This is a genomic window from Streptococcus danieliae (assembly GCF_009767945.1).
GTDB classification, from domain to species: domain Bacteria; phylum Bacillota; class Bacilli; order Lactobacillales; family Streptococcaceae; genus Streptococcus; species Streptococcus danieliae.
The window spans coordinates 1-56,788 of record NZ_WSRS01000001.1 but is presented as its reverse complement, the minus strand read 5'-3'; the positions used below and the strand labels follow the sequence as shown (position 1 = coordinate 56,788).

Genomic DNA, 56,788 nt, shown 5'->3' with positions numbered 1-56,788 from the left:
GCACCTGTGACAGAATCAGTGGAAGAAAGTCCAGTGGCTCAAGCGAGTCCTCATTTTGAAGAGAGTTCCATTGAGGACGGAATGATCCCGGATATCACGGAAGTGGATATTCAAGAGCAGTTTTTAATTCCTCATGCCTTAAACGAGGAAGCTTATCGGAAGATTAAAAAGTTTACCCCTGCTCGGTTGGGATTGTGGCGGGCTGGTTCCCGCTACAAGACACAGTCAGTTCTGCGCTTTCGAGCAGACCATGCTGCTGCTCAGGATGCAGTCTTCTCTTACGTTTCAGATGATTTTGTAGAAAAAATGGGGATGATCCCTGTCCATACAACTGCCCAGAGTAAGGATGAGTACCTAACAAGACCCGATTTAGGGCGGATTTTCCCAGAAGATCAGCAAGCCATTATTAAAGATCGGTGTCGACCACAAGCTAAGGTGCAAATCATTGTAGGGGATGGTCTCAGTTCCTCGGCCATCGAAGCCAATTTGGCAGACTTCTTGCCTGCCTTGAAGCAGGGATTGAAGGTTTTTGGTTTGGATTTTGCAGAAGTCTTGTTTATCAAACATGCGCGGGTTGGCGCGATGGATCATGTCGCAGAGCTCACGGGGGCTGAAGTTGTTTGTATGTTGGTCGGTGAACGGCCAGGGCTGGTAACTGCTGAATCAATGAGTGCTTATTTGGCTTATAAGCCAACCATGGGCATGCCGGAAGCTCGACGGACCGTTTTGTCAAATATCCATCGTGGAGGAACGCCAGCGGTTGAAGCAGGAGCCTATGTCGCTGAGTTGATTAAGAAGATTTTGGACAATAAAAAGTCTGGTGTAGACTTGAAATCTTAAGGAGGAAGGAATCGTGAAGAAAGAACGTTTAACAGCAACTGTCCTCAGTTCGCTCCTAATTTCAAATGTGGATGCAGGCTTGGCTGCTTCACTAGACTTGAAACCGCATCACCGGAGTCTGGGGATTGTGACCTCCGATTCAGATGATGTGACCTATGTAGCCTTAGATGAAGCTACAAAAGCTGTTGATGTAGAGATTGTCTATGCTCGGAGTATGTATGCCGGAGCCGGAAATGCATCCACAAAACTGGCCGGTGAGGTCATTGGAATTGTCGCTGGCCCAAATCCTGAAGAGGTGCGCAGCGCCTTGGATGTCATTGTTTATGAAATTGAAAATGGAGCAGCCTTTATCAGTGCGAATGAGGATAACAGTATTCCTTATTTTGCTCACTGTATCGCGCGGGCAGGTTCCTACCTTTCAGCCGCAGCCAATGCTCCAGAAGGAACCGCGATTGCCTATCTCATTGCTCCACCAGCAGAAGCCATGGTTGGTTTGGATGCGGCTTTAAAAGCTGCAGATGTACAAATTGGAGCCTTCTATGGACCACCAAGTGAGACCAACTTTGCCGGGGGGTTGTTGGTCGGTTCTCAGTCAGCCTGTCGCGCAGCCTGTGATGCTTTTGCACGCACGGTTGAATCCATTGCCGATGATTCGCGGACATACTAAGGATAGAAGGTGATGGAGATGGCGGGTAGAGCACTTGGTTTAATTGAGGTCAAGGGCTTCTTAGGAGCGGTAGTGGCGGCGGATATTGCTTTAAAGGCAGCCAATATCTCGTTAATCAATATCGAGACTGTTAAGTCAGGGATGAAAACAGTTCAGCTAACGGGCGATGTTGGGGCGGTTCGAGCAGCCGTTGAAGCAGCACGCGAAGCTTTGGAGCAACAGCCTTACTATCTGACCAGCCATGTCATTGCACGGTTAGATGAGCAAACTGAGCAGTTGATGACAAAAGCTTCAGAAGAAGGGATTGCTATTGAGCCAGTCCTTGATGACGATAGCTGGACTCCTGTAATAAGTCCCAAATATGACTTGGCCCAGTTACAGAAACTAAAGGTTGTGAAATTACGAAGTCTTGCTTACAAGGAAAAGGGGATTGGGCTCAGCAAGAAGGACATTAAATTTGCCAATAAGCAACAATTGCTAGAAGCCTTGATGCAGATAGTAGAAGAGGAGTAGGATCGGATGTATATTGAAGATAGGGATCTGGTTTCAATCCAAGAAGTGCGGAACCACATTCGGAAGGCTAAAAAAGCCCAGAAAATCTTGGCCCAGATGAGTCAAGAGCAAATAGATACGATTGTTAAAGTTGTAGCCAAAGCCTGTTACGAACAACGTGTTCATCTGGCTAAAATGGCAGCAGAGGAAACTGGTTTTGGCCGCTGGGAGGATAAGGTACTCAAGAATGCCCTAGCCTCCCAGGGAATTTATGAAGAAATCAAAGACATGCGTACGGTTGGGATTCTCAGAGAGGATACTGTCAACAAGGTAACAGAAGTCGCTGTTCCGGTCGGTGTTGTAGCGGGGCTGATTCCGTCAACCAACCCAACCTCAACGGTGATCTATAAAGCTCTGATTGCCTTAAAAGCAGGAAATAGTATTGTCTTCTCACCCCATCCCAATGCTTTAAAAAGTATTGAGGAAACGGTTGAGATTATTAATAAAGCGGCTTTGGCTGCAGGCTGTCCGGAAGGGGCGGTTAGTTGTATTCACCGGGTGTCTATTGGTGCTACCAATGAACTCATGCGGCATAAGGACACTAATCTAATCTTGGCTACCGGTGGCAATGCCATGGTTCGAGCAGCTTATTCCTCTGGAACCCCTGCTATCGGAGTTGGCCCAGGAAATGGCCCAGCCTTTATTGAAAAAACAGCAGATATTCCACGAGCAGTCCAACAGATTTTGGATTCGAAAACTTTCGATAATGGTGTTATCTGTGCTTCCGAGCAGTCGATTATCGTTGAGGAAGTCAGCAAGGCTCAAGTGATTGAAGAGTTTAAACGGCAGGGGGCCTACTTTGTACCGGAAGAGGATGCGCGTAAGTTGGGAGCTTTTGTCATCCAACCCAATGGTATGATGAATCCGCGGATGGTTGGAAAACCTGCTGTGGAAATTGGAAAGGCTGCGGGGATTGACGTTCCTAATGATGCGCGTGTCTTGATTGCAGAAGAGACCGGGGTTGGGAAAGGCCACCCGTACTCCTATGAAAAACTCGGGCCAGTCCTTGGTTTTTATACCGTCAAGGATTGGAAAGAAGCTTGTGACTTGAGCTTGAAGATCCTCCATCATGAGGGAGTTGGTCATACCTTGAGCTTACATACTCAAGATGAAACGATTATTCGAGAATTTTCTTTGAAAAAACCAGTTTCTCGCCTCTTGGTCAATACAGGATCTGCCCTGGGTGGTGTCGGAGCTACAACGGGACTGTTCCCAGCCTTCACCTTAGGCTGTGGGGCTGTTGGAGGCAGTGCAACTTCTGATAATGTCAGCCCTGCAAACCTGTTCAACATTCGGCGCATTGCCTATGGGACAAAAGAATTGGCGGACTTACGGAAAGCCGAGCGCCAAGTTGCAGAGGTTAAGGAAGCTTGTTGTCAGGTAGATACCAGTCTAGCTGGTGAGGAATTGCTCGATGAACTCGTAACACGTGTTTTGGCCCAATTAAGTAAAAATCTTTAACGATAAAGGAGAAATCAGATGAACGCAAATGCACTTGGAATGGTAGAAACAAAAGGCTTAGTCGGCGCAATCGAAGCCGCAGATGCCATGGTTAAGGCTGCTAACGTAACGCTAGTTGGGAAAGAACAGGTTGGCGCAGGTTTGGTAACCGTTATGGTTCGAGGCGATGTTGGCGCGGTTAAGGCAGCGACAGATGCGGGGGCTGCAGCAGCCGAAAATGTTGGCGAATTGGTATCCGTTCATGTAATTCCACGCCCTCACTCAGAAGTAGAAGTTATTTTACCCCAATCAAAAACAGCTGAATAAGTAAAGGAGAAATCAAATGAACGCAAATGCACTTGGAATGGTAGAAACAAAAGGCTTGGTTGGCGCGATTGAAGCAGCCGATGCCATGGTTAAGGCTGCTAACGTGACACTTGTTGGCAAAGAGCAGGTTGGTGCCGGCTTGGTAACCGTTATGGTTCGGGGCGATGTTGGCGCGGTTAAGGCAGCGACAGATGCAGGCGCTGCAGCAGCCGAAAATGTTGGCGAATTGGTATCCGTTCATGTAATTCCACGCCCGCATGCGGAAGTAGAAGTTATTTTACCCAAGTAACTCGGGAGCTTGTAGCCAAAGCTTGAGGGAGTATTAAGATGCCAGTATATACAGAAGCTAAAATTCGTAAAATCCTAAAGGAGCTGGCTCTCTCTCGAGATGGTCAGCTGGAGTTAAGGAAGGAAGATCGTTTGACACCGGCTGCTAAGAGTTTTCTGAAAGAGCGGAACATCCAGATTTTCCTACAGGAGCAGGAATTGCCTTTGGAATCCTCTGAAAAGGTGGCTCTAGAGCCTGAGCATTTTTTGTATCGAATCGAGCCCTTATTGGTTCAGATTTTGTTCGTCCAAAAGTCGCTGTATGAGGCTTACGAAGACAGCCGTCTCCAGCAATTAGAGAAGTATCGACTCATCTTGACGCAAATGTATCAAGGTCACCTCCTAGATGATTTAGCTGATTATGGGAATGGTCTAAATCTTGATTTGGGGGAAGCGATTCTCAATCAAGGATTGGACAAAGCTCATCTCCTAACCGATTTTCGCTTGGATCGGTGGCAATTGGAGTTGTACCAGCTCTATAGTCTCTTTCGTCAAGTAAGGATCGATTTGGAAAATGACGGAAAGGGTGAGGTTGCTCATCGCTTAGCTCACCTCTTGCGGAATTTGGAAGAATTGCTTTGGCAATTGGTGGAAGATTAAAGAGGAGGAAACCGTGGTATTTGAATCATTAGTAGAAAAAGTTGTGTCGCGTATCCAGGAGGAACTGGATACGACCTTTGAAGTAGAGGCTAGTGGCCGCCATATCCATTTAAGTCAGGAAGCACTTGATCACTTATTTGGTCCGGGCTATCAGCTGACCAAGGCCAAAGATTTATCACAGCCGGGTCAGTATGCTTGCGAGGAGAGACTGACACTGGTTGGTCCCAGAGGTTCCTTCCAAAATGTTGTGATTCTTGGTCCTGTACGATCGGCTAGTCAGGTTGAAGTATCGGCAACTGATTGTTTAACTTTGGGTGTTAAAGCTCCCATTCGTGAGAGTGGGGACATCAATGGAAGTCCAGGTTTTGTCCTCGTAAATGGCACCCGCTCACTTTCGGTTGACCAGGGGCTCATTGTTGCTAAGCGGCATGTTCATATGACGCCAGAAGACGCAGCCAAAGCAGGTGTCTCCAATCATGAAATTGTCCAAGTTCAGGTTTACGGCGAACGCCCCTTAATTTTTGACGATGTTGTGATTCGGGTAAGTCCTCAGTTTGCAACCTATATGCATATTGACTATGATGAAGCCAATGCGGCAGGCTTTAAGAAGGGCATGCGGGGGCGGATTTTGAAGAAAAACTAAGGGGGAACTGATGAAAGATATGGAGAAACTGGTTCAGGAGTTGACCACCCGTATTTTAGATAAGATTCAAGCAGAAGAATCCTTACCAAGGGCTTGTGTCCGAGGAACAGATGAATTGCGGGAAAAGGTTGCCCAGGCAGGTTTTCGTTTAGTGGAAACCAGTCATGAAGCGGATGACTGGTTGATTCAAGACTTGCCCTTGGCCTCCTTACTTCGTTTATCCCAGCTTGTTCCCCAGCCAGGCCTAGAGGAGGAAATCTTTTACCGGATGTTGGCAGGGAAATCCGTTTTTATAGTGGATTGGTTTCAAGAACTGGAATCTAACTCGTCTATCCCAAGAGTTCTAGCTCAAAAGATCAAGGAAGCACAACGCCTATTGATTTCCTATGGGATTCGGGGTGGTAGTCTCAGTCATTATTTGAGCCAGTCAAGTCCTAAGGGTCAGGAAAGCACTTCTCATTCGTCCAAAAAGCAACTCATCACGGAAAAGAAACTACGTGACATGAATCTGCAGGACGGAGCTGTCTTTAAGCTTGAACCGGGAACGATTGTGACCGCCTTGGCTCGGGACTTCTTGAAGCGCCATCATATTTTGCTGGAAGAGTGAGGAAGTCTTATGTTTGTTGGAAAGGTCAGAGGAAGTTTGTGGGCCACTAGGAAGGAAGAGAGCTTAAATGGCTTGAAGTTCCTAGTGGTGGAACGTCAACTAGAAGGAAAGCAAGCTGCGACAAACCTTGTGATTGCAGCAGATACCATTGGGGCTGGCGAAGGAGACCAGGTTCTCGTAACAACGGGAAGTTCTGCACGTATCGGTCTGAGTCGAGAAGGGATTCCTATCGACATGTTGATTGTCGGAATTATTGATAAAATTTTCCTGGAAGCGGATACTTCAACAGGGTAAAAGAGTTGAGTGGGGTGAGCGTCTGATGTTTTGAGTAGGAATCTTAACAGGCACTCACTCTTCGATTTTAAAGGAAAAATGAGGATAATATGAGTATCAATGAGATCATCATTTATATCATGGTCCTGTTTATGATTGCCGGTGCCATTGATAAGTGTATCGGAGGTAAATTAGGACTTAGTGAGCAGTTCGAAGAAGGGATTATGGCCATGGGAGCCTTGGCGCTCTCCATGGCTGGGATTATGGTTGTAGCACCGCTCTTAGCAAATTTGTTAAAACCGATTGTTGTTCCTCTGTATGGTTTGGTGGGGGCCGACCCATCCCTATTTGCAACCACCTTTATTGCCAATGATATGGGAGGAGCTCCGCTAGCGCTGAGCCTCGCCCAGGATCCAGCTGTAGGGCAATTTGCTGCCTATGTTCTGGGGTCGATGATGGGGCCGACAATCGTCTTTACGATTCCAGTCGCCTTGGGAATTATCGAAAAAGACGACCGACCACTATTGGCCCGAGGAATTCTGTATGGTCTTGTAACAGTGCCGATTGGCTGCTTGTTAGGAGGTCTTTTGGTTCCAGGCCTAACGATTGGGACACTGTTTGTCAGCCTTATCCCGATTATTCTAGTGTCTGGTCTTATCTTCCTAGGTCTTTCCCTGGCTCCTGAAAAAATGATTAAGGGATTTGAAGTTTTTGGACAAATCATTGTCATGATTGCGACCCTAGGTCTGGCTTTTGGTGCTGCCCAACTCCTAACCGGGAATGAGTGGCTGGTCAGCCTGTATCCTGAGGGGACCGATATTTTGAAAGAAGCCTTTGAAGTTGTCGGAACGATCGCGGTAACGCTGGCAGGAGCTTTTGGCTTGGTAGCTATTTTTACGAAAGTTGCCAATAAACCTTTATCCGCAATTGGAAAATCGTTGGGGATGAATGAAGTGGCAGCGGCAGGTCTCGTCGCTTCACTGGCTAACAATATCGCCATGTTCCAGATGTTGAAGGACATGGATCGACGTGGGAAAATCATCAACGTTGCCTTTGCGGTATCCGCCTCCTTTGTAATCGGAGACCATCTAGGTTTTACCGCCGGTCAAAGTCCAGAGATGATTGTTCCAATGATGGTTGGAAAATTAGTAGGGGGAATAACAGCAGTTCTTTTGGCTTATTTCCTCACAAAAAAAGAAGTGTAAAGGAGACCTAGAATGGGTGAAGTTGAACGCCACCAACTAGAAGAGTTGGTTCGCAAAATTCTGCTAGAGGAATTAGGAACAAAAGTGGGTGCTAAAAAGGTTAGCAAGGCAGGCGTAGCTTCCATCGCCTTAACAAGCCTGGATGTACGTCCAGAGGATCGTCTGGATACGGGCAATCCCAAAGATCAGGTCTATACAAGAGACCTCCTAACCCTAGAGGAAAGTCCTCGCCTGGGTCTGGGTCTGATGACCATGGAGAAGACCACCTTCCCTTGGCATTTAGACTATGATGAAATTGACTATATCATTGAGGGTCGCTTAGACATCCTTGTCGGCGACGAGGTCATGAGTGCCGGCCCCGGGGAAGTGCTCTTTATTCCTAAGGGAAGTGATATTCAGTTCTCTGTTGCGGACAAAGCGCGTTTTATCTACGTGACCTATCCGGCAGATTGGCAAAATTCTTAATTTAGTGATTGACATGAAAGCGGTTTTATATTAGAATAAAGATAACATGAGATTCTGATTGGAACCTCACCACAGCGTTGTGGAGATCAATAGTGGAGAGCAAAGGTGCTACAAAAAATGATTTTTTTGTAGCACCTTTTTTTCTTCTGGGGGAGTTGCGATGAAACAATTTCTTTTAGCAGGTACTTCAAGTGGAGTTGGCAAAACGACCGTTACTTTAGCTGTACTCCAGGCACTAATTTTAAAAGGGTATAAGGTGCAACCTTATAAGGTAGGACCAGATTATATTGATACAGCTTACCATAGTCGGATTAGTCAGCGGGCTTCTCGGAATTTAGATATGTTTATGATTCCAGATGTAGAGGCTTTAAGAGGGACCTATCAGGAGGGGTGGTTACAGGCTGATATTGCTTTAGTTGAAGGCGTTATGGGACTGTTTGATGGTCTAGGAACGGATCGAGATTGTGCGTCATCAGCTGCTGTGGCTAAGAGATTAGGGATTCCAGTCATTTTGATTGTGGATGGAAAGTCGACTTCTACTTCAGCAGCAGCTGTTGTGAAGGGATTTGCTGAATTCGATCCAGATGTCGCAATTGTTGGCGTCATTATCAATCGTGTTGCTTCTCAGCAGCATTTCGAGTTGATTAAGGGAGCGATTGAACGTTATACCAATGTAGAAGTTTTTGGTTATTTAAAAAAAGAGGACTCTTTTATACTCCCATCTCGCCATCTAGGCTTAGTTCCTCAGGAAGAGATGGCAGAATTAGATCAACTCTTTTTAGATTTGGGACGACGGGCTCTGGAGACCATTGCTATCGATCGAATATTAGCTTGCTGTGATTCAGACAGTCGCCCTGCTTCCCTTCCTTTTTCAACTTCTGTTTCTTTGCCCTTGCGTTTGGGATATGCCAAGGATGAAGCTTTCCACTTTTACTATGCTGATAATTTGAGCTGGCTCGAAAAGGTAGGGGCTACTCTAGTTCCATTTAGTCCTTTAAGAGATACCCGTTTGCCAGAAGCTGATGCTTATTATTTTGGAGGTGGTTTTCCAGAAGTTTTTGCAGACCAGCTAGCGGAGAATGTTTCTTTTCGTCAATCTGTTTTAGAAGCTCATCAAGCAGGAAAACCAATCTATGCTGAGTGCGGTGGTCTTATGTATTTAGGGGAGTTTTTGGAAGTCGAAGGAGCTTTACATTCCATGGTCGGAATTTTTCAGGGAGTCAGTCGAATGACAAAGCGGTTGAAACGCTTTGGGTATTGTCGAGCAGTCTGCAAGGAGGATACCTTATTTGGGCCGAAGGGAACGATTGTTTTAGGTCATGAATTCCACCATTCTATTTTTGAGACGCAGGAGCAACCAGTATTACATTTGGAAAAATGGCGAGATGGCGAGAGGGTGGCAAGCTGGGAAGGGGGATATCAAAAAGGGAATAGTTTTGCAAGCTACCTGCATGTTCATTTTTATCAGTCCGAAAATTTGTTTTACCAATGGCTTCATCGTTTAAGGAGGGATTGAGATGCAACTAATGGCGATTCTGGTTGCTGTTGTCCTAGATATGTGTTTAGGAGATCCCTATCACTGGCCTCATCCTGTTAAATGGATGGGGAACTGGATTTCTTACTGCCTCGGCTGGTCATTAAGAAAGACTCATCCTCATGTGTTTGGTGCTCTGCTCTGGATTTCTACTGTCGGGGGAACTTATTTGGTAGCTTGCCTTGGACTATTTTTGGCGCAAAGAGTCCATGCTTGGCTCTATTGGCTAGTTTGGATTTATCTATCCTATACCTGCTTGGCTGCTAAAAGTTTGGAGTTAGAGGCTCGGAAAGTTCAGTTCGCTTTAGAGCAGGGTGGATTAGTGGCTGGGCGTCAACAAGTAGGAATGATTGTAGGACGAGAGACTCAAAATTTATCGGAGGAAGAGATTCTTAAAGCTACAGTGGAAACTGTTGTTGAAAATACCTCGGATGGAATCGTAGCTCCATTAATGGCTTTGTTTTTAGGAGGTCCTATACTGGCTCTTGTATACAAGGCAGTGAATACTTTAGACTCTATGGTTGGCTATAAAACCGAGGCCTATCAAACAATTGGTTATGTAGCCGCTCGGATGGATGACTTAGCTAACTTGATTCCTGCACGTTTAACGTGGTTTCTGTTAATTGCTTCATCGGTTCTTCTTCGTTTGAATTCAAAAGAGGCTTTAAGAATCGGTTGGAGGGACCGCTATCAGCATGCTAGTCCAAATAGTGCTTTTACAGAGGCTCCACTAGCCGGAGCGCTTGGTATCCAACTCGGAGGTGGTCATTTTTATCATGGAGAATGGATTGATAAGCCTAAGATTGGAGACGAATTACGTCCTATTTCACGTCGAGATATCACTCTTTCCATTAAACTGATGTATCTAGTAGAATTTTTTGTACTCCTATTAGGAATTTTATACAAGGTCTATATCGGTTGATTCAGGAATGGAAGAATTAGGGGAGGAAATTACATGTCTTATATAAAAAATCCATCTTCGATTGAAAAGCGAAGTTTTCAAATCATTAAATCAGAGATTAGGGATCAGTATCCTGATTATCAGTTTCAATCGGAGATGGAGGAGTCTATTATTAAACGTTGCATTCACACAACGGGAGATTTTGATTATTTGAAAACCTTGGAATTCCATCAAGATGCTATAGAGAGTATTCTGTCTGTGTTTCAAGAAAAAGGAACGATCCTATTTGATTCACCCATTTCTTTGAATGGGATTAATAAACGAGTTTTAGATAAGATGGGGGTGACCTATGTCTGTCTTGTTCCACAAGGCTGTGGTTTGAAGTCTGGAAAAACAAGGGCCCAGCAAGCGATTGATTTAGCCAAGGAGATTGCCGGCCCAAAACTGTTTGCTTTTGGAGAAAGTACAGAGGGATTGACTTATTTATTAGAAAACATGAATGCGGGTGAACTTGATGCTGCGGCTATTTTAGCTTTACCAGTTGGATTTCAAGATGTTCTAGAAGTTAAGGAGGCTGTCCGTCAATCAAGTCTTCCCAGTATTGTGAATGCAGGTTATAAAGGTGGGGCAACCCTGGTCGTTGCTGTGCTGAATGCCATTTTGTATCAAACAGGGCAGGTGGAAACAGAGGACTATGTCCGCTATTCTACAAAGCAAAATCAGGAGTGAGGGATTAGAGATGGGCTACCATAAATCGACAAAGGACAAAGATCAACTATTATGGATTGAGCAACGATTAGCAGAAGAGTATCCTGAGCTGGAGGAGTTAGAGGAGACTTTTCAGTGGATGTTAAAACGGGTTTTACTCGTGACAGCAGATTTTGATTATTTAGAAACGATTCAGTCTTCTAATCAAGCTATTGAAGCAATTCAAGAGGTTTTTCGAAAAAAGGGGACGATTTTTACAGATACGACGATGGTTTTGGGTGGTTTTCGGACTTCCTTATTGGATAAGTTGGGTGTTCAGTACCGTTGTTTAGTAAATAACCCAGAGATTTTTAAAGAGGCCAAAGAGAAGGGGATTACGCGTTCTATGGCCGCTGTTGAGCATGCAGCTGCTCTCCCAGGCCCCAAGCTATTTGTGTTTGGAAACGCACCAACATCTATTTTTAAAGTTTTGGAGCTAGTAGATCAAGGACAATTGGATCCGGTACCTGTAATTGGTGTCCCTGTAGGCTTTGTGGGGGCAGCTGAGTCGAAAGCACAATTACATGCTAGCTCTTTACCCGCTATTGTTGCTCTTGGTAGAAAAGGAGGAAGTACAGTAGCAGCTGCAATTGTAAATGCATTAGCAGAAAGAATGGGGTAGAGAATGGTGGGAGAAATAGATCAAAGTTCTGACTATGCATATGTTAATGGAAAGAAACTCAGGAAAGGTTACACGACCGGGACTTGTGCAACAGCAGCTAGTGTAGCAGCTGCGCAGATGATTTTGGAACAAGATTTGGTAGAGCGTGTTTTGGTTCGTACTGCTTCCGGTCAGGATGTTTGGATGCAAGTGGAGGATGCTTGGTTTGACGGAGATAGAGCACGGGCAGCTATCCGAAAGGATGGCGGAGACGATGCTGATGCGACTCATGGTCTGCTTATCTACGCCTATTTTCGGCTAGATAGGAAAAATACACCTATCACCATTGAGGGTGGTATCGGTGTAGGGAGAATTACGCAGAAAGGGATGCCTCTAGCTGTTGGTATGGCTGCTATTAATCCGACCCCCCGAAGAATGATTGAAGAATCGCTACGTTCATTATTGGGTTCAGATTTTGGGGGTCATGTGGAAATTGTTGTGCCTGAGGGAGAAGAGGTTGCAAAACTGACCTATAATTCTCGACTGGGAATTGAGGGTGGGATTTCGATACTGGGGACTACTGGTATCGTCAATCCGATGTCAGAGGATAGTTGGAAGGCAGCTATTAGTCTAGAACTCTCAATGTTGTATCAACAGGGATATCGGTCAGTTGTACTGGTCCCTGGGAATTACGGAGAAGCTTTTGTTCGCAAGCATTTTTCAATTTCTCCTCATTTGATTGTCAATATGAGTAATTTTGTAGGCCATATTCTGAAGGAGGTTCAAAGAATTGGTTTTACGAAGGTTTTGCTTGTGGGGCATATGGGAAAATTTGTCAAGATTGCAGCAGGAGTTTTTTCAACTCATAGCAAAGATGCTGATGCTCGTATGGAGACACTGGTTGCTAATTTGGCCCTGCTGGGAGCTCCTCTGCCTTTGTTAAGGGAGATTGATGCCTGTTTAACAACAGAGGCTGCTGGAGATTTGATCGAGCAGGCAGGCTACCAGCATCTGTATCAGGTTCTGGTTGACAAGATTCAACAACGTTGTCTCCGACTTGTTAAAAATCGGAAGCCAGAGGTCCAGATTGATGTTGTTCTCTTTGCTTCTCGGACAGGCTATCTCGCCTCAACGGAGCCTTTGGAATACTTACAAAAGGAGTGGCAATGATTGATGTTATTGGAATTGGTCCCGGGAATCCGGACTTGGGGCTTCTATCACAGGATCGACTATTTCAGCAGGCTGATAAAATTATTGGAAGTAAGCGGCATCTAGCGGTTGTCCCCGATATTTATCGACACAAAGAACGAATAGCTCCCAAGAAATTAGCAGATTTAGCAGTACTTCTTAGTAAAGAGATGCCGCAGCAAAATCTAGTCTATCTGGTTTCGGGAGATCCCTTAATCTACGGTCTTGGAAAGTGGTTGTCGGAGAAGTTTCCTACAAGTGTTCGCATTTGGCCAGGTATTAGTTCGATTCAGTATTTGGCTAGTCGCATTTCTTTACCCTTGAATGATAGTTATATTACGAGCAGCCATGCGAAAAATCCCGATTATGATCGTATTTTTGCTCTTGAGAAAGTTTTTATGGTAACCGATCAAAAAATCGGACCCTATCAACTAGCTCAGGAATCTTTGATGAGAGGTTGTCAAAAGTACTTTATCATTGGAGAAAATTTAAGCTATCCCGAAGAAAGGATTGAAATCTATAGCGCTGAAGAAGTTGAAGACCGTACGTATGACATGAATGTGGTGGTGATTATTAATGAAAGATTCTCTATTTTTACGGGACAAGGTGCCAATGACAAAAGCGGATGTTAGGGCGGTCTCGATTGATAAGTTGGACTTACGGACAGCCAAACGTTTCTTGGATGTCGGTGCTGGGACGGGGAGCATCTCTATCCAGGCTGCCTTGGAATATCCGCAATTAGAAGTCGTTGCGATTGAGCGAAAAATAGAAGCGGTTCAGTTGATTCAAAAAAATCGAACTCATTTTGAATGTGAGAACCTTGAAGTGATTTCAGGTTTAGCACCTGTGGATCTATCGGGTTATTTTGATGCAATCTTTGTTGGAGGCACTGGTGGACAGATGGCGGATATTTTTTCCTGGTGTCATGGCTTATTACATCCAGGTGGCCGATTGGTTTTAAATTTTATCTTATTGGAAAATGCTTTAGAAGCCTATCAAATTGCAGACTCCATGTCATGGGTAGATGTAGAATTTGTATCTATTCAATCGAGTCAGTGGACTGGACTGGGATCGGGACATTATTTTAAACCACAAAATCCCACCTTTATTCTATCCTGCAAAAAAGAAAGTTGAGGAGAGTCATGACAAAAGTACACTTTGTAGGAGCCGGTCCTGGTGATGTTGAATTAATCACTTTGAAGGGCTACCGTCAGTTGAGTCAAGCGGATGTGGTCATCTATGCTGGTTCTCTTGTAAATCCAAAATTGCTAGATTACTGCAAGGATGGCGTTCAAATCTACGATAGTGCTGGTATGGATTTGATGGAGATTATTGACGCCATGGAGAAAGGTGTCCGTGAGGGCAAGAAAGTGGTACGTCTACAGACCGGAGATTTCTCTATCTATGGTTCTATTCGTGAACAAACGGAGGAAATGAAAAAGAGAGGAATTGATTTTGACTGTACTCCAGGTGTTAGTTCCTTTTTAGGGGCAGCATCTAGTATAGGGACAGAGTATACCGTTCCAGAGGTATCGCAAAGTGTTATTATCACCCGAATGGCCGGTAGAACACCAGTGCCGGAGAAGGAATCTTTGAGAAGTTATGCCCAGCATCAGACTTCTATGGCGATCTTTTTATCCGTTCAAGGGATTGAGACGGTAGTTGAGGAATTGGTTCAAGGAGGCTATCCTCGAACAACTCCTGCAGTTGTAATTTATAAAGCAACCTGGCCAGAAGAAAAGGTGGTCAAGGGAACCTTAGAAACAATTGCAGATCAGGTACGGGAGGCTGGAATTCGAAAGACTGCGTTAATTCTCGTAGGAGATTTTCTTGGTCAAGAATTTTACTATTCTAAACTTTACCATAAACAGTTTGCACATGAATTTCGTAAAGGACAAATAGATGATGAATCCTAGGTCACGAGTGGCGATAGTCGCTTTGACGCAGCAGGGAAAAGAGACAGCCTTTCGTCTCGCTTCTGTATTGCCACAATCGAGTTCGATTATAGTTCCTCAACGGTTGTGGGAAGAAGGGGTGTATCTCTTGGAAGGCGGAGCCAAGGCAGGACTTGCAAGACTCTTTCAAGAGGTTGATGTCCTTATCTGCATTATGGCTACAGGGATTGTGGTCCGTTCACTGGCTTCTGTCATCAAAGATAAGACGGAAGATCCCGCTGTTCTTGTTTTAGATGAGAAAGCAGAACATGTGATTAGTCTTATAAGTGGTCATTTAGGAGGAGCCAATGCTTGGGCTCGGACGATTGGGCGACTCCTTGGGGCAGATCCAGTTATCACAACGGCTACAGATGTCCAAGGAGTTACTGCCTTAGACCTATTAGCCAAGTCTCTAAATGCTTGGACACCGGCCCTTCGCCCCTACATTGTTCCCTTTAATCGTTGGCTAGCACAGGGTCAGTCGATTGCTTGTTACCAAGAAAAAGATTGGCTAGAAAATCTTCCTGGATTAGAGATGGTTGATCGCGAGGAGATAGATAAACTAAAGGATGAAAATCTCCCATTGATTATTTTGACCTTAAAGCCGCAAGAGTACTCAGAAAGGGAAAAACAGGTTTGTCTTTGCCCGAAGCCTTATTTAGTAGGGGTTGGGGCACGTAAGGATTTAGATCCAGCAATTTTTGAAGAGGGATTTCACACATTTTGCCGACTACAAGGAATTGATCCAAGAGAAGTAGCTCGTCTTGTAAGTATTGATGTTAAAAAAGAGGAAAAGGCTATTTGTCAATTAGCAGAACGCTTGCAAATTCCTTTTGAAACGTATTCGAAAGAGCAACTGCAGTTGGTGGCTGCTAACTATCCCCAATCAGAATTTGTAAGGCAAACGGTTGGTGTCGGTAGTGTGGCTCTTGCTAGTGCAGATCTTGCGAGTCATGGGCGAGTCTTGAGTCAGCGTTTTGCTTTCCAGGGAGCTACCTTTGCGCTTGCTGATGCCAAAGCTTTTGATTGCTGACAATACTGCTAAAGCACATAAAGTCCTCTTATTTTTTGAATCGGTAAAACTCATAAAGGAGAAGTAGATAGATGTTATATGTAATTGGTTTAGGACCAGGCAAGAAGGAATTGATGTCTCAAGAAGCCTTGGAAGCCTTGGAAAAGTCTGAAATTATTGTTGGTTATGCAACCTATATGCGCCTGATTCAGGATCTATTAGAAGGCAAAGAAAAAGTATCAACAGGAATGCGTAAAGAGGTAGACCGCTGTCAAAAGGCTATTGATTTAGCACTAGAAACAGGGAAGACTGTAGCTGTTGTTTCCAGTGGAGATGCTGGGGTCTATGGGATGGCAGGATTGATTTTAGAATTGTTGGATGAAGACTCTGACTTGGAGGTTCGAGTCATTCCGGGTATTACAGCGAGCTTAGGGGCAGCTGCCTTACTAGGCGCTCCTTTGATGAACGATTTTTGCCATATTAGTCTTAGTGACTTGATGACCCCTTGGGAGATGATTGAGCGGCGTCTAAAAGCAGCTGCTGACGGGGATTTTGTAGTCTGTCTTTATAACCCTAGAAGTAAGGGACGCCCTGATCATCTGGCTAGAGCTTTAAGTATTTTGGAATCGGGTAAAGCGGGTGCGACCATTGTTGGCATTGGGAAGGATGTTGGCCGGAAAGAGGAAGAGATGATTGTGACCAGACTTGATGAGGTGGATGAGACTTTGGTAGATATGACCTCGATTGTGATTGTTGGGAATAAAGAAACCTATGTTAAAAATGGCCGTATGATCACTCCTCGGGGGTACCGGCTATGACCTACTTACTATTAGGTGGGACCTCTGATAGTCAATCGATTTTAGCCCTCTTTGCTAGTTTAAATCTACCGGTCATTACTTCGGTTGTCACGGATTATGGGAGGCATTTAGCTTTTCAATATGGACAGCCTGTTATTCAGGGGCGTATGACAGCTGAACAAATGCTAGCTTTGGTGAAGGATAGGGGAATTCGGGGGATTTTAGATGCTACTCATCCCTTTGCAGACTTGGTTTCTAAAGAAGCTATACGAGCCGCAGATCTAGCTCAAATTCCCTATTTAAGGTTTGAGCGACCAACTACAACTGACTTATCTGGTGCCAAAGTAGTCCATTCAACACAGGAAGCGATTGCTTGGATTCGGGAGCAGGGATTTACCAGTGTTTACTTGGGGACTGGTAGTAAGACGCTTGACCAATTTGTAGCTGGTCTGCCAAATGTACGTTTCCAAGCGCGTGTCCTTCCTACTTCAGAAGTAGTAGCTCATTGTGAGAGTTTGGGGTTAGTAGCAGATCAGATTGATGCTTTAAAGGCTCCTTTTTCCAAAGAATGTAACCGAGAATTGTGGAAGCGAGCGAAAGCTCAGGTATTTGTTTCTAAGGAGAGCGGAGCAGTTGGCGGAATTCGGGAGAAGATTGATACTTGCTTGGAACTGGGAATAGCATGTCTGATTATTGCTCGTCCGCTTGTGAATTATCCCAATCAGGTATCGACATTGGAGGAGTTGGAAGATTATTTAGGTGCGGAAAGGATGTAGGCCATGCAGAAAGATTTCCAAGGTTGTGTTAGCTTAGTGGGGGCTGGTCCCGGAGATTTGGAACTTTTGACCCTAAAAGGAAGACGATGTCTCGAAGGTGCAGATGTGGTGGTCTATGATCGTTTGGTAAATCCTGCTCTTCTGGATTACGTACCAAGGAGCTGTCGTAGGATTTTTGTTGGTAAGGAAGTGGGACAGAAAACAATCTCTCAGGAGGAGATCGAGGGCATTCTCATCCAAGAAGCTAAGGCTGGTAAGAAGGTTGTCCGGTTAAAGAGTGGAGATCCGTATATTTTTGGTCGTGGAGGAGAGGAGGCTATGAGGTTGAAAGCTGAGGGAATTGCGTTTGAAGTGATTCCTGGTTTGACTTCAGCAATGGCGGGACTCACTTATGCAGGGATTCCAATGACCTATCGAGATCGGGCAACCAGCTTCCATGTATTTACAGCCCACCTTCAAGATGAGGAGCAAGCGCTCAACTGGGAAGCAATTGCGGCCTTAAAAGGGACTCTTGTTTTTCTAATGGGGTTGGGAAGATTGGAAACTATTGTTGGGGAGTTGGTAGCAAGAAATTATCCTCTATCAACACCTGTAGCGGTTATTGAATGGGCGACACATCCCCAGCAACGATCTTTAATAGGGACATTAGAAACAATCCTCGCTCTTGTGAAGGAAGCACATTACCAACCTCCATGTCTGATTGTAGTAGGGGATGTGGTTAACTTTAGCCAAGACTTGAATACCTATGAATCACTGCCCTTAAAAGGACAATCAATCCTAATTCAAGAAGGAGCTTCTCGTTTATCTGAATTATTAAGAAGTTACGGAGCACAGGTGAGGAGTTTCCCTAGAAGAAAAAATATGAAAAAATTACCTTCGTTTGTATCGGACTCCTCGTCGGAAATCTTAGCTTTTGCTGATGTTGGAAGCTGGCAACTTTTTGTGGAGGATTTGAGGCAAGAAGCTAGAGATATTCGTTCACTTGCAGAGAACAAAATCTGGGCTTTGGGTCACCTAGTTCAGAGTTTTATGGAAGAGCGAGGACTTTATCCAGACTCTCAGAGCCCGTATCTATGTGATCCTCAATTAGTAAAAAATAAGGATTATCAAATTTATTGTTCATTAGATCAGCAGAAAGAGTTGGCAGATTATTACGGTCAGGAGAGACTTTGTGTAACGCATGGTTGGGAAGTGGCACCTATGGACGAGGATGACTATTTCTCCGGATCTTCTGCGGTCTGTTTGCAAAATAGCCGAGCAGCACGCGACTTTATCGGGCTTGCAACTGCTCATTGTAATATCCCTGTTTTTGTAATGGGGCAGCGAACCCGTACCTTAATGGAGGAAGCTGGCTACAAGAATATCGTATCTTCTGAGCGACCGGATTTTCAGAGTTTGGTGGAGGCTTTATTTGTATATAGTGAAGAGGGGAGCGCTAAATGAAGAAAGCAATTGCTGTGGTTAGCTTTGGTACTAGCTACCGAGAAACACGAATAAAAACGATTCAAGCTTGTGAAGAGCGGATTCAAGCTCAATTTCCTCAAGAAATGGTTTATTCAGCCTATACATCGGGCATGGTTCGGAAGAAGATTGAAAGACTGGAGGGGATTCGAATTCCGTCTGTTGCAGAACTTCTTTTGGAGTTGTTAGAAACAGGTATTCAAGAGGTTTTTATTCAGCCGCTACATATCATACCTGGCTCGGAATACCATAAAATTTTGACAGACAGCCAACCTTATATAGAACAATTTAAAAAACTGGTGGTAGGTGATCCTCTCTTAGTTAGGGAAGAAGATTTTCGCCATGTTGCTGAGGAATTGATAGCCGCCTATCATACAGATTCGTGTGAAGAAGTGACTCTATTTATGGGGCATGGCAGTTCGCATAGCTCTTTTACGTCCTATGCGGCTATGGATCATTTTTTTCAAGGTTCTTCTTTAACATTGGCTTGTGTTGAAAGTTACCCAGATTTTGAGCAAATTATAGCCAATTGGAAACGAGAGGGAGTGGTTCACAGAGTTCGCCTAGTTCCCTTTATGTTGGTGGCAGGGGACCATGCCCAAAATGACTTGGCAGGAGAAGAAGATTCCTGGGCTAGTCGTCTAAGAGAAGAGGGATTTGAAGTTGAGATTGATTTGACGGGGCTTGGAGAAAGACCGTGGATTCAAAATCTTTTTGTGGAGCATATTCAACGTAGAAGGAAGGGATGACTTATGGCAAAGTTTTATGGTATAGGTGTTGGACCAGGAGATAGTGATCTCGTGACAGTGAAGGCTGTTCAGTGCTTGGCGAATCTTGATATTCTCTACACACCAGAGTCCAGAAAAAATGGGAAAAGTTTAGCATTGAGTATTGTGGAACCACACTTGTCCCCACAGCTATGTATTAAACAACGGCATTTTCCGATGATTTCTTCCTTTCAAGAAAAGAATAATCAATGGTCCGCTATTGCGCGTGAAATTATTAGTGATGTAAAGGACGGGTGGAATGTAGGGTTTGTGACCTTAGGTGATCCGATGGTTTACAGTACTTATAGCTATCTGTTAGAGAGGATCGGAACAGACATTGAAACAGAGACCTTATCTGGGATTCCTTCTTTTATCCAGTTGGCGGCGACTTTGCAGTTACCCTTAACAATGGATGACCAGTCCTTAGCTGTGATCCCTGCTACAGCATCGGAGGACACCTTGGAGCAGGCCTTGCTTCTTCACGATACAGTTGTCATTATGAAGGTTGCGAATCATATGGATCGTGTTCGGTCTTTATTGGAACGTTTGGATTTATTGGAGACTAGTCATTTGGTTAGTAAAGTGGCTATGGAGGATCAAGAAATCAAAAGCCCACTGTCTTCTGTACATGATTTAGCTGGTTTAAGTTATTTCAGTACAGTTTTAGTTACAAAGAGGAGTCATTAATATGTTGAGAAACTATCGCAAGAAACAAGTCCTTGCTGTGCCTGTTCTCGTTTGTTTACTGACCTTACTTAGTCAAGAGAATGTGTCTGCTATGCATATTATGGAAGGTTACCTTCCCCCTATTTGGTCATTGATTTGGTTTATTGTGTTTCTTCCTTTCTTTCTATTGGGGATTAAAGAAATTCGCAGGGTTATTCATCGGGATCCATCTGCCAAGACTATGCTAGCTTTATCTGGGGCTTTTGTCTTTGTTCTTTCGTCTTTAAAAATTCCATCAGTAACTGGTTCTAGTTCACATCCGACTGGAGTTGGTCTCGGAACAGCCTTGTTTGGTCCGTCTGTGATTAGTGTGTTAGGGAGCATTTGCCTTCTATTTCAGGCCTTGCTCCTAGCCCATGGTGGGATAACGACTTTGGGAGCCAATGCTTTTTCAATGGCCGTTGCAGGTCCATTTGTCGGTTTTGCTAGTTATCGTGTGGCAAGACGTCTTCATTTGTCACAACAAGTCTCATTATTTCTTTGTGCAGCCTTTGCAGACTTGGCAACATATATTACAACATCTGTTCAGTTGGCTTTAGTTTTTCCAGATCCGGTGAGCGGCTTTGGAGGTTCTTTGGTCAAGTTTTTAGGAGTTTTTTTGATGACTCAGATTCCGATAGCGATTGTTGAAGGATTATTGACTGTGGTTTTCTATAACCTGCTATCAGATAGTTTGCCTGTATTTAAGGAGGTTTTTAGATGAAAGGAAAATCTAGCTTATTGTTGTTAGCAGGAGTTGTCACATTGATTTTACTAGCGTTTTATCTAGCTCCTAGAGGAGTGGAGTTCGGTGGTACGGATGCAGCTGCTGAAAGTTTGATTACAGAAATTTATTCAGACTATCAACCTTGGTTTCAGCCAATCTTTGAACCCGCTGGATCGGAGGTGGAAAGTCTCTTGTTTACATTACAGGGGAGTTTTGGTGCAGCAGTTATTTTTTATATTCTAGGCTATTATCGGGGGAAGAAGCAGGTAGCTGAGTAGCGAGAGAAAGGAGATGAGCAGATGCTTCCAATTGATTATTATGCGTACCAAAATCGTTGGCGTCACCTAGATGGACGGTTGAAGTTTTTGCTTTTTCTTCTGTTTCTCATAATCAGCTTTTCGGGAATTTGGAGTTTGCAAGTCGCACTTTTTATCACTGTTTTCTGGCTAACCTTTTACCTAGCTCGAATTCCGTTTGCAATTTACGTGAGACTTTACTTTTATCCGACTATTTTTATTCTTCTTAGTCTCGCCACCTTATTACTATCGGTGTCGATAACTCCCCTTTCGTATTGGGTAGGTTGGTCATTTGGTAGTCTACATATCGGGATTCTCCCATCAGCTCCTCAGCAAGTCATTCGGTTAGGTCTTAGAATCTATGCTTGCTTGGCAGCAACCTATTTCTTTGTATTGACGACGCCCTTTGGACAAATTTTAAAAGGGTTGCATCGAAGTCCTATTCCAAGGGAGTTACTGGACCTTATTTTATTGATGTATCGCTTCCTTTTTTTACTGATGGGAGATTTTATCAGTGCTCAAGAATCTTTAGTATTAAAGTTTGCCTTTAGTAAGAAGGGGAAGCGGATTAAGGGGTTAGCCTATTTGGCCAATAGTGTGTTTCTGAGGTTGGTAGATCATCAAAAACAGCTTGAAGAAATTTTGGAATTACGATTTGATGCGATGGATAAGGAGGGAACAGATGTTGGAGATTCGAGATATTAGTTTTGCTTATGAGAAAGGCAAGCCAATGTTAAAAAAGGTCTCCATGGCTTTTCAGAGAGGAGAGATTACGGGGATTCTAGGTGCCAATGGTTCTGGTAAATCAACCTTGATGAAAGTGATCATGCGTTTACTTCTTCCCCAGCAGGGAGAGATTTTCTATGAGAATCGAGCAGTAGGAAAGAAGAAAAAGTCCTTATTGACTTACCGGCAAGCAGTCAATCTTGTTTTTCAAAATCCAGAACAACAGCTCTTTTTTAGCCTTGTTCGAGATGATGTAGCGATGGCTTTGGAAAATCTTGGATTTTCGGATGAAGAAATTGCAAGGCGCGTTCAAGGTGCTTTAGGACGTATGGGGATTTTGGAGCTTGCAGATGCGCCCATTCAATACCTCAGTTATGGTCAGAAGAAGCGAGTGGCGATTGCGGATGTTCTAGCACTTCAACCCCACTATTTGTTACTTGATGAACCGACAGCTGGCTTGGATCCATCTGGAAGAGAGAAAATGCTACAGACCATGAAAGAGTTAGCTTCTCAGGGAGTTGGGATCATTTTATCCAGTCATGATATGGATTTAATGTACGAAGCTTGTGATTACGCCTATCTCTTACGAGAGGGAGAGCTGATTTCTGAAGGAACTAAGGATGTTTTCTTTCAGCAGGAGGAATTGCTAAGAACAGCTGGTTTAGAGAGTCCTTGGATTGTTCAAATGCATCAGATGATTGGGACACCCTTGGTGTCTTCACGCTCAGACTTTATTCAGTTTTTACAGAGGAGGATGTAGATGACAGATGCAGTTATGCTACAAGGGACAGCATCAGATGCCGGAAAAAGCGTATTAGCAGCTGGTCTTTGTCGAATTTTCAAGCAAGATGGTCTGGCCGTTGTGCCCTTTAAATCGCAAAATATGGCATTAAATTCTTTTATTACCTCGTTAGGAGATGAAATGGGACGCGCTCAAGTCACTCAGGCTGAAGCAGCAGGGTTAGAGCCTGATGTACGGATGAATCCTGTTCTGCTCAAGCCGAGTTCCGATCACCGATCTCAAGTTATTTTTTTAGGAAAGATTTTAGGAGAAATGGATGCGACTTCCTACCATCAGTTTAAGCCAGCTTTGCTAGAAGACATTCTTCAAATTTATCAGGAATTAGGGGAAGAATACGATGCTATTGTCGTTGAAGGAGCTGGCAGTCCAGCTGAAATTAATTTAAAAGATAAGGATATCGTGAACATGGGCTTAGCAAGGGCTGTGGGATGTCCGGTAATCTTGGTAGCAGATATTGATAAGGGGGGAGTTTTTGCTTCAATCTATGGAACCATTGCCTTGCTGGAACCAGAGGAAAGAGCATTGGTAAAAGGAATTATCATTAATAAATTCAGAGGGGATGTGGCCTTACTTCAACCAGGGATAGATATGATTGAAGAGCTCACAGGAGTACCCGTTTTAGGAGTCGTTCCTTATTTACAAGTTGCGATTGATCCGGAGGATAGTGTGGCCCTGTCTCAGAAATCAAGAACAGTAGATAAGACAAAGGATTTAGATATTGCTGTGATTGGATTGAAGCGTCTGTCTAATTTTACAGACTTTCAAGCATTGGAGAATGAAGTAGATGTTTCTCTTCGGTATGTTTGGTCAGCTACCGAACTCGGTACTCCAGATGTAATTATTCTCCCTGGTAGCAAGGACACCATTGGGGACTGTCTCTATTTACAGGAAGAAGGGATAGACCAAGCGATTTCCAGAGCTGTTCACACAGGAAGTCGTCTATTTGGGATTTGTGGGGGTTATCAATTACTGGGACGTCGCCTTTTGGATCCGGATGGCGTTGAGTCCCAATTGGGAGAAATTGCTGGTTTGGGTTTCCTAGACATAGAGACAGTTTTTAGGAAGAGTAAAAGAACCAAGCAAGTTCAAGCAAGGCAGGGATCTTATTGTTTATCGGGTTATGAAATTCATATGGGAGAGACGAAAATTCTTGGACAGGAAGAAGCTTTTGCAGTTATTGAAGATGAGGGAGGTAGGCATTTAGATGGAGCTGTTTCTCGAGATGGTCACATTCAAGGTACTTATCTACATGGTATTTTTGATAACCAAGAATGGACACGCGCTTATCTAAATCAGATTCGATCAGAGAAAGGATTGGCTCCTCTTCCAATTTCTGGACTGAGTATGGCAGAAAGGAAGGAGCAAGCCTATAATCAACTGGCAGACCAATTGCGCTCGTCGTTAGATATGAAAAGGATCTATCAGATTTTGAAAGGAGAAGGGGGATGAGAATTTATACGAAATATGGAGATGGAGGGGCAACCCGTCTTTACGGAGGTGTTCGTGTTTCAAAATCCGATCCTAGAGTTGAGGCTTACGGAACAATGGATGAGCTAAATTCTCTTCTTGGTTTGGTAATAGCTTTAGTTCGTGAGCAAGGAGGGTTCCCGAGCTTAATCGAAGAAGGGAGCCTTATCCAACAAGAATTATTTGATTGTGGTAGCGATCTAGCCACAGCTAACCAATCGCGGCCATACAAGCAACTTCCTCACTCAGAGATTTGGTTAGAAGAAAAAATAGATGATTATCTGGCACAAACCCCTTCGGTTCAACAATTTGTGTTACCGGGTGGTCACATCTTGTCAGCCTACTATCACCAGTTACGGACCTTGACGCGTCGTTTGGAGCGAAGAATTGTTGCCTTGATGGAAATAGATTCAGATATAAACCGAGTTAATTTGCATTATGTAAATCGGTTGTCAGATTATTTCTTTGTCGTTGCTCGCTATTTGAATCACAAGCTAGGAGAGGCAGATCAGCTCTATGAACGCAGCCCTTCTGTTTTTAAAAACAAAAAAAGAGGTTCATAATGTATCCCATCATGCTAAATTTAAAAGGAAAACAAGCAGTCATCGTGGGTGGGGGACAGGTTGCCGCTAGAAAAATTCGCAGTCTCCTAGAAGAAGGAGCCAGTGTACAGGTTATTAGTCCGAGTTTGGATCCTCAAATTCCACAGGAGCAGATTGACTGGGTGGCTCGTCCCTATCAAACAGGAGATTTAGCGAAGGCTCATCTTGTTTTTGCTTGCACCGATCAGGTTTCTGTGAATCACCAAGTTAGACAGGATGCCCCCTTAGGCGTCATGGTCAATAATAGCGGAGATAAATCAGATTCTGATTTCTACAATGTAGCTCAAATTCGGGCTACAGGTCTAACGATTACAGTATCAACGGAAGGTCACTCCCCCGCTCAGGCTAAACAGATGCGGGAGGAAATCGCCAGGTATTTGAAAATGAGAGAGGGAGACCTAGATGTATGTACTCTATCTGGGGCTACGTCACCAAGAGACTAGTCTCGAAGTCTTGGAGCAAGTTCATTTTAAAGAAGAAGACATTCAGTTAGCGCTAACTGCTTTAAAACGGGAAAAGAGTGTCTTAGAAGCTGCTATTTTATCAACTTGTAATCGGACTGAGCTTTATTTAGTTGTTGATCAGCTTCATACCGGGCGCTATTATGGCAAACAATTTCTAGCCAGATGGTTTGACCTGGATTTGGCATTATTGGAAACTCATCTACAAATTTTGGAGGATTTATCTGCCGTTCATCAGCTGTTACGGGTAGCGACAGGTTTGGAGTCTCGGATATTGGGTGAATATCAAATTCTAAACCAGGTCAAACAAGCTTTTTTTCTAGCACAGGAAACTGGAACGAGTGGGGTTATCTTAAATGAGTTGTTTCGCCGTGTTTTGACATTCGCGAAACGGATGCATCATCAATACCGTATTAACGAACGTCCCCTATCTATCAGCTTGACAGCTATGCAACTACTAGAGTTTTTAAAACCGTCTGCTCAAACGATTCTAATCATTGGCTTGGGTGAGATTGGTCAATTATTGGTTAAGTATGCTTTGAAACGTCCCTTTACAACAGTTCGTTTGTTAAATCGAACCTTATCTAAGATGGAACCTTATCAAAGAGATCCCCGTGTCCAGATTTATTCTTGGGAGCAAATGAAAGAAGCTCTCTTTGGTGTAGATGTTGTTTTTTCGGCGGCGGCTACCGGACAGCGCTATTTGAACAGGGAGATAGTGGCTTCAACAAGTCTGGTTTTTGATCTTTGTTTACCTAGAACTTGTGAAACAGGAATTGGTGAGCGGTTACTAACGATTGAAGAGATTCAGGGACGATTGGATGAACATTATGAGAAACGTCAAGAAATTGCAATGGGGATTGCCCAGGAGGTTGAAGCGGAGGTTCTCTATTTTAATCAATGGCGACAACAACTGGGGATTATCCCGTTGATTCAAGAGATTCGAGAGTATGCTCTAGGAATACAAGAAGCGAGTTTCGCAAGTTTGGAAAGAAAATTACCTGAACTAACGGATAGGCAGAGAAAAGTTATTCAAAAACACATGAAGGGAATTAGTAATCAGTTGATTAAAAATTCAATCCTGCAATTGAAGGAGCGCTCTATCGGAGATCAGGCATCTCATGATATTGCGGTAATTCGCTCTGTGTTTGGATTCAGTGAGGAAGAGTTATGAGAACAATACGAGTAGGAAGTCGTAAAAGCTTATTGGCCATTCGTCAGACCAATCTTGTTTTGGATCAGCTACGCCAATTGCATCCAGATCGGATATTTGAGGTCGTTCCTTATACAACCAAAGGAGATCAATTGCAAGATGTTCCATTATCTGTCATTGGTGGAAAGGGAATTTTTGTAACAGATATTGAAACTGCTATTCAGCAAGGGAAAATCGATATGGCTGTTCATAGTATGAAGGATCTTCCAGCTATATTGGCTCCTGGATGCACTATCGGTGCAGTCTCGCCAAGAGAGGATGTACGTGATTGCTTGGTTTTTTCGAACCCAAATTGGAGTTTGGCTAATCTTCCTTCGGGATCCATTGTGGGAACTAGTAGTCTTAGGAGGACTCTACAATTGCAAAGGCAAAGGCCAGATCTGGTTTATCGGTCGATTCGTGGAAATATTGATAGTAGGATTGAAAAAGTTAAAGAGGGACAGTACCAAGCTGTTGTATTAGCGATGGCAGGTCTAAAACGTTTAGGCTGGCAAGGAGGTCGGGATATTTTTTTGGAACCACTTTCTTTGGATATTTGCCTTCCGGCTGTAGCTCAGGCTGCTCTGGCCATCGAATGTCGTCAAGAAGATACGGAAATTTTAGACCTATTAGCTACGTTTAATGATAAACAAGTCGCTCAATGCGTTGCGATTGAACGCCAATTTTTATCTTTACTGCAGGCAGATTGTACATTTCCGATTTCGGCTTTAGCTCAGACAAAAGGAGATGGTTACGTGTTGCAAACGATGCTAGCCTCTCCAAAGGGAGAGTGTCATTATGCCCAAGTTGAAGGGAAGCAAGTGAATACCTTGGCATCGGAGGCTTTTACTAAACTAAAGGAAGCAGGGGTAAGGGGATTGCCAAATGTTGAAAATTCTAATTACCCGTGAACAGAGACCGAGCGAGTCATTGTGTAGGGATTATCAAGCCCTAGGTTATGAACTTCTTCACGTTCCTTTGTTGGAGTTTCATTCACTCCCTCTGCCTGGCTCTCTATTATCAGGTCAGGATAAGGATAAGGCTGAGTGGTTACTCTTAACTAGTGCGGTGACTGTTTCCTTTTTAAACACTCTTCCCTATTTCCCTAATAAGATAGCGGTGATTGGATCTCAGACAGCTCAGGCAGCAAGGAAAGCTGGTCTAAGAATACATTTTCAGTCTTCTCAACCGTATGGAAAAGCTTTTATTAAGGAATGGCTAGAGACTTATCCGGTGCCTCAGACTATCCTATTTCCCCAGTCAAACCTTGCCAAGGGAAGTTTAGGTCGAGAGTTGGAGGCGGCAGGTCATCATGTGTTTACCTGGTCTCTATATGAGACCAGACCTCATCAAGCGGGGCAAAGGACTTTGGCCAACTTACTGGCTTCAGACATAGAGGAATCGATTCTTACCTTTGCTAGTCCCTCTGCTTGGTCTGCCTTTTTGGCTTCTGGAGCTGTATTGGAACCGGAGCGACATCGGATAGCAGCTATTGGTCAGACAACTGCGGATGCTATCCGGAAGGCGGGCTACAGGATTAGCTATCTTCCAGATTATCCTTCTTTAGAGAAGATGTTAGCAACAATTGTTCAAGAACAGGAGGGAAATTATGTTTAAAAGACAACGAAGATTAAGGCGCAATCCCTTTTTACGGGACCTCGTGAGAGAAACCGATGTATCCTTGGATGATTTTATCTATCCTTTATTTGTAAAAGAAGGCTTGGAGCAGCCGATGGAGATTCCGTCTATGCCGGGAATCTATCAATTTCCTATCAAAGACCTCGTGGAGGAAGTGGGTAGGTGTATGAGCCTGGGACTTAAGGCTTTTATTCTATTTGGGATTCCTCAAAATAAGGATGAACGAGGAAGTCAGGCTTATGCCCCGACAGGAATTGTCCAAGAAACTCTGCAAGCTATTAAAAAATCACATCCAGAAGCACTGTTAATTGCGGATACTTGCTTGTGTGAGTTTACAGACCATGGTCATTGTGGACTGTTAAAGGAAGATGATGTTGATAATGACTCCTCTTTAGAGCTTTTAACGCAAGTAGCCGTTAGCCAAGCACAGGCTGGAGCCGATGTGATTGCTCCATCAAATGCGATGGATGGATTTGTGACGACAATTCGTCGAGGGTTAGATGCTGCTGGTTTTGACCAGGTTCCGATTATGGCTTATTCGGTAAAATTTGCATCGAGTTTTTATGGTCCCTTTCGTGAAGCGGCTGAGGGAGCTCCGCAGTTCGGTGATCGGAAGTCGTATCAGATGGATAGTGCCAATCGGAGGGAGGCTTTGCGAGAAGCTTTGGCAGACGAGGATGAGCAAGCGGATTTCCTCATGGTCAAGCCAGCCCTTGCCTATCTAGATATTATTCGAGAAATTCGTGGGACGAGCTTACTGCCTCTAGTAGCCTACAATGTCAGTGGTGAGTATGCAATGATTAAGGCGGCTGGGGAGAAAGGTTGGTTAAATCCAATTTTGACCCGAGACGAGTCCTTGTTGGCTATGAAGCGGGCTGGAGCGGATCTCATTATTACTTATTTCGCCAAAGAAATTGCGCTAGAAAGATGGAAGGATAGAGATGGGAAAGCAGTCAAGTGAATATTTTCAGGAAGCTAAAAAACTATTTCCGGGCGGTGTTAATAGCCCTGTTCGAGCTTTTAAGGCTGTTGGAGGTCAGCCTCTGTTTATTGAATCGGGTTCTGGATCTCGATTGAGGGATGTGGACGGAAATACTTATATTGATTATGTATTATCCTGGGGTCCCTTGGTTTTAGGACATGCAGTAGACAGTGTTCAATCGGCAGTTCGGGAAGCTGTGAATCTGGGAAGTAGCTTTGGAGCTCCGAGTCCACGGGAATTAGCTTTGGGACAGGAATTACAGCGGCGCCTTCCTTTTCTAGAGAAGATGCGTTTTGTAAACTCTGGAACAGAAGCAACGATGAGTGCTATCCGCCTAGCTCGTGCTGTAACGGGTCGTGAAAAGATCATCAAATTCGAAGGCTGTTATCACGGTCATAGTGATTCCTTCTTAATCGGTGCAGGATCTGGCGTTGCGAGTTTGGGACTGGCGGATTCAGCTGGCCTCCCAGCGGCTCTCATACCAGAGACTCTTGTTCTTCCTTATAATGATTCGGAAGCTGTGAAAGCGATTTTTCAGCACCATGCTTCAGAAATTGCAGGAGTGATTGTCGAAGCAGTAGCTGGGAACATGGGATTGATTCCAGCAGATCGTGCTTTTTTGGAAACAATTGCTCTGCTTTGCGAGGAGCATTCGAGTTTATTTATTGTTGATGAGGTTATGACTGGTTTTCGTGCTGCCTACGGGGGTGCTTGTGAGTTATATCAACTGCAACCAGATCTTGTTTGTTTGGGGAAAGTCATTGGCGGAGGTTTCCCAGTGGCAGCCTTTGGTGGAAAGGCTTGCTATATGGATCAGATAGCTCCTCTAGGTCCCGTATATCAGGCAGGAACTCTTTCGGGAAATCCAATTGCGATGGCAGCTGGTTTAGCAACCCTGTTGGGATTAGGAGTAAATGCTTTTGCGGAGATGGAGGCTAGGACAACTCGCCTATGTCAGGGAATTCAAGGCTTAGCTAAGAAGTATCAACTTCCAGTCCAGGTCCAATGGCGTGGAAGTATGTTTTCTCTTTTCTTTGCGGATAAACCAGTCCAAAACTTTAAGGATGCTCAGTCAGCGAATTATGAGCAATTTGCTAATTTTCATCAGCTTTTACTTACTAAGGGCATTTATTGGGCCCCTTCACAATATGAAAGTAATTTTTTGTCCTTAGCGCATACAGATAGGGATATTGAGCAGACTCTCCAAGTTATTGAAGAGGTCTTTCGGAAAATCGGAGGCAGAGTATGGGAAAGCTAGTCTTAGTCTTGGGAGGAATTCGAAGCGGGAAATCCAAGTTTGCTGAGCAAGAGCTACTGGCGCAGAGCGTACCGGTTTGTTATTTGGCAACCGGTTTGTTATTATCGCCGGATGAGGAATGGAATCAGCGAGTCGAGGCTCATCGCAATCGTCGACCTGCTCATTGGGGGACACATGAGGGTTATCAGAATTTAGCTGAGGTTATCTATCAACGTTCGGAACAGTTGTTTCTATTAGACTCAGCGACTATGCTGACTAGTAATTTGCTTTTTGATTTTCTTCAAGAGAAGGAGGTAGAACAATTGTCTCCATCAACGAAGGAAGAGTTGGAACTTCGCTTAGAGAGGGAGTGGTCAACTATTTTGAAGGCTTCTTCAACTGCGTCTCAAGAACTTTGGATTGTTAGCGATGAGGTTGGACTCGGCTTACAAGCATCGACCTATCTTGGTCGTTTATTCCAGGATATTCAAGGAAAACGAAATCAACAGTTAGCAAGGGAGGCGGACGAAGTTTACTGGGTCGTCAGTGGGCTCGTCCAACGTTTGAAATGATTCGATCATTATTAATATATACGCAATTTTTTACAAGAATTCCCGTCCCCTTGACTATCGACTTGTCCTACATTCGAACGGGGGTTCCTTTTTTGAGTCTCTTTGGATTGTTACTTGGGTGTTTATGGAGTAGTCTTTTTCTTCTGCTCACCAGTGTTTTACCTTCTAGTTTGTCCTTGGTTGTACTCTTGTTTTTTGATGTTTTATTAACAGGAGGTTTTCACATGGATGCTTTAGCGGATACAGCGGATGGTCTTTTTTCTTCTCGTAAGCCAGAGCGTATGCTGGAAATTATGAAGGATAGCCGTATGGGGACAAATGGGGTTCTCGCTCTGATTTTCTTTTATCTTCTTTTTGTTGCAGCCTTTTGGGAGCAAAAATTCATAGATTGGCAAGTCCTATTAATGCTCGCTACAATCTCCAAGGCCGGCTTGGCAATCCAGGTCTGGAAGCTGAGGGATGCGCGTGCCCACACTGGATCTGGAAATTTTTTCCAAGGGGCAAAGGGACACCACATTGTTTTGGCACAAGCTTTGCCAATTGGACTCTCCTTTTATTTTTTTCAAAATAAGGGACTGATTGCTTATGCAAGTTTCTTAGTAGGGGCTCTTCTTTATCGGCGCTTTGTCTATCGAAAGATTGGAGGACAAACAGGGGATACCTTGGGAGCCTATGCCTTATTGGGGCAATTGTGTTATTTATTGGGATTGGTGATATGAAAACATTGTATTTACTGAGGCATGGGGAAACTATTTGCAACCGGGAAAGGCGTTTTTATGGTAGTTTGGAGAGCGAACTAACAGACCAAGGCAGAAAGCAGGCTAGGCAACAGCGGAAGTTGATGGAGTCGTTTGAGCCGGAGGTGATTTATACGAGCGGTCTAAAGAGAGCCCAGGAGACCGCGACCATTGCTTTTCCAAAGCGAGAGTTGCTGAAGAGGGATGTTTTTAATGAGAAAGGGTTTGGACTTTGGGAGGGATTAACTGCTGATGAAATTGAAGATCGGGATCCAGTGAATTGGGTTCGTTGGCTAGAAGCCCCATTTGATTATTGCCCTCCTCAAGCGGAATCTTTTAGCGACTTTAAGACTAGAGTTCAATCAGGGTTAGTGGAGATTTTGGCTAGGGAGGAGGCTACCATTGTTCTTGTAGCTCATCTAGGCGTTCTTCGTTTGCTAATCCAAAACCTAACGGACCCTCATCGTTCCTTTTGGGATATTGAGGTCCCTCAAGGGCGAGTTTTAGTGCTTGAGGAGAGTCTAGTTGGTTGGCGGGAAAAGCTATTGTAGTGTTTTAAGGTGGGTGAGTAGGACTATCTTTATATTATATTGCTTTGTCATAAGCTTCGCGGAGTCACTGTAAAGGAGTAGTAGGATGAATAAACTGGAAGATATGTATCAATTTAAGGTAGGTTTGACCACCCAAAATCGGTTGGTATTAGCCCCCTTGACCATTAGTTCTAGCTTACCGGGAGGCTATGTCTCCTCGGCAGATATTGCCTTTTATCGGCGTCGGGCAGGTTCTGCAGGGATGTTGATAACCGGAAGTGCCTATGTTTGTGAAGATGGTCAAGCTTTTCGGGGCAGTTTTAGTGCAGCTGAGGATGATAAGATTCCTGGTTTACGGAATCTGGCAAGTGCCATGAAGTCTAAAGGAAATTTGGCGATTCTCCAACTCTATCATGGAGGCCGGATGGTGCCTCCCGATTTAGTAGTCGGTGACCGCCCTCTAGCTCCGAGTGCCGTGATCGCCGAACACGGTCAAGTCTTAGAACCCAAAGCAGCTACACGCAAGGAAGTTGAAGAATTACTGGAAGCTTTTTTGGCGGCGATCAGCCGAGCGATTCAGGCGGGCTTCGATGGGGTTGAGCTCCATGGCGCCAATACCTACCTGATTCAACAGTTTTTATCCCCCCATTCTAACCGTCGCACAGACCAGTGGGGTGGAACAGAACATAACCGCAGGCGCTTTGCCAAAACACTGGTCAAGAAGGCTAAAGTCCTGATTGCAGCGCAGGCAGACCGGCCTTTCCTCCTTGGCTATCGTCTTTCACCAGAAGAAATTGAAGAGCCCGGTTTGTCTCTGTTTGATAGCCTTCAACTTTTGGAGCAGCTAATCCCGTTAGGGCTGGACTATGTCCACCTCTCCCTGGCTCAAGCCCAGCAAGCATCTTTGCGAAATCCACAGACTACAGAGTCGGTAGTGGAGCAGATTTCTCAGAAATTAGCAGGGCGTTTGCCGATTATTGCTGTCGGGGGGATTCAGCAGACTTCTCAAGTAGACGAGCTTCTCCAAATTGCCGATTTTGTGGCTATGGGACGCCAGTTATTGGTTGATCCAGATTGGTTGACCAAGGTAACTACTGATCAGGAAGCCATGGTATCTAGGGGTTGCCAAGAAGCGGACTGGGAGGGATTAGCTCTTCCTTTAGCATTTGCGACAGCAATGGGAAGCTATTTAGAGGGATAGATTTATGAAAGAAACAATTGATACACGCAAACTTTATTTTGGTTTTCCAACATTTTTCTTAGGCTATAAAGATCGTATCCACGGCTACAACATTTCTACTTGTAGTTCGATCTATTCCTTGGGGAACATGCTTGTTTGTGCCATGAGAACTAAGAGTAATGCCATTCAAGAGATCAGTCAGACAGGAGTTTTTTCTGTTTCTGTTCCTCAGATGGATTTAGTGAGGGAGATCGAAATCGCGGGTTTTAATTCCCATAAGGATAAATTTAACTTAACCGGCTTAACTTACAGTTTGGGAGAAGCTGATGTCCCACTCGTGGATGCTTGTCCCTTGGTTATTGAATGTCAGGTTGTCGAAATGGTTCCTTGTGGAGCATTAACCAATGTAATTGCGAAAGTTACGCGAAGAGCACTTGATTCGGACTTTATTACAGAAGATGGCAATTTCAGGAAAGAAACTTTTGATCCTATCAGCTATATTGGAGATGGAGCGGGTCGGCTGTATAAATCTTTTTCAGGAGAGGAAATTGAGATGGGGAGTCTTATTGTTAAGGAACGCTAGATTTTTATGATTTCCTTCTTGGTATAAAGCAGCAAGAGGATCACCGTCAAAACAAACAGGCTCACTTCTAAAAACTTTTATCCTTGCCTAAAAAAGACTAAATGTGGTAAAATTTAAGTAGTAGAAATTGATGTTTGTACTTTTAGGTGCGATGGAAGTTTGGTGCAATTCCAACACGGTCCCGCCACTGTGAAGGGCTTCTAGCTCTAAGTCAGATCTTTCGGCCTAAATTTTAGTAGATTTCGAATCTCGATGTAAGATTTCGATATCTTCCTGAAGCTGATTACCGGCTCTTTGTTGAGTTAGGTTAAGTTTGAAACCGTCTTTACTATCTAGGGTTTCTTCATCAGGATAAGACTTTCTACGATCAGAGTACCTATCATTTTCTAGGGAGAAGGTCTAGCTTGTTTTCAGATTGAAGCAGACTAGTCAATAATCTCGGCTGCTTGAGCAGCTCCTTTGGAAAACAGACAAAGCAAGGATGCTTTTGTTTAGGGGTACAACGACGTAGTCCAGTTTTCTAAGTTGACATTTAACCCTGGGTTTTGGCCTGGGGTTTTTCGGTTAGCAAAAAAAGAGGTTGGATTCCAACCTCTTTTTTAGTGTGATACGCGTTTGCGGGCAGCTTTTTTACGGTTTTCTTCGATAAATGCTGCTTTTTGCTCTTCTGGTTCGATGATTGTTTTGTGGACTGCGTAGACTGCTCCGGCAACTGCAGCGGCAGTTCCGAGAATTCCTGTTACAAGTCCTTTACCAAAATTGTTTGCCATAAGTGGTTCTCCTTTTCTGTACTCTATTGATAGGATATAGAAAATAGGAGAAATTTTCAAGAGAAAACCGTATTTTTATCATTGATTGTCTGAAGTTATGATTCTGGGATGGAGTTTGAGGGGGATCTGAAGACATCCCTTGCACTCGTCTTGTTCGTTCAAGATTGTTTTAGCTTATCTATTCTTATTTTTGAGGAATCGTGTTAAAATGATAGGTATAGAAAACGGAAGAATTTTTCAAGGAAAACGATGAAAACCAAGTTAATTGTTATTATGGGACCCACTGCGGTCGGGAAGTCTGCTTTGGGGATTGAGCTAGCTTCGAAATACCAGGGGGAGATTATTTCAGGCGATAGTCAACAGGTTTACCGTGGCTTAGATATTGGCACGGCCAAGGTTAGCCCAGCGGAACAAGCCCTGGTCCCCCATCATTTGTTGGATGTCAGAGAAGTCGATCAAGGGTATTCGGCTTTTGATTTTGTTCAGGAAGCCCAAGCTAAGATTCAAGAAATTAGAGCTAGAGGGGCTCTTCCTATCCTAGTGGGAGGGACGGGCCTCTATCTTCAAAGTCTACTGGAAGGTTACCACTTGGGGGGAGACTTGGATCAGACGGCTTTGTTGGCCTATCGGCAAGAATTAGAAGCCTTGGACACGGAGACCCTGTATGGTCTGGTGGCGGAGAAGGACCTTGAGATTCGGGAACCCAATCGTCGGCGGGCTATGCGAGCCTTGGAATTGGCGAAGTTTGGGCAAGATCTAAGAAATCAGGAGCAGGATTTTGAGCCGCTCCTAATTGCCTTGGATGACGAGCGTGAGTTGCTTTACCAGCGGATTAACCAGCGGGTGGATGTCATGGTGGAGCAGGGCTTGCTGGAGGAGGCCAAGTGGCTTTATGACCATCATCCGCAAGCACAGGCAGCCCGTGGCATTGGCTACAAGGAGCTGTTCCCCTATTTTGCCGGGGAGGCTAGTTTGGAAACGGCCCTGGAGACAGTCAAGAAAAACACGCGCCGCTTTGCCAAGCGGCAATTAACCTGGTTCCGGAATCGTATGGAACCGCACTTCTTTGTCGTTTCAAACCCAACCTTTAAACAGGATCTTGAGGCAGTCGTTGAGGAATTTTTACATGATTAATACGAAAAAAGAACAAGAGCGGGTGCTTTTAATTGGGGTCGAGCTGCCCAAAATGGACCATTTTCTCATGTCCATGGAGGAGTTAGCCCGCCTAGCCCACACGGCTGGTGCCCAAGTTATCCGAGAGATCGTGCAAAAACGGGAACGGGTGGATGCTCGCAGCCTAATTGGAAGTGGTAAGGTCCAAGAGGTTAAAAATTGGATTGAGGCTGAGGAGATTGACAGTGTTGTGGTTAATAACCGGCTAACACCCCGCCAAAATACTTATCTGGAAAGTCAGTGGGGCGTCAAAGTTATTGACCGGATGCAGCTGATTTTAGATATCTTTGCTTTGCGGGCCCGGTCCTATGAGGGCAAACTGCAGGTGCACCTAGCCCAATTGCAGTATCTGTTGCCGCGCTTGGTTGGTCAAGGGATTCTCTTGAGCCGCCAAGGGGGAGGAATCGGCTCCCGTGGACCCGGGGAAAGTCAATTGGAATTAAATCGTCGGGCTGTCCGCAACCAAATTGTCGATATTGAACGGCAGTTAAAGGCCGTTGAGAAGAATCGCAGTCGGATTCGGGAGAAACGCCTAGCCAGTCCCGATTTGCAAATTGGACTGATTGGCTATACCAATGCCGGGAAATCGACCATTCTGAATTTATTAGGGGAGACTCCCCAGTATGAGGCCGATGAACTTTTTGCGACCCTAGATGCGACAACCAAGAAAATTCATCTGGATCAAAACCTAGCGGCAACTCTGACAGATACTGTTGGGTTTATCCAAGACCTACCAACTGAGTTGGTGGCCAGCTTTAAGTCCACCCTGGAGGAGAGTCGGCATGTGGATTTGTTGCTGCATGTCATCGATGCCAGTGATCCCTACCATGAGCAGGAGGAAGAAACGGTATTAGCCCTTATTCAGGAATTGGAAATGGACCAGATTCCACGTCTGACCCTTTATAATAAGTTGGACAGGGTCGACCATTTTGTTCCCACCCTTAACCCGTCTCGGCAGTTTTCAGCCCATGCTCCTTCTGCTAAAGAAGATTTAAAAGCCATCATTATTGAAGGCCTAAAGGAACTCTGGGAACCCTTTGAGCTCCACCTATCCTTGGCCAAGCAATACCGCCTGCATGAATTAGAAGCCTTGGCCTTGATAGATCAACTGGACTATGACCAGGAGGGGCTAACTGTTACGGGTTGGATTGCAGCAAAAAATAAATGGAGATTAGAAACCTTTTATGAATGAATGGATTGATCGGGCGATCGCTCTGGGCGGCTATACCGCCTTGGATCGCAAGTATCTGGAACAAGTTTTAAGGGGCAAAAGCCCCCAAGAAATGCTAGCCTGGATTACGCCTCCGCCCAGTGTCTTAAATGCCTATTTTGCGGAACTGTATCAGAAAAAAGGGCCCCAGGCAGCGATGGACTACCTGTTGGAAATAAGTCAGGCTTTTGAACTGTTCCAAGCAGATCCTTCTTTTGAGGAAGTCAAGCCCTTTATCCGTTTGAATCTGTCTGGTAAAGCCTATGGTCTAGCCCTGCTGGATGCGAGTGGCTTGGGACAGGTTTTTGCCCAGGTGGCAGAGCCAGTAACTCCGGATTTACTGTGGGAGATCGCCATGATCTTTCCAGACCATCTGGTTGCGACTTACCAGGGTCGACTGATTTTACGTCCCTATGAAGCAGCAGAGCTAGAGAATCAAGAGGCTATGAGCCCGCTCACCGATCGTTTGTTGTTACAAGATGGAAGCCAGAAATGGGTTTCTTACAGTCAAGAAGATTTAATTCAAGAATTAGCAAAACAGGAAGTTGAGACCCTCCTCTGGTATGGCTCCAAGGAACGTCAGCTTGCAGTAGTGATAGAGGAGGAAGCATGGAATTACAATTTTTAGGGACTAGTGCCGGTCAGCCCTCAAAGGCGCGCAATGTTTCGAGTCTCGCCTTGAAACTTTTAGATGAAATCAATGAAGTCTGGCTATTTGACTGTGGTGAAGGCACCCAGAATCAAATTCTGCATACCAGCATTCGCCCCCGTAAGGTCAGCAAAATTTTTATTACCCACCTGCATGGGGACCATATTTTTGGCCTGCCGGGCTTTTTGTCCAGTCGGGCCTTTCAAGCCAATGAAGAGCAGACCAATCTAGACATTTATGGTCCTGTAGGTATTCGTAATTTTGTGCTTAACAGCCTCCGCTTGTCTGGCTCTCGCCTGCCCTACCGCATTCATTTTCATGAATTTGATTCGGATAAGCTGGGCTTGATCATGGAGACCGATCAATTTAAGGTCTATGCTGAAGCCCTCGACCACAGTATTTTCTGCGTTGGTTACCGGGTAATCCAGAAAGATTTAGAAGGAACTTTGGATGCGGAAGCCTTGAAGGAGGTCGGTGTTCCGTTTGGACCTTTATTTGGAAAAATTAAAAAAGGGGAAGATATTACCCTGCCAGACGGCCGCCTCATCCAAGCCAAGGACTACCTTTCACCCCCTCGTCCCGGGAAGGTCATTACCATCCTCGGAGATACTCGGAAGACAAATGCCAGTGTCCGTTTAGGCGTAGGAGCCAATGTCTTGGTGCATGAAGCGACCTATGGCAAGGGTGATGAAAAACTGGCTCGCAACCATGGTCATTCGACCAATATGGATGCGGCCAAAGTGGCCAAGGAAGCCGGAGCTAAACAGCTCTTGCTCAACCACATTAGCCCACGCTTTTTGGCCAAAGATATTAGCCGGATGCGGGATGATGCCGCTAGCATCTTCCCAAATGTTCATGTTGTCAAAGATTTGGAAGAAATTCCATTGTAAACTAGAGGATTCAGATGATTGAAGCAAAATACGATTGGCAATTTCAGCCCAAGGTAGAAGACCAGGACTTTATGGCGGTGGCTAAAACATTTGGTTTGGAAGAGTCTGTGGCGGATCTTTTGTTCCGGCGTGGGGTTCACAGCAAGGAAGACCTTGAAGCTTTTTTACAGCCATCTTTAGAGGACTTGGCCGATCCTTTTCTTTTTCAAGATATGGAAAAGGCGGTCGCTCGGATTGAGGCTGCCATCCAAAGGGGAGAGGCGATCCTGGTCTATGGCGATTATGATGCCGATGGAATGACCAGTGCTTCGATTATGAAGGAAGTTCTCGAGGAAATGGGGGCGGAAGTTCAAGTCTACCTCCCCAACCGCTTTACGGATGGCTATGGCCCCAACAAAAGTGTCTATAAGTACTTCATCGAAAACCAGGGGATTTCCTTAATTATCACGGTCGATAATGGAGTGGCTGGCCATGAGGCCTTGGAGTATGCGGCCCAGCAAGGGGTGGATGTGATTGTAACCGACCATCATGCCTTGCCAGAGGTGCTGCCTCCTGCCTATGCCATTATTCATCCAGAATTACCGGATGATCCCTATCCCTTCCCACATTTAGCAGGTGTGGGGGTTGCCTTTAAGCTGGCCTGTGCCCTGGTCGGCGATGTGGTCCAGGATTTCCTTGATTTGGTGGCAATCGGGACCATTGCCGATATGGTTCCCTTGGTCGGTGAGAACCGGATTCTGGTAGCTCAGGGTCTGAAAATCCTCAAACAAACCCAACGCATCGGCCTGCAAGAACTAGCCCGGGTGGCTTCGCTAAAACTAGACGAAGCCAATGAAGAGACCGTTGGTTTCCAGCTGGCTCCGCGTTTGAATGCTCTGGGCCGTTTGGATGACCCCAACCCAGCCTTGGAGCTCTTGACTGGTTTTGATGATGAGTTAGCCCATGACCTGGCTCGCATGATCGACGCTAAAAACACAGAACGCAAGGAACTGGTTCAAGCGATCTATGAAGAGGCGCGGTCCCAGTTGGATCCTGAAGCCAAGGCCCAGGTTTTGGTACAAGAGGGCTGGAATCCTGGAGTTTTGGGGATTGTGGCTGGTCGTCTGTTAGAAGAGACCGGTCAACCCATTATTGTGTTGAGCAGTGATGGTCAGAAAGCCAAGGGTTCCGCTCGGAGTCCAGAAAGTGTCCACCTCTTTGAAGCCTTAGATCCACACCGGGATCTTTTTGTCGCCTTTGGGGGGCATGCGGGGGCTGCGGGGATGACCCTGGAGTTAGAGCAGATCCCAGCCCTAAAGGCAGTCTTAGAAAACTATATGGACCAGCAAGGAGAAATCTCTGGCAAGAAGCCTGCTTATCAGGTGGATGAGATTCTGGATTTGCAGAGTCTTAGCCTCAAAACCTTGGAACAGTTTCAACAATTGGCTCCTTTTGGGATGGATAATCGTCAGCCTGTCTTTTATATTTCAGATTTTCAAGTTGAATCAGCTCGCAGCATGGGTCAGGGAAACGCTCATCTAAAACTGAAAATTTTACAAGGGCAGGCGGAATTTGAGGTTGTTGGTTTTGGTTATGGCAACCTTAGCTTGGAATTTTCACAGGCCAAGCAACTGGAGCTGCTGGTAACCCTAGCGGTCAACAAATGGAATGGTCAAACCAGCCTGCAATTGATGATCGTGGATGCCCGAATTGAAGGCATGCAGCTCTACAACATTCGGTCTGGAAAGATTTCTCTGCCGGATTCTGTTCCGGTTTTGGAATTTACAGAAGAATTTCCAGCTAATGTTCCAGAAGCTAGAGCCTATGTGGTCGACCAGTTACCAGAATCGGTGGAAGCCTTGGCTCGTTTTATTCAAGAGCGTCAGCCGCAAGTCCTCTATTTTAAAAATAGTATCAAGGAAGCTTTCTATTTAACTGGAGTTGGTAGTAGAGAGCAGTTTGCCTTGCTTTACAAGACCATTCGTCAGGTTCCTGAATTCGATGTCCGTTATAAGTTGAATGATCTAGCCCTTTATTTAAAAATCCAGCGGCCGTTACTGATCAAGATGTTACAAATTTTCCAAGAATTGGAGTTTGTGACTATTGAAGATGGGGTGTTAAAGGAAAATCCAGCCGCAACAAAACGTTCTATCGAAGACAGCAAGATTTATCAAGAACTGAAAATCTTGGCTCGTTTCCAGGAAAAAATGGCTCTAGACCCCGTAGAAGACATCTATGAATACTTGTCCCAGTTTCCCTTGGAGGACTAAGCTTCGAGTTAGGTGTGGGGTCCTCCTAGCTATTCCGTTCTAATTATGGTAGAATAAATTGTAAAACATTTTGATAGAAAGTCGATTATGAACTTAAAAGATTATATTGCAACGATTGAAAATTATCCGCAAGAAGGGGTTACCTTCCGGGATATCAGTCCTTTGATGGCTGATGGGAATGCCTATTCTTACGCAGTACGTGAAATTGTTCAATACGCGACAGATAAGAAGATTGATATGATTGTAGGTCCTGAGGCTCGTGGATTTATTGTGGGTTGTCCAGTTGCCTATGAATTGGGAATTGGTTTTGCTCCTGTCCGTAAGCCAGGTAAATTACCGCGTGAAGTGATTTCTGCTGACTATGAAAAAGAGTATGGTTTAGATACCCTAACCATGCATGCAGACTCTATCAAACCAGGACAACGGGTGCTGATTGTTGATGATTTATTAGCAACAGGTGGAACTGTTAAGGCAACCATCGAGATGATTGAACGCTTAGGTGGGATTGTTGCAGGGTGTGCCTTTTTAATTGAATTGGACGATCTCAATGGTCGTCAAGCCATCGGTGACTACGACTACAAGGTTCTCATGCACTATTAATCAGAATCTTCTTGAAGGAAACTTCAAGAAGATTTTTTCGTCCTCGCAGAAATAGAGTATAATAGAGAGTATCCAAGAAGCGTAGATAGAGGAGGAGTATGGGATTTTATCAACACTATCAAATGGGACAAATTGTTTTACCAGCTTTTTTATTTGAGAATATCAGCCAATTATTTTCATCCCCTGAAGAATTTTTGGTTTGGCAACTACTCTACTTGGAAAACTCGAGCAAGAGTAGCAGTATTTCCATTGATCGCCTCAGCAAGCGGACCGGGATGAGTGCAGAAACCATTAATCGGATTCTCAACAATCTGATTTCCACGGGTTCCGTCCAATACCAGGATACCAGTAAAGAGGATGGGAAGGTTGGTTTTTATATTGATGCCAGTCCCCTGTTTCAGCGTTTGGATCAATTGGCAGAGCGGAATCTAGACGAGGATTCAGAAGCTGTAGGTCAAAAAGAATTTCAAGAGTTGCTGAAATTTTTTGAGGAAAACTACGGCCGGATGTTGAGCTCCATCGAAATCGAGGACTTGCAGAAATTGACACAGGAGGTTCCCCTGGTCTTGATTCAAGAGGCTGTTCGGGAAGCCCTTCTTAATGGGAAAACCAGATGGCGTTACTGGCAAGCCATTGTTCGCAGCTGGGTCCAAGAGGGAATCCAGACCAAGGAGCAGATTCAGCGTCGGCGGGATGAGTGGGAATTGAAAAAAACGCGTCAAATCAAGGCCAGTGATGAATTTAAAAACAATGTCAATTTATGGAGGATAGAAGAATGATTGGACGTGTGAAGTTAAAACGCATTTTGGACATTATTGCCGATATGTTTCCGAATGCTCACGGTGAGCTGACCTATGAGACTCCTTTTCAATTATTGGTAGCCGTTATTTTATCAGCCCAAGCTACCGATAAATCCGTTAACAAGATTACCCCGGGACTCTGGGCCAAGTATCCAGAAATTGAAGATTTAGCCAATGCCCCTCTACCTGAAGTGGAGGAGACCATCCGTCACATTGGGCTTTACAAATCCAAGGCTAAAAATATTATTCGAACAGCCCAGGAAATTTTAGAGCGTTTTGAGGGTCAAGTGCCCAAAACCCATAAAGAATTGGAATCCTTGCCAGGTGTCGGGCGCAAAACTGCCAATGTGGTTTTGGCGGAAATTTATCAAATTCCGGCCATTGCCGTCGATACCCATGTAAGCCGGATTGCCAAACGCTTGAACATTTCAGCCCAGGATGCCAGTGTTGAGCAGATTGAAAAAGACCTGATGGCTAAAATCCCTAAAAAAGACTGGATTGCGACCCATCACCGGCTCATATTTTTCGGCCGTTATCACTGTACAGCCCGCAAACCCAAATGTGAGACTTGCCCGGTTCAGGCTCATTGTTTTTATTATAAAAATCTGGAGAAATAAATGTCCTTATCCAAACGTTTAGAGACAGTGGCTGGTTTTGTCAGCCCTGGAGTTACCCTGTTAGATGTTGGTAGCGACCACGCCTATCTACCGATTGCTTTGATGAAAAGTGGTCGCATTGCCGCTGCCATTGCCGGTGAAGTGGTGGAAGGTCCCTACCAATCGGCTTGTCAAAATGTTCAAAAAGAAGGTCTCAGTCAGCAGATTCAGGTACGTCTGGCTTCTGGTTTAAAAGCCTTGTCGCCTGAAGATAGCGTTGATGAGGTTGTGATTGCCGGTATGGGAGGGAGACTGATTGCCTCCATTTTGGATGCTGATCCAGACCGGCTTCAGGGCGTTCAGACCCTGATCCTTCAACCAAACAATCGCGAACATGAATTACGCGCTTGGTTAGAGACCCATGATTATCAGGTGACTGCTGAGGCTATCCTGGAGGAGGCTGGGAAAATCTATGAAATAGTAGTAGCCCAACCGGGGCAGATGGGCTTAAGCTTGTCAGAACGAACCTTCGGGCCCTTTCTGTTACAGGAAAAATCAGTGGTCTTTCGGAAAAAATGGGCCAAGGAGGCGGATAAATTGGCAGCCTTGTTGACAAAAATCCCTCCAGAGCATGTCGCGGAAAGAGAAGAGTTGGCTTTGAAATTAGCTATGATTAGAGAGGTACTAGATGAAAGTTAGAGATGTAATCGAACGTTATGAAGCTTTTTGTCCACCGGAATTATCCCTCGAGGGGGACCAGGTGGGCCTACAAATTGGGTCTCTGGACAAGGAAGTCCAGCGGGTAATGGTGACCTTGGACATTCGTGAACAGACGGTCGAAGAGGCCATTGCCAATCAGGTGGATTTACTGATTGTCAAACACGCGCCGATTTTCCGCCCAATTAAGAACCTGGTCTATGATCAGGGGATGAACGGTATTTACGTGGACTTGATCAAGGCGGATATTGCGGTCTATGTGTCCCATACCAATATTGATGTGGTCGAAGGGGGACTCAATGACTGGTTCTGTGACCTGCTTGGAATCAAGAACACCCAGCCTCTTCATGAAACAGGTCCCAATCAGGGAATCGGTCGGATTGGAGAGATTGAACCCATGGACTTCCAAGAGTTGGCCCTCAAGGTTAAGGAAACCTTCCATTTAGATAGCGTTCGCCTAGTCGAATATCCAGGTTACCTAACAGAACCCGTGAAACGCATTGCCATTTGCGGAGGTAGTGGGCAATCCTTTGCTTCAGATGCTCTAGCCAAGGGAGCTGACGTCCTGATTACTGGAGATATTTATTACCATACGGCCCAAGACTTCCTATCACAAGGCTTGCGTGCCATTGATCCAGGCCACTACATCGAGGTGATTTTCATTCAAGGCTTGACCATGTTATTAGAGAAGTGGAAGCAGGAAGAAGGCTGGGCGCTAGATATTTTGGGCAGCCGTGTATCAACCAATCCCTTCTATCATCTCTAGGAGGTAGTCTATGGAGTGGTTGACACAACAATCTGTCGTTTGGTTGGCCTTTGGAGCCGGTCTCTTCACCTGGTTTTGTACGGCCTTAGGGGCTTCTGTTGTTTTTTTCTTCAAAGAGGTTAATCGTAAGGCCCTGGACACCACCATGGGCTTTGCGGCGGGAGTTATGATTGCAGCTTCCTTTTGGTCGCTACTGTCACCAGCTCTCGAATTTGCGGAACCAAGCTATGGGAAGCTGAGTTGGTTGCCAGTAGCTATTGGCTTTTTGGCGGGTGGTTTTTTTCTTCGTTTAGTGGACATGATTATCCCCCACCTCCATTTGACCCAGACAGAAGTCGAAGGCCTACAACCTAAAAAGCACCTGTCCCGAACTGCCCTCCTTTTTTCAGCCATCACCATCCATAACATTCCAGAAGGTTTGGCGGTTGGAGTGGCTTTTGGGGCTATTCAAGATGGCAATAGTGCGGCTCTGATCTCTGCTTTGGGCTTGGCGTTAGGAATTGGCTTGCAGAACATTCCCGAAGGGGCAGCTCTGGCCGTTCCCCTACGAACAGAGGGCCGGTCTCGCTGGTCTGCCTTTGTTTGGGGAGCTAACTCAGCCTTGGTTGAGCCGCTGGGAGCCTTGTTAGGAGCCCTAGCCGTTTTAGCCATGACCTCCCTGTTGCCTTACGCCCTATCCTTTGCAGCCGGCGCCATGATTTTTGTCGTTGTCGAGGAACTAATCCCTGATTCCCAAAATAATGGCCACACCGACCAAGCAACCCTGGGGCTTATGATTGGCTTTGTTTTGATGATGATTTTAGACGTTGCCTTAGGGTAAAAAAAGAAAGGAGGTTGAGTGTGAAGAAAATTGGCTTAGTCCTAAGCCTAATCGTGATTGGCTTCAGCCTCGTTTGGGCGGGGACAACTCAGGCTCCCGAGATTGATCAAAAAAAGCAGGAAGCTGTTGCCATCACCCTGCCCAAAACCGATTACCGGATTGAAGACAGAGACATTCAGGATGGTGTCCGCAAACTAAAAGGGCAAATATACATTCCTGCTAGCAAAAATAAGGTTCCCTTAATAATTTTTGCCCACGGTTTTAATGGTTCCTACCGGCAAGGTCGGGTCTATGCCGAATTACTAGCTTCCCGAGGTTATGCCGTTTATTTGTTTGATTTTGTTCACGGTGGCCCCAGGAGTCAAAGTACCAGTAATGCCAAAGAATTAACCATCACTAGTCAAGTCGAAGACCTCGAATCCGTCTTGAAGATGAGCCAGGAATGGACCGAGATTGAACCCAATCAGACCAGTTTTTTTGGGATTAGTCAAGGTGGTTTGGTGGCTAGCCTGGTCGCTAGTCAAGAACCGGCCAAGGTGAAAAACCTCCTGCTCATGTACCCAGCCTTTGTGATTAGTGAACTTCCCCATCAAATCTATGATTCCCTAGACCAAATTCCTGAGCAGAGCAAGATTTTTGACCATTTTGACATGGAAATTAGTTCCAATTATCTCCTGGATGTCTGGCCAATTCACATCTACAGTGAATTAGCCAAGTATCCGGGTCCAGTCCTGATTCTCCATGGCAACCAGGATGAAATCGTCCCTTTTTCCTATAGTGAAAAAGCTCGGCCTTATCTCCAAAATGGCCAAGTTCAGATTATTGACGGAGCCGGTCATGATTTTTCGGGAGACTATTTCCCGAACGTTCGTTATCCCATTCTCAAATTTCTCCAAGAAAATCAAGATGGAAAATAAATTGATTAAAATTTCTGAAAACTCTTGTCAAAGCGGTGAAAGTCATATATAATAGGGGTCATATTTAGAAAAGGAGAAGTTTATGGTAAAAAAAGGTGCTTTAACGGGGCTGCTTTTGTTCGGTATCTTCTTTGGTGCGGGTAACTTGATTTTCCCACCAACACTCGGAGTTCTATCTGGACAAAATTTCTGGCCCGCAATCTTTGGTTTTGTTGTCTCGGGAGTTGGTTTGGCGGTTCTAACGCTAATTATTGGAACCCTAAACCCTAAAGGATATGTTTATGAAATTTCTAAGAAAATTTCACCAGTCTTTGCGACTGTCTATCTGGTAGCTCTCTACCTAGCAATCGGACCATTCTTTGCAATTCCTCGGACTGCTACAACAGCTTTCAGCGTCGGGATTGAACCTCTACTCAACGGATTTAATACGAGCCTCGCTCTGTTGATTTTTACAGTGTTGTATTTTGGAGCAGCTTATCTAATCTCTTTGAATCCCTCTAAAATTCTAGATTCCGTTGGTCGAATCCTAACACCAATTTTTGCCATTTCTATCGTCCTTTTGATCATCCTAGGACTTGCAAGTTTTAGTCAAGCTCCACAGGCAGCCATTGATGGTTATGCAACAGCCGCTTTTGGAACAGGTTTCCTAGAAGGTTACAACACCTTGGATGCCTTGGCTTCGGTAGCCTTCAGTGTGGTTGCAGTGCAAACTTTGAAGCAATTGGGCTTTGCCAATAAAAAAGAATACATCACAACCATCTGGATTGTTGGCTTGGTAGTAGCCTTGGCCTTCAGCGCCTTGTATGTCGGACTTGCTAAGTTGGGAAATTCCTTTCCAGTACCAGCAGATGTGATCGCTAATCCTGACATTAACAAAGGTGTGTATGTCCTTACCAATGCAACCCAACAGGTCTTTGGTTCAGTCGGACAACTCTTCCTAGCCTTCATGATTACGATGACCTGCTTTACAACAACTGTTGGTTTGATTGTGGCGACGAGTGAGTTCTTCAACTCTCGTTTCCCACAATTCTCCTACAAGGCTTACGCAACAGCCTTTACCCTCATCGGTTTTGGAATTGCTAACCTTGGTTTGAACACCATCATCACCTTCTCAGTACCGGTCTTGATGATTCTTTATCCAATCACCATCGCCCTTGTTTTGATTGTGATTGTAAACAAATTTGTCCCACTTTCAAAACGTGGTATGCAGGCAACCATCGGTTTGGTAACCTTGGTTTCGCTAGCAGAAGTTTTGGGATCCAGTCTTGGAATCACAGCTCTTAGCAGTCTGGTTCAAAGTCTTCCATTTGCAGCAGCCTCTATGGCTTGGACAACTCCAGCACTTGTGGGGTTACTTCTAGCCTTTGTGCTTCCAGATAAACAAAAAGCGGATGCTTTTGAAATGGAAACAGAATAATCTGAAATTCGTCAAGGTAGACATTTGTTTGCCTTGACTTTTTTTGTTATTCTTAGAAGAACCTAGTTGGGAGGATTGGAATGAAATTTTTACATACAGCGGATTGGCATATCGGGCGGAAACTACATGGTTACTCTCTCCTGGAGGAGCAGTGGTCAGCCTTCCAAGCTCTTAAAAAACTAGCCAAAGAGGAAAAGGTAGATGCGCTTTTTTTAGCAGGCGATCTTTTTGATGTTTCCACCCCACCAGTTTCGGCAACCAAGGCCCTGGATCAGATGCTTTACGAATTAAATGTAGAGCTAGGTCTTCCCCTGTTTATTGTTTCTGGCAACCATGATGGTGCCAACCGTCTCCAGTTTGGAACCCGCTGGATGAAGCAGGGCCAGCTTTATCTGGCGACCCAAATTGAACAAGCCTTGGAACCGATTGACTTTGGGGACTTTCAAATTTTTCTGCTACCCTTTTTTCACCCCAGCGATGCCCGGCGTTTTTATGGGATTACCGAAGAGGATAAAGGCCAAATGGAGACCATCAGTCAGGCTATGGAACGCCTGGTTAAGGACATGGAGGCCCTAATCAAACCTGGTAAAAAGCCCATTTTGATCAGTCATTTTTATGTGGCTGGCCAGGGCAATGAAAACTACCAGCTGATCAGTGAGGGAAAATCAGAAATCGGAGGGCTTAATCATTTGCCAGCTAGCCTTTTTGCCAGCTTTTCCTATGTGGCCTTGGGCCATCTCCATTCGCACTTGTCCAGTCCTAGCGAGCAGATTCGCTATTCCGGTTCTCTTTTGAAATTTGCGGTCGATGAGCATTGGCAGGAGAAGGGAGTCCTTCTTTTAGACTGGGATGAGAATGATTTGGAAATCAACTTTCAGCCCCTTCCCATTTCCAAAGATATTCGTCTCATTAGTGGCAGCTATGCAGACATCACACAGCAAGATTTTGTGGCTAAAATCCAGGCAGAGGGTCCAGCCTATTACAGTATTCGCCTAACAGCCAAACCCCAAGAGGTGCGAAATTTAAGGGATACCTTGATGACTTATTATTCGGATATTCTCGATATCCGGATCGAAGAGGCTAGTAGACCTCACAACAGGCGAGTCTTGACCCAGGAACGGTTGGAGTCTCCGCTGGAGCTGATTCAGCAATTTTTTCAGGAACAAACCGGCCAGGAGCTGACAGTCCAACAACGGAACTGGTTGGAGGACAGTCTGTTAGAGAGTAGGGAGGAAGCATGAAACCGATTCGTTTACAAGCTAGAAATATTGGCCCCCACGCGCAACTAGATTTGGATTTTCGCGATTATGCCGATAGCCTGTTTTTAATTTCAGGAGATACGGGATCGGGTAAAACAACAATCTTTGATTTACTGGTGACAGCGCTGTATTACAATAATGCCCAGTTTAAGATTGGCGATAAACGTTTTATTGACTTACGCAGTGAGTTTGCTTCTTTTAGTGCTAAGGAGCCGTCCAGTGTTATACTGGATTTTAGCCATCGGGGCAAGACCTACCGTGTAGAGAGATCCTGGACCCCTAAGCGAGTGGCTTGGGATCCTGAACGGTCCTTTAACAGTCTCTTTCGCGACCAGCATCTCTTTTCGGAAATCGTGGACGGCCAGCTGGTTGGTCCCAGCTATACCAAGATCGGGGAAGTGACCCAGGCCATCGAAGACCTGCTTCATCTGAATAAGGATCAGTTTCAACGGATCCTGCTCTTGCCTCAACACAATTTTAAGCGCTTTTTGTTGGCTAATTCCAAGGAGAAGGAGGAAATCCTCCAAACGCTTTTTGATGTGGATTCCTATCAATTTTTAATTGAACAATTAAAAGAAAAACGTAAGCAAGACCGCCAACAGATGGAGGCCAGAGACTTGGAAATGATCTTGTTGGCCCGCAGTGTGGTGGGAGAAGATCTAGCTCTTTTGGGATCAGCGCAAATCCAGGAGGCTATGACAGAGGCCCTTCAAACCTTTGAACAGGAAAAAAAGCACGGTGAAAGGAAGGTCTTGAACTTGGAAGCGCAGGTTCAGGAGCTCGCTGAGAAATTGGCGGCTTGTAAGCAACGGCAGGACTGGGAGCAAGCCCTGGCCCGCACTCAAGCAGAGTTTAAACAAGTCGAGACCGCTTACCCCACCTATGAGGTGGATAAGGCTCATCTAGCTTTATTGGATAATCTTGAAGGGGGACAAATTCTGCTGGATCGGCAGCAGCAATTAGACCAGCAAGAAGCGGCATTAAGCCGCCGAGCAACGCAATTGGAGCAAGACCAGCAGGAATTGGAGGCCTTAAACCAGACTTATGTGATGGAGCAAGCAGGTCTGGGAAAGGAAGATGAAGAGGAGCTCAGAAGGCAAATCGCAGAGCTGGAGGGCGCTTACCAAAAACTTCTGGATCGGCAGCAATTAAGCCAGCTCCTGGCCAGCAAACAGGATGAGCTGGGGCAGTTGCAAGACCAGCAACTGGCCTTGCAACAGGAACTGGAGGCCAGTCAGGAAGCGGTAGCACAATTAGAAACCGGTCTACAGTCACTTAGCCAGAAACCGGTGAGCTGGAATCAATTGGTGGACTATCAGCAGCGCCACCATCAACTCCTTCAGCAGGATCAGAGGATCAAGGCACAAGAAGCCGAACTGGCTCAGCTCCAGTCCCAGCTCGAGGAAGTCCAGCTCCAATTGGAGAACCTGCCCCAGTCTAGCGACCACCACGCCTTTCAGCACCAACGCTTGGCCTACGCTGTGGACTTGGTTCGCGGTCAAACCCATTTGAATGAGCCCTGCCTGGTGTGTCACAATCAGGTGACCGAGCTACCTCAGACGTCAGCTGCAGGGATGGAAGCCGACTATGTGCAGGCAGAACTGGCTTATTATGGGCAGAAAGCACAGCTAGCCCATTTAGGGGAGAGCCAAACAAAACTGGAGCAGCAATCTGCCCAGGTCTTGAGCCGGTTAGAAGAGCTGCAGGCAGTTTATCAAACAGCCTTGAGCGACTTTGCTACTGATTTAGAGACGGATCAGATTGATCTCACAGGTCTTGCGCAGGCTCTTCAAGCCTACCAAACCAGCTTGGAAAGTCAGCTTAAGCAGGTAGAAAATCTGCGGCAGGAAAAAGAAACAGCCTTGCTCCGCCAAAATCAGCGCTTGCTCAACCTTCAGGAAATCAGCTTGCGAATGGACCACACAGGCCAACAAATCCAAGAGAACTCCCGAGCTCTAGAAAAATTGGAAATGCAGATTGGCACTCAAACAATCCAAGAAGTTGAAGTCGCTTTAAAAAACGAGCAGGAGCGGTTGAAGCAGTATCAAACTGCCAAAGCAAGGCTAGCGCAGCTAGAACTGCAGCTAACGGCTCATAGACAGGCTTTTGAAACCAGACAAGAACAGTATGCAGAAATGCTCCAGTCTCATCAAGAAGCACAGGCCAAGAATCGATCAGCCTTGCTTAAGCTGCAAGAAGATTTCTTGCCACAAGTGGAACTGGCGGCCTTTCTAGACATCCTCCAAGAAGTCCCTTTGCGTGGACAATTGCGGCAAAAAATTACTCAATTTGAAGGTCGCCTCCAGGAAATCCAGCATGAACTTAATCGGCTCCAAAGCCAGGAACCACCAAATCTTTCATTGGACAATCCGCAGGAGCAGGAAGCTCGCTTAGCTCAATTGCAGTCGGATTTAAGCTTGGAGCAGGAGGCTCTGATTCTCATCGTGAGCCGGATTGACCATGCCCTAACGGTTGAGCAACAGTTGACAGCCCTAACTGAAAATCAACTTGAAAGCCAGTTGCTGTATGAACAGTTGGATCAATTGGTACAGGTTCTAGCAGGTCAGACTGAGAGTCGGTTAGATATTAGAGGTTATGTTTTGCAGCATTTTTTCAATCAAATTGTCGAAGTGGCCAACGAGCGCTATTACCAAGATTTCTCACAAGGGCGCTATCAATTTGTATTGAATGCTCAAAAAACATCCGGTCGTAGTCTTTCCGGCTTAGAACTGGACGTTTTGGACCAGGAAGTGGGGCAATTACGACCGGTCTCCACACTCTCTGGAGGAGAAAGTTTTTTGGCTAGTATGGCCTTGGCTCTGGCAACCTCTGATGTCATTCAGGAAAGTAAGGGAGGCATCGAACTAGAAGCTCTCTTTATTGATGAAGGGTTCGGAAGTCTGGATCAGGAAACCCTGTTGGTGGCACTCGATGTTTTGGAGAGCCTGGGCCGTAGTGGTCGAATGATCGGTTTGATTTCCCATGTGGAGGTGATGAAACAAGGGATCTCCAAACAGATCTTGGTGGAAAAGCAGGGCTCTGGTCGGAGCTCTTTAAAGCAGGTCTCGCTCTAATCTCTGAAATTTTTCATAATTTTTTCCAATCCTCTAGGATAACGTTTGGAAACGCTGCCAGATTGTGGTATACTGAACTTGAAATAAATTAAAGGTAGGACTCGAACTATGAGTAAAATTGTTGTCATTGGTGCTAACCACGCTGGTACAGCCTGTATTAATACAATGCTAGACAATTTCGGTGACGAAAACGAAGTTGTTGTTTTTGACCAAAACTCCAATATTTCCTTCCTCGGATGTGGAATGGCGCTTTGGATTGGAAAACAAATTGATGGTCCAGAAGGTCTCTTCTATTCCAATAAAGAAACCTTGGAATCTAAGGGTGCTCGCATCTACATGGAATCTCCAGTTTTGTCTGTCGATTATGACAAAAAAGAAGTGACCGCTCTGGTTGATGGCAAAGAGCATGTAGAATCTTACGAAAAATTGATCTTCGCAACTGGATCTCAACCAATCATCCCACCTATCAAAGGGGTTGAGTTGGTTGAAGGAAGCCGTGAATTTAAAGCCACTCTTGAAAACCTTCAATTTGTAAAACTTTACCAAAACTCTGCGGAAGTTATTGAACGTCTAGAAAACAAAGACATCAAACGGGTTGCTGTTGTTGGTGCTGGTTATATTGGTGTGGAATTAGCGGAAGCCTTCGAACGTGTTGGTAAAGAAGTGGTCTTGATTGATATCGCTGAAACCTCACTCAATGGTTACTATGATCGTGAGCTTTCCGACATGATGAACAAGAACTTGGAAGATCATGGTATCCGTTTGGCTTATGGACAAACTGTTCAGGCTGTTGAAGGCGACGGTAAGGTTGAGCGCATTGTTACAGACAAAGAAACCTTCGATGTCGATATGGTAATCTTGGCTGTTGGTTTCCGTCCAAATACAGAACTTGGTGCTGGTAAAATTGAGCTCTATAAGAATGGTGCCTTCCTTGTTGATAAGAAACAAGAAACCAGCATTCCAGGTGTTTACGCAGTTGGAGACTGTGCAACCATCTTTGATAACTCTCTTGGTAAACCAAGCTACATCGCTCTTGCATCCAATGCTGTTCGTTCCGGTATCGTTGGTGCCTTCAATGCAACTGGCCATGAACTAGAAGGAATTGGTGTGCAAGGTTCAAACGGTATCTCTATCTATGACTTGAAGATGGTTTCAACTGGTTTGACTTTGGAAAAAGCAAAAGCTGCTGGTTTTGATGCTGTTGAAACAGGCTTTAGCGACCTTCAAAAACCAGAATTTATCAAACATGACAATCACGAAGTTGTCCTTAAGATTGTTTACGATCGTGAATCGCGTGTGATTCTTGGAGCCCAAATGGCCTCTAAAGAAGATATGTCAATGGGAATCCATATGTTCTCCTTGGCGATTCAAGAACATGTATCGATTGATAAGTTGGCCTTGACTGATATCTTCTTCTTGCCACACTTCAACAAACCGTATAACTACATTACAATGGCTGCTCTCTTAGCTGAGAAATAAGCCTTTGGAAAAGAGGCTGGGACAAAAGTCTAGCCTCTCTCTTTATGATTAGCAAAATACTTTGACGCAGTAGTTGATTGGGTCTAACAGCATTGTATGCTGTTAGAGAGTACCAAATCTTGTTTGCGAAGCAAACTCCAATCGTTCGCTTGATAGCGAACATTTCATGTTCGTCCATATCATAGGCTCAGCGAGTCAATTCCTGACTCGCCGAGAGGACTCCGAACCCGACCTAATCAACCTTGCGGGGGTAGGACTACGAACTAATTTTGAAAAAAATTAGTTCTGTCCCACTCCCTTTTCAATTTGCTTTGAAAATTTCGAAAAACGAACTTTCTTATCTTGTCAATGACTTTCTATTGACAATTTTCGGACAATTCTGTATACTATTTCTGGAAAGGTCGGTTTTTAGGTCTTGTCCATGTCTAGCCTTGATTGGCAAATATTTTTTGAGGTGCAGTCATGTTGAATGAATTTCCCATTTTTGATTACGAAGATATTCAATTAATTCCGAATAAGTGTATTATCTCTAGCCGCTCGCAGGCAGATACTCAGGTCACTTTTGGCAAGCATAGCTTTAAGCTACCAGTTGTGCCAGCCAATATGCAGACGATTGTCGATGAGGAGTTGGCGGAGAAGTTGGCGCGTGAAGGTTATTTCTATATTATGCATCGTTTTGATGAAGCAGCCCGTATTCCCTTTATTCAAAAAATGAAGGAGCAGGGTCTGATCTCCTCGATTTCTGTGGGGGTAAAAGACTATGAGCATGATTTTGTCAGCCAACTCAAGGATAATGTCCCAGATTACATCACCATTGACATTGCTCACGGTCATGCCGACAGTGTCATTAAGATGATTCAACACATCAAAAAAGAATTACCTGAAACCTTTGTTATCGCAGGAAATGTTGGAACACCAGAAGCTGTTCGTGAATTGGAAAACGCAGGAGCAGACGCAACCAAGGTTGGGATCGGACCAGGTAAGGTCTGCATTACCAAGGTAAAAACCGGTTTTGGAACAGGAGGCTGGCAGTTAGCTGCTCTCCGCTGGTGTGCCAAAGCAGCTCGAAAACCAATTATCGCAGATGGTGGAATTCGGACCCATGGGGATGTTGCCAAATCGATTCGTTTTGGTGCGAGCATGGTGATGATCGGTTCCCTCTTTGCTGGCCATACTGAAAGTCCAGGTCAGTTAATCGAAGAAGATGGCCAAGTCTTTAAGGAATATTATGGATCTGCTTCCCAGTTCCAAAAAGGCGACTACAAAAATGTTGAAGGGAAGAAAATTCTTCTTCCGGCTAAAGGATCCATCTTTGCAACCCTAAAAGAAATGCAGGAAGACCTTCAAAGTTCGATTTCCTACGCAGGTGGTCGTGATCTTGAAAGCCTTCGTAAGGTTGATTATGTGATTGTTAAAAATTCCATTTGGAATGGTGACAGTTTGTAAGAAAGGAAAACCAAGTCCGACTGGACTTGGTTTTCCTTTGAACCAGCTATTCTCAACAGTTCTCTTTTGGTATACCTATACTCATTGAACGTTAAATCCTGCGAGAGTTCGGATTTTGGTGATCCGTGTAAGCCTATTGAAATGGAGGTGGCGTTTTGCGTCCAACCGATTCGAATGTTGAAAAAGTGAAGGTCTTTTTCCAAATCTTTTTGCCGATTTTAGTCTATCAGATGGCTAATTTTTCAGCCTCGTTTGTCGATACCATGATGACGGGCCAGTATGGGACCTTAGATTTAGCGGGAGTGGCCATGGCTACCAGTATTTGGCATCCGCTCTTTACACTGGTGACAGGGATTATCTCGGCCTTAGTGCCAATCATTGGCCATCACCTGGGACAGGGACAGGAAGAGAAGGTTGTGAGAGATGTCTGGCAGTTTATCTATCTGTCTTTGATTTTAGCCCTTTTTTTCTTAGTCATGATTGGTTTTGGAGCTCCGCTTTTATTGGAAAGTTTAGGCTTACAGGCAGAGGTCTTGCAAGTGGGTAAAGACTATCTTCACTTCATGTTGCTAGGAATTTTGCCCTTGCTCTTGTTTAGTGTTTTCCGGTCATTTTTTGATGCCTTAGGATTGACTAAATTGTCTATGTATCTGATGTTATTGCTGTTACCCTTTAATGCCTTTTTTAATTATTTGTTAATCTATGGCTTAGGGCCCCTTCCGGAATTGGGAGGAGCAGGGGCAGGTTTTGGGACTTCTCTTGCTTACTGGGCCTTGCTGATGGTAGTTGTAGGAGTCATACTCTGGCATCCCCAAGTTAAAACTTATGGTATTTTGAAACCTCAAGGCCTCTACTTGCCAGCCTTCAAAGAAGATTGGTTACTGGGATTGCCGATTGGAGGGGCTGTTTTTGTTGAATCCGCCATATTTGCAACGGTTGGTTTCTTTATGGCTCGTTTTTCTTCCGAGGTGATTGCTAGTCACCAGGCGGCCATGAATTTTTCGAGTTTGATGTATGCTTTTCCGCTTAGTATTTCCATGACTATGGCCATTATTATTTCTTATGAAAGAGGAGGGAAGCGGCAGTCCGATGTGCTGGCCTACAGTCGGATTGGACGGCTGATTGCGATTCTCTTTGCGGGAGTAACCCTGACTTTCCTCTATGTTTTCCGTGATCAAGTGGCAGCTCTTTATGGCAAGGATCCAGAATTTATCCGCTTAACGAGTAATTTTTTGGTCTATGCCCTCTTTTTCCAATTTGCAGATGCCTTGGTATCCCCTGTTCAAGGTATTTTACGAGGTTATAAGGATACAAGTTATCCCTTTGTCATCGGGCTCATTAGTTATTGGGGGATTGCCCTTCCTTTGGGGTATCTCTTGGATCGTGGATTTCAGTTGGGGCCGGATGCTTACTGGATTGGCTTAAATATCGGATTATGGGCCTGTGCCTTCCTCTTACCTTGGCGGATGGCCTCAGTTCAAAAACGCTAGCCCTAAGGATACTTAAAAACGATAGTTGTGCGACTGTCGTTTTTAAGGGCACCTCTAAAAACTCATACTTATTGTCGCCTTATTTCAAATAAGTAGGTATTCCTATTTGGTAGTGCGGACGTGAGCAGTCTCCTTCGGAGTCTCATCACTAAATTTTGAGCCAAGGTCTCAAAATCTCCGCCATCTAGCAGTTGTTTCTAACTGCTGACGGTTCCACTACAGTAGAAATACCTGCTTTTCTTTATTTTCACTCCCTAAATTTTATGAGATAATAGAACTACTAAGATGAACGAGGTACTATCATGCTATTATTTTCCGACGATGAACGACTTCTAGAAAAACTGTCACAATTGGGAAATCAACTA

At 44.9% G+C, this 56,788-nt stretch carries 62 protein-coding genes and 1 riboswitch (1 of these 63 cut by a window edge); of the genes, 61 read left to right on the top strand and 1 reads right to left on the bottom strand.

All coding sequences use genetic code 11. The annotated features are described in order from the left end of the window. From eutC to E5983_RS00100, 43 genes are all read left to right on the top strand, one after another. Positions 1-840, top strand: partial view of an ethanolamine ammonia-lyase subunit EutC gene (eutC, locus tag E5983_RS00310; protein ID WP_160331952.1) — the 3' portion only. It extends 66 nt beyond the left edge of the window; 840 of the gene's 906 nt are visible here — the last part of the coding sequence; its start codon lies beyond the left edge, outside the window; the stop codon is at positions 838-840. A 13-nt stretch (positions 841-853) separates the two neighbouring features. Next, positions 854-1,507 (top strand): ethanolamine utilization microcompartment protein EutL, encoded by a 654-nt coding sequence (gene eutL, locus E5983_RS00305; protein ID WP_160331951.1) that lies wholly within the window; start codon positions 854-856, stop codon positions 1,505-1,507. 18 nt (positions 1,508-1,525) lie between these two features. Continuing rightward, positions 1,526-2,020: a BMC domain-containing protein gene (locus tag E5983_RS00300; RefSeq protein WP_160331950.1), complete on the top strand. Its 495-nt coding sequence runs from the start codon at positions 1,526-1,528 to the stop codon at positions 2,018-2,020. 6 nt (positions 2,021-2,026) lie between these two features. After that, positions 2,027-3,520, top strand: a complete 1,494-nt coding sequence (locus tag E5983_RS00295; protein ID WP_160331949.1) for an acetaldehyde dehydrogenase (acetylating) — start codon at positions 2,027-2,029, stop codon at positions 3,518-3,520. A gap of 18 nt (positions 3,521-3,538) precedes the next feature. Beyond that, a complete protein-coding gene (locus E5983_RS00290; protein WP_160331948.1) occupies positions 3,539-3,826 on the top strand; it encodes a BMC domain-containing protein in 288 nt (95 codons plus the stop codon). Between the two features lie 16 nt (positions 3,827-3,842). Beyond that, positions 3,843-4,115, top strand: coding sequence for a BMC domain-containing protein (locus E5983_RS00285; RefSeq protein WP_160331947.1), 273 nt, complete (start codon positions 3,843-3,845; stop codon positions 4,113-4,115). Positions 4,116-4,153: 38 nt separating this feature from the next. Continuing rightward, a complete protein-coding gene (locus tag E5983_RS00280; protein ID WP_160331946.1) occupies positions 4,154-4,753 on the top strand; it encodes a hypothetical protein in 600 nt (199 codons plus the stop codon). 13 nt (positions 4,754-4,766) lie between these two features. Beyond that, positions 4,767-5,396 carry an ethanolamine utilization phosphate acetyltransferase EutD gene (gene eutD / locus E5983_RS00275; RefSeq protein ID WP_160331945.1) on the top strand — a complete coding sequence of 210 codons (630 nt, stop codon included), beginning with the start codon at positions 4,767-4,769 and terminating at the stop codon, positions 5,394-5,396. A 10-nt stretch (positions 5,397-5,406) separates the two neighbouring features. Continuing rightward, complete coding sequence (locus E5983_RS00270; protein WP_160331944.1) at positions 5,407-6,003, top strand: hypothetical protein; 597 nt, start codon at positions 5,407-5,409, stop codon at positions 6,001-6,003. A 9-nt stretch (positions 6,004-6,012) separates the two neighbouring features. Further along, positions 6,013-6,297: a EutN/CcmL family microcompartment protein gene (locus E5983_RS00265; protein WP_160331943.1), complete on the top strand. Its 285-nt coding sequence runs from the start codon at positions 6,013-6,015 to the stop codon at positions 6,295-6,297. A gap of 89 nt (positions 6,298-6,386) precedes the next feature. Beyond that, complete coding sequence (locus tag E5983_RS00260) at positions 6,387-7,481, top strand: ethanolamine utilization protein EutH (protein WP_160331942.1); 1,095 nt, start codon at positions 6,387-6,389, stop codon at positions 7,479-7,481. A 12-nt stretch (positions 7,482-7,493) separates the two neighbouring features. Further along, entirely contained in the window at positions 7,494-7,946 is a 453-nt protein-coding gene (locus E5983_RS00255) for a cupin domain-containing protein (RefSeq protein ID WP_160331941.1), read from the top strand. Between the two features lie 160 nt (positions 7,947-8,106). Then, positions 8,107-9,462, top strand: coding sequence for a cobyrinate a,c-diamide synthase (locus tag E5983_RS00250; RefSeq protein WP_160331940.1), 1,356 nt, complete (start codon positions 8,107-8,109; stop codon positions 9,460-9,462). Position 9,463: 1 nt separating this feature from the next. Continuing rightward, on the top strand, positions 9,464-10,402 hold the full coding sequence (cbiB, locus tag E5983_RS00245) for an adenosylcobinamide-phosphate synthase CbiB (protein ID WP_160331939.1): 939 nt from the start codon (positions 9,464-9,466) through the stop codon (positions 10,400-10,402). Positions 10,403-10,435: 33 nt separating this feature from the next. Next, positions 10,436-11,110, top strand: a complete 675-nt coding sequence (locus E5983_RS00240; protein ID WP_160331938.1) for a precorrin-8X methylmutase — start codon at positions 10,436-10,438, stop codon at positions 11,108-11,110. A gap of 10 nt (positions 11,111-11,120) precedes the next feature. Then, positions 11,121-11,750 (top strand): precorrin-8X methylmutase, encoded by a 630-nt coding sequence (locus E5983_RS00235; RefSeq protein ID WP_160331937.1) that lies wholly within the window; start codon positions 11,121-11,123, stop codon positions 11,748-11,750. Between the two features lie 3 nt (positions 11,751-11,753). Further along, positions 11,754-12,899, top strand: a complete 1,146-nt coding sequence (cbiD, locus tag E5983_RS00230) for a cobalt-precorrin-5B (C(1))-methyltransferase CbiD (RefSeq protein WP_160331936.1) — start codon at positions 11,754-11,756, stop codon at positions 12,897-12,899. Beyond that, positions 12,890-13,549 carry a cobalt-precorrin-7 (C(5))-methyltransferase gene (locus E5983_RS00225; RefSeq protein WP_331251083.1) on the top strand — a complete coding sequence of 220 codons (660 nt, stop codon included), beginning with the start codon at positions 12,890-12,892 and terminating at the stop codon, positions 13,547-13,549. Before cbiD ends, E5983_RS00225 begins: the two co-directional genes overlap by 10 nt. Beyond that, complete coding sequence (locus E5983_RS00220) at positions 13,494-14,051, top strand: decarboxylating cobalt-precorrin-6B (C(15))-methyltransferase (protein ID WP_160331934.1); 558 nt, start codon at positions 13,494-13,496, stop codon at positions 14,049-14,051. Before E5983_RS00225 ends, E5983_RS00220 begins: the two co-directional genes overlap by 56 nt. Positions 14,052-14,059: 8 nt before the next feature. Next, positions 14,060-14,833, top strand: coding sequence for a cobalt-precorrin-4 methyltransferase (locus E5983_RS00215; protein ID WP_160331933.1), 774 nt, complete (start codon positions 14,060-14,062; stop codon positions 14,831-14,833). Further along, positions 14,820-15,884: a cobalt-precorrin 5A hydrolase gene (locus tag E5983_RS00210; RefSeq protein WP_160331932.1), complete on the top strand. Its 1,065-nt coding sequence runs from the start codon at positions 14,820-14,822 to the stop codon at positions 15,882-15,884. The genes E5983_RS00215 and E5983_RS00210 overlap by 14 nt, the downstream gene beginning before the upstream one ends. Before the next feature lie 71 nt (positions 15,885-15,955). Then, positions 15,956-16,681 carry a precorrin-3B C(17)-methyltransferase gene (cobJ, locus tag E5983_RS00205; protein WP_160331931.1) on the top strand — a complete coding sequence of 242 codons (726 nt, stop codon included), beginning with the start codon at positions 15,956-15,958 and terminating at the stop codon, positions 16,679-16,681. Further along, positions 16,678-17,436 (top strand): precorrin-6A reductase, encoded by a 759-nt coding sequence (gene cobK / locus E5983_RS00200; RefSeq protein ID WP_160331930.1) that lies wholly within the window; start codon positions 16,678-16,680, stop codon positions 17,434-17,436. The genes cobJ and cobK overlap by 4 nt, the downstream gene beginning before the upstream one ends. Before the next feature lie 3 nt (positions 17,437-17,439). Beyond that, complete coding sequence (cobA, locus tag E5983_RS00195; RefSeq protein WP_160331929.1) at positions 17,440-18,879, top strand: uroporphyrinogen-III C-methyltransferase; 1,440 nt, start codon at positions 17,440-17,442, stop codon at positions 18,877-18,879. After that, a complete protein-coding gene (locus E5983_RS00190; protein ID WP_160331928.1) occupies positions 18,876-19,646 on the top strand; it encodes a sirohydrochlorin cobaltochelatase in 771 nt (256 codons plus the stop codon). Before cobA ends, E5983_RS00190 begins: the two co-directional genes overlap by 4 nt. A gap of 3 nt (positions 19,647-19,649) precedes the next feature. Further along, the gene (locus E5983_RS00185) at positions 19,650-20,351 is read left to right on the top strand and encodes a cobalt-factor II C(20)-methyltransferase (RefSeq protein WP_160331927.1); all 702 of its coding nucleotides are present in this window, start codon (positions 19,650-19,652) and stop codon (positions 20,349-20,351) included. Between the two features lie 4 nt (positions 20,352-20,355). Then, on the top strand, positions 20,356-21,093 hold the full coding sequence (locus E5983_RS00180) for an energy-coupling factor ABC transporter permease (RefSeq protein WP_179924495.1): 738 nt from the start codon (positions 20,356-20,358) through the stop codon (positions 21,091-21,093). After that, the gene (locus E5983_RS00175) at positions 21,090-21,374 is read left to right on the top strand and encodes an energy-coupling factor ABC transporter substrate-binding protein (protein ID WP_160331925.1); all 285 of its coding nucleotides are present in this window, start codon (positions 21,090-21,092) and stop codon (positions 21,372-21,374) included. The genes E5983_RS00180 and E5983_RS00175 overlap by 4 nt, the downstream gene beginning before the upstream one ends. A gap of 21 nt (positions 21,375-21,395) precedes the next feature. Further along, entirely contained in the window at positions 21,396-22,097 is a 702-nt protein-coding gene (locus E5983_RS00170) for a CbiQ family ECF transporter T component (RefSeq protein ID WP_160331924.1), read from the top strand. Further along, positions 22,075-22,878 (top strand): energy-coupling factor ABC transporter ATP-binding protein, encoded by an 804-nt coding sequence (locus E5983_RS00165; RefSeq protein ID WP_160331923.1) that lies wholly within the window; start codon positions 22,075-22,077, stop codon positions 22,876-22,878. The genes E5983_RS00170 and E5983_RS00165 overlap by 23 nt, the downstream gene beginning before the upstream one ends. Next, positions 22,879-24,369 carry a cobyric acid synthase gene (locus E5983_RS00160; RefSeq protein ID WP_160331922.1) on the top strand — a complete coding sequence of 497 codons (1,491 nt, stop codon included), beginning with the start codon at positions 22,879-22,881 and terminating at the stop codon, positions 24,367-24,369. Continuing rightward, positions 24,366-24,950, top strand: coding sequence for a cob(I)yrinic acid a,c-diamide adenosyltransferase (locus E5983_RS00155; protein WP_160331921.1), 585 nt, complete (start codon positions 24,366-24,368; stop codon positions 24,948-24,950). The genes E5983_RS00160 and E5983_RS00155 overlap by 4 nt, the downstream gene beginning before the upstream one ends. Further along, on the top strand, positions 24,950-25,432 hold the full coding sequence (locus E5983_RS00150; protein WP_160331920.1) for a precorrin-2 dehydrogenase/sirohydrochlorin ferrochelatase family protein: 483 nt from the start codon (positions 24,950-24,952) through the stop codon (positions 25,430-25,432). Before E5983_RS00155 ends, E5983_RS00150 begins: the two co-directional genes overlap by 1 nt. Further along, the gene (hemA, locus tag E5983_RS00145; RefSeq protein ID WP_160331919.1) at positions 25,392-26,624 is read left to right on the top strand and encodes a glutamyl-tRNA reductase; all 1,233 of its coding nucleotides are present in this window, start codon (positions 25,392-25,394) and stop codon (positions 26,622-26,624) included. The genes E5983_RS00150 and hemA overlap by 41 nt, the downstream gene beginning before the upstream one ends. Next, complete coding sequence (gene hemC, locus E5983_RS00140) at positions 26,621-27,553, top strand: hydroxymethylbilane synthase (RefSeq protein ID WP_160331918.1); 933 nt, start codon at positions 26,621-26,623, stop codon at positions 27,551-27,553. Before hemA ends, hemC begins: the two co-directional genes overlap by 4 nt. Beyond that, positions 27,528-28,259 carry a uroporphyrinogen-III synthase gene (locus E5983_RS00135; protein ID WP_160331917.1) on the top strand — a complete coding sequence of 244 codons (732 nt, stop codon included), beginning with the start codon at positions 27,528-27,530 and terminating at the stop codon, positions 28,257-28,259. Before hemC ends, E5983_RS00135 begins: the two co-directional genes overlap by 26 nt. Then, the gene (gene hemB / locus E5983_RS00130) at positions 28,249-29,241 is read left to right on the top strand and encodes a porphobilinogen synthase (RefSeq protein WP_160331957.1); all 993 of its coding nucleotides are present in this window, start codon (positions 28,249-28,251) and stop codon (positions 29,239-29,241) included. The genes E5983_RS00135 and hemB overlap by 11 nt, the downstream gene beginning before the upstream one ends. Then, positions 29,222-30,520 carry a glutamate-1-semialdehyde 2,1-aminomutase gene (gene hemL, locus E5983_RS00125; RefSeq protein ID WP_160331916.1) on the top strand — a complete coding sequence of 433 codons (1,299 nt, stop codon included), beginning with the start codon at positions 29,222-29,224 and terminating at the stop codon, positions 30,518-30,520. Before hemB ends, hemL begins: the two co-directional genes overlap by 20 nt. Then, entirely contained in the window at positions 30,508-31,071 is a 564-nt protein-coding gene (locus E5983_RS00120; RefSeq protein ID WP_160331915.1) for a bifunctional adenosylcobinamide kinase/adenosylcobinamide-phosphate guanylyltransferase, read from the top strand. Before hemL ends, E5983_RS00120 begins: the two co-directional genes overlap by 13 nt. Further along, positions 31,068-31,790: an adenosylcobinamide-GDP ribazoletransferase gene (gene cobS, locus E5983_RS00115; RefSeq protein WP_160331914.1), complete on the top strand. Its 723-nt coding sequence runs from the start codon at positions 31,068-31,070 to the stop codon at positions 31,788-31,790. The genes E5983_RS00120 and cobS overlap by 4 nt, the downstream gene beginning before the upstream one ends. Continuing rightward, positions 31,787-32,359, top strand: coding sequence for a histidine phosphatase family protein (locus tag E5983_RS00110; RefSeq protein ID WP_160331913.1), 573 nt, complete (start codon positions 31,787-31,789; stop codon positions 32,357-32,359). The genes cobS and E5983_RS00110 overlap by 4 nt, the downstream gene beginning before the upstream one ends. Before the next feature lie 85 nt (positions 32,360-32,444). Next, positions 32,445-33,539 carry an NADH-dependent flavin oxidoreductase gene (locus E5983_RS00105; protein ID WP_160331912.1) on the top strand — a complete coding sequence of 365 codons (1,095 nt, stop codon included), beginning with the start codon at positions 32,445-32,447 and terminating at the stop codon, positions 33,537-33,539. Positions 33,540-33,543: 4 nt separating this feature from the next. Beyond that, positions 33,544-34,101 carry a flavin reductase family protein gene (locus E5983_RS00100; RefSeq protein WP_160331911.1) on the top strand — a complete coding sequence of 186 codons (558 nt, stop codon included), beginning with the start codon at positions 33,544-33,546 and terminating at the stop codon, positions 34,099-34,101. Between the two features lie 125 nt (positions 34,102-34,226). Continuing rightward, positions 34,227-34,375: riboswitch (adenosylcobalamin (AdoCbl) riboswitch) on the top strand. Between the two features lie 325 nt (positions 34,376-34,700). On the opposite strand, the gene E5983_RS00095 is transcribed toward E5983_RS00100, so the two are convergent. Continuing rightward, positions 34,701-34,871, bottom strand: coding sequence for a DUF3042 family protein (locus E5983_RS00095; RefSeq protein WP_160331910.1), 171 nt, complete (start codon positions 34,869-34,871; stop codon positions 34,701-34,703). Positions 34,872-35,120: 249 nt separating this feature from the next. Between E5983_RS00095 and miaA the strand changes: the two genes are divergently transcribed. From miaA to E5983_RS00005, 18 genes are all read left to right on the top strand, one after another. Next, positions 35,121-36,005: a tRNA (adenosine(37)-N6)-dimethylallyltransferase MiaA gene (gene miaA / locus E5983_RS00090; RefSeq protein WP_160331909.1), complete on the top strand. Its 885-nt coding sequence runs from the start codon at positions 35,121-35,123 to the stop codon at positions 36,003-36,005. Continuing rightward, positions 35,998-37,236 carry a GTPase HflX gene (gene hflX / locus E5983_RS00085; protein WP_160331908.1) on the top strand — a complete coding sequence of 413 codons (1,239 nt, stop codon included), beginning with the start codon at positions 35,998-36,000 and terminating at the stop codon, positions 37,234-37,236. The genes miaA and hflX overlap by 8 nt, the downstream gene beginning before the upstream one ends. Next, positions 37,229-37,882, top strand: coding sequence for a cystathionine beta-lyase (locus tag E5983_RS00080; RefSeq protein WP_160331907.1), 654 nt, complete (start codon positions 37,229-37,231; stop codon positions 37,880-37,882). Before hflX ends, E5983_RS00080 begins: the two co-directional genes overlap by 8 nt. Continuing rightward, positions 37,864-38,793 carry a ribonuclease Z gene (gene rnz / locus E5983_RS00075; RefSeq protein ID WP_160331906.1) on the top strand — a complete coding sequence of 310 codons (930 nt, stop codon included), beginning with the start codon at positions 37,864-37,866 and terminating at the stop codon, positions 38,791-38,793. The genes E5983_RS00080 and rnz overlap by 19 nt, the downstream gene beginning before the upstream one ends. A gap of 14 nt (positions 38,794-38,807) precedes the next feature. Continuing rightward, complete coding sequence (gene recJ, locus E5983_RS00070) at positions 38,808-41,042, top strand: single-stranded-DNA-specific exonuclease RecJ (RefSeq protein ID WP_160331905.1); 2,235 nt, start codon at positions 38,808-38,810, stop codon at positions 41,040-41,042. A gap of 87 nt (positions 41,043-41,129) precedes the next feature. Then, the gene (locus tag E5983_RS00065; protein ID WP_160331904.1) at positions 41,130-41,642 is read left to right on the top strand and encodes an adenine phosphoribosyltransferase; all 513 of its coding nucleotides are present in this window, start codon (positions 41,130-41,132) and stop codon (positions 41,640-41,642) included. Positions 41,643-41,740: 98 nt separating this feature from the next. Then, positions 41,741-42,421, top strand: a complete 681-nt coding sequence (locus E5983_RS00060) for a DnaD domain-containing protein (protein ID WP_160331903.1) — start codon at positions 41,741-41,743, stop codon at positions 42,419-42,421. Continuing rightward, on the top strand, positions 42,418-43,059 hold the full coding sequence (nth, locus tag E5983_RS00055) for an endonuclease III (protein ID WP_160331902.1): 642 nt from the start codon (positions 42,418-42,420) through the stop codon (positions 43,057-43,059). The genes E5983_RS00060 and nth overlap by 4 nt, the downstream gene beginning before the upstream one ends. Next, entirely contained in the window at positions 43,060-43,737 is a 678-nt protein-coding gene (locus E5983_RS00050; RefSeq protein ID WP_160331901.1) for a tRNA (adenine(22)-N(1))-methyltransferase, read from the top strand. Further along, positions 43,727-44,521, top strand: coding sequence for a Nif3-like dinuclear metal center hexameric protein (locus tag E5983_RS00045; RefSeq protein WP_160331900.1), 795 nt, complete (start codon positions 43,727-43,729; stop codon positions 44,519-44,521). The genes E5983_RS00050 and E5983_RS00045 overlap by 11 nt, the downstream gene beginning before the upstream one ends. 10 nt (positions 44,522-44,531) lie before the next feature. Then, positions 44,532-45,341, top strand: a complete 810-nt coding sequence (locus E5983_RS00040) for a ZIP family metal transporter (protein ID WP_160331899.1) — start codon at positions 44,532-44,534, stop codon at positions 45,339-45,341. Positions 45,342-45,361: 20 nt separating this feature from the next. Beyond that, on the top strand, positions 45,362-46,258 hold the full coding sequence (locus E5983_RS00035; protein ID WP_160331898.1) for an alpha/beta hydrolase family protein: 897 nt from the start codon (positions 45,362-45,364) through the stop codon (positions 46,256-46,258). Positions 46,259-46,340: 82 nt separating this feature from the next. Further along, entirely contained in the window at positions 46,341-47,675 is a 1,335-nt protein-coding gene (gene brnQ, locus E5983_RS00030) for a branched-chain amino acid transport system II carrier protein (RefSeq protein ID WP_160331897.1), read from the top strand. 80 nt (positions 47,676-47,755) lie between these two features. Further along, entirely contained in the window at positions 47,756-48,916 is a 1,161-nt protein-coding gene (locus E5983_RS00025; protein WP_160331896.1) for an exonuclease SbcCD subunit D, read from the top strand. Beyond that, complete coding sequence (locus tag E5983_RS00020) at positions 48,913-52,008, top strand: AAA family ATPase (protein ID WP_160331895.1); 3,096 nt, start codon at positions 48,913-48,915, stop codon at positions 52,006-52,008. Before E5983_RS00025 ends, E5983_RS00020 begins: the two co-directional genes overlap by 4 nt. A 108-nt stretch (positions 52,009-52,116) precedes the next feature. Then, entirely contained in the window at positions 52,117-53,487 is a 1,371-nt protein-coding gene (gene nox, locus E5983_RS00015) for a H2O-forming NADH oxidase (RefSeq protein ID WP_160331894.1), read from the top strand. Between the two features lie 462 nt (positions 53,488-53,949). Then, complete coding sequence (gene guaC / locus E5983_RS00010; RefSeq protein ID WP_160331893.1) at positions 53,950-54,933, top strand: GMP reductase; 984 nt, start codon at positions 53,950-53,952, stop codon at positions 54,931-54,933. 155 nt (positions 54,934-55,088) lie between these two features. After that, positions 55,089-56,423, top strand: coding sequence for an MATE family efflux transporter (locus E5983_RS00005; protein ID WP_160331892.1), 1,335 nt, complete (start codon positions 55,089-55,091; stop codon positions 56,421-56,423). Positions 56,424-56,788: the final 365 nt, after the last annotated feature.

Coding starts and splice junctions, on each gene's coding strand:
- E5983_RS00105 (WP_160331912.1), top strand. CDS start 32,445: ATGAATAAACTGGAAGATATGTATCAATTTAAGGTAGGTTTGACCACC.
- E5983_RS00250 (WP_160331940.1), top strand. CDS start 8,107: ATGAAACAATTTCTTTTAGCAGGTACTTCAAGTGGAGTTGGCAAAACG.
- E5983_RS00150 (WP_160331920.1), top strand. CDS start 24,950: ATGTATCCCATCATGCTAAATTTAAAAGGAAAACAAGCAGTCATCGTG.
- cbiD (WP_160331936.1), top strand. CDS start 11,754: ATGGTGGGAGAAATAGATCAAAGTTCTGACTATGCATATGTTAATGGA.
- E5983_RS00025 (WP_160331896.1), top strand. CDS start 47,756: ATGAAATTTTTACATACAGCGGATTGGCATATCGGGCGGAAACTACAT.
- recJ (WP_160331905.1), top strand. CDS start 38,808: ATGATTGAAGCAAAATACGATTGGCAATTTCAGCCCAAGGTAGAAGAC.
- E5983_RS00020 (WP_160331895.1), top strand. CDS start 48,913: ATGAAACCGATTCGTTTACAAGCTAGAAATATTGGCCCCCACGCGCAA.
- E5983_RS00295 (WP_160331949.1), top strand. CDS start 2,027: ATGTATATTGAAGATAGGGATCTGGTTTCAATCCAAGAAGTGCGGAAC.
- hemC (WP_160331918.1), top strand. CDS start 26,621: ATGAGAACAATACGAGTAGGAAGTCGTAAAAGCTTATTGGCCATTCGT.
- E5983_RS00300 (WP_160331950.1), top strand. CDS start 1,526: ATGGCGGGTAGAGCACTTGGTTTAATTGAGGTCAAGGGCTTCTTAGGA.
- E5983_RS00045 (WP_160331900.1), top strand. CDS start 43,727: ATGAAAGTTAGAGATGTAATCGAACGTTATGAAGCTTTTTGTCCACCG.
- E5983_RS00080 (WP_160331907.1), top strand. CDS start 37,229: ATGAATGAATGGATTGATCGGGCGATCGCTCTGGGCGGCTATACCGCC.
- hflX (WP_160331908.1), top strand. CDS start 35,998: ATGATTAATACGAAAAAAGAACAAGAGCGGGTGCTTTTAATTGGGGTC.
- E5983_RS00285 (WP_160331947.1), top strand. CDS start 3,843: ATGAACGCAAATGCACTTGGAATGGTAGAAACAAAAGGCTTGGTTGGC.
- E5983_RS00050 (WP_160331901.1), top strand. CDS start 43,060: ATGTCCTTATCCAAACGTTTAGAGACAGTGGCTGGTTTTGTCAGCCCT.
- E5983_RS00135 (WP_160331917.1), top strand. CDS start 27,528: ATGTTGAAAATTCTAATTACCCGTGAACAGAGACCGAGCGAGTCATTG.
- E5983_RS00240 (WP_160331938.1), top strand. CDS start 10,436: ATGTCTTATATAAAAAATCCATCTTCGATTGAAAAGCGAAGTTTTCAA.
- E5983_RS00280 (WP_160331946.1), top strand. CDS start 4,154: ATGCCAGTATATACAGAAGCTAAAATTCGTAAAATCCTAAAGGAGCTG.
- rnz (WP_160331906.1), top strand. CDS start 37,864: ATGGAATTACAATTTTTAGGGACTAGTGCCGGTCAGCCCTCAAAGGCG.
- E5983_RS00120 (WP_160331915.1), top strand. CDS start 30,508: ATGGGAAAGCTAGTCTTAGTCTTGGGAGGAATTCGAAGCGGGAAATCC.
- cbiB (WP_160331939.1), top strand. CDS start 9,464: ATGCAACTAATGGCGATTCTGGTTGCTGTTGTCCTAGATATGTGTTTA.
- E5983_RS00290 (WP_160331948.1), top strand. CDS start 3,539: ATGAACGCAAATGCACTTGGAATGGTAGAAACAAAAGGCTTAGTCGGC.
- E5983_RS00190 (WP_160331928.1), top strand. CDS start 18,876: ATGAAGAAAGCAATTGCTGTGGTTAGCTTTGGTACTAGCTACCGAGAA.
- E5983_RS00210 (WP_160331932.1), top strand. CDS start 14,820: ATGATGAATCCTAGGTCACGAGTGGCGATAGTCGCTTTGACGCAGCAG.
- E5983_RS00185 (WP_160331927.1), top strand. CDS start 19,650: ATGGCAAAGTTTTATGGTATAGGTGTTGGACCAGGAGATAGTGATCTC.
- E5983_RS00155 (WP_160331921.1), top strand. CDS start 24,366: ATGAGAATTTATACGAAATATGGAGATGGAGGGGCAACCCGTCTTTAC.
- cobK (WP_160331930.1), top strand. CDS start 16,678: ATGACCTACTTACTATTAGGTGGGACCTCTGATAGTCAATCGATTTTA.
- cobA (WP_160331929.1), top strand. CDS start 17,440: ATGCAGAAAGATTTCCAAGGTTGTGTTAGCTTAGTGGGGGCTGGTCCC.
- E5983_RS00060 (WP_160331903.1), top strand. CDS start 41,741: ATGGGATTTTATCAACACTATCAAATGGGACAAATTGTTTTACCAGCT.
- hemA (WP_160331919.1), top strand. CDS start 25,392: ATGTATGTACTCTATCTGGGGCTACGTCACCAAGAGACTAGTCTCGAA.
- E5983_RS00165 (WP_160331923.1), top strand. CDS start 22,075: ATGTTGGAGATTCGAGATATTAGTTTTGCTTATGAGAAAGGCAAGCCA.
- E5983_RS00215 (WP_160331933.1), top strand. CDS start 14,060: ATGACAAAAGTACACTTTGTAGGAGCCGGTCCTGGTGATGTTGAATTA.
- E5983_RS00175 (WP_160331925.1), top strand. CDS start 21,090: ATGAAAGGAAAATCTAGCTTATTGTTGTTAGCAGGAGTTGTCACATTG.
- E5983_RS00270 (WP_160331944.1), top strand. CDS start 5,407: ATGAAAGATATGGAGAAACTGGTTCAGGAGTTGACCACCCGTATTTTA.
- E5983_RS00260 (WP_160331942.1), top strand. CDS start 6,387: ATGAGTATCAATGAGATCATCATTTATATCATGGTCCTGTTTATGATT.
- E5983_RS00265 (WP_160331943.1), top strand. CDS start 6,013: ATGTTTGTTGGAAAGGTCAGAGGAAGTTTGTGGGCCACTAGGAAGGAA.
- nth (WP_160331902.1), top strand. CDS start 42,418: ATGATTGGACGTGTGAAGTTAAAACGCATTTTGGACATTATTGCCGAT.
- E5983_RS00110 (WP_160331913.1), top strand. CDS start 31,787: ATGAAAACATTGTATTTACTGAGGCATGGGGAAACTATTTGCAACCGG.
- cobS (WP_160331914.1), top strand. CDS start 31,068: ATGATTCGATCATTATTAATATATACGCAATTTTTTACAAGAATTCCC.
- E5983_RS00170 (WP_160331924.1), top strand. CDS start 21,396: ATGCTTCCAATTGATTATTATGCGTACCAAAATCGTTGGCGTCACCTA.
- E5983_RS00040 (WP_160331899.1), top strand. CDS start 44,532: ATGGAGTGGTTGACACAACAATCTGTCGTTTGGTTGGCCTTTGGAGCC.
- guaC (WP_160331893.1), top strand. CDS start 53,950: ATGTTGAATGAATTTCCCATTTTTGATTACGAAGATATTCAATTAATT.
- E5983_RS00160 (WP_160331922.1), top strand. CDS start 22,879: ATGACAGATGCAGTTATGCTACAAGGGACAGCATCAGATGCCGGAAAA.
- hemL (WP_160331916.1), top strand. CDS start 29,222: ATGGGAAAGCAGTCAAGTGAATATTTTCAGGAAGCTAAAAAACTATTT.
- E5983_RS00235 (WP_160331937.1), top strand. CDS start 11,121: ATGGGCTACCATAAATCGACAAAGGACAAAGATCAACTATTATGGATT.
- E5983_RS00220 (WP_160331934.1), top strand. CDS start 13,494: ATGAAAGATTCTCTATTTTTACGGGACAAGGTGCCAATGACAAAAGCG.
- miaA (WP_160331909.1), top strand. CDS start 35,121: ATGAAAACCAAGTTAATTGTTATTATGGGACCCACTGCGGTCGGGAAG.
- E5983_RS00255 (WP_160331941.1), top strand. CDS start 7,494: ATGGGTGAAGTTGAACGCCACCAACTAGAAGAGTTGGTTCGCAAAATT.
- E5983_RS00095 (WP_160331910.1), bottom strand. CDS start 34,871: ATGGCAAACAATTTTGGTAAAGGACTTGTAACAGGAATTCTCGGAACT.
- cobJ (WP_160331931.1), top strand. CDS start 15,956: ATGTTATATGTAATTGGTTTAGGACCAGGCAAGAAGGAATTGATGTCT.
- E5983_RS00100 (WP_160331911.1), top strand. CDS start 33,544: ATGAAAGAAACAATTGATACACGCAAACTTTATTTTGGTTTTCCAACA.
- brnQ (WP_160331897.1), top strand. CDS start 46,341: ATGGTAAAAAAAGGTGCTTTAACGGGGCTGCTTTTGTTCGGTATCTTC.
- nox (WP_160331894.1), top strand. CDS start 52,117: ATGAGTAAAATTGTTGTCATTGGTGCTAACCACGCTGGTACAGCCTGT.
- E5983_RS00065 (WP_160331904.1), top strand. CDS start 41,130: ATGAACTTAAAAGATTATATTGCAACGATTGAAAATTATCCGCAAGAA.